This window comes from Streptomyces sp. JW3 (assembly GCF_052216785.1).
In the GTDB taxonomy this organism is placed as follows: domain Bacteria; phylum Actinomycetota; class Actinomycetes; order Streptomycetales; family Streptomycetaceae; genus Streptomyces.
The window spans coordinates 1-45,245 of the sequence record NZ_JBQOUX010000038.1; the positions used below are offsets into that span (position 1 = coordinate 1).

Genomic DNA, 45,245 nt, shown 5'->3' on the forward strand with positions numbered 1-45,245 from the left:
CTTCTATTGCGGAGGGGGCAATTCAGGGGAACGGTCCGTGACCGGCCGGGTCAGCCGCCGGCGACGGCGGGAATGATCGAGACGCCGGCCCCGTCGGGGGTGGCGGTCTCCAGCCCCTGCTCGAAGCGGACGTCGTCGTCGTTGACGTAGACGTTGACGAACCGCCGCAGCTTGCCCTGGTCGTCCAGGACCCGGGCGGAGATGCCGGTGTGGTTCTTCTCCAGGTCGGCGATGACCTCGCCGAGGGTGGCCCCTTCGGCACTCACTTCGGCCTGCCCGCCGGTGTAGGTACGCAGGATGGTGGGGATGCGGACAGAAACACTCACTTGAAACCTCCGGTCGGGTTATTCGCTTAGGGGCGCGTGGGGCGCGGGGAACTGCGCGTTACGCCAGCCCCGCCTCACGGAACGACTCAAGACTCGGCCGGATCGTCGCCGTGAGCCCGGTACCGGCGACGGCGTCCAGCGTCTTCAGCCCGTCGCCCGTGTTCAGCACCACCGTGGTGAGGCTCGGGTCCAGCAGACCGGCCTCGATGAGCTTCCGGGTCACCCCCACGGTGACCCCGCCCGCCGTCTCCGCGAAGATCCCCTCCGTGCGCGCCAGGAGCTTGATCGCCGCAACGACCTGCTCGTCGTTCACGTCCTCCACCGCGCCGCCGGTACGGCGCGCGATGTCGAGGACGTAGGGGCCGTCCGCCGGGTTGCCGATGGCCAGCGACTTGGCGATGGTGTCCGGCTTCTGCGGGCGGACCACGTCGTGGCCGGCCTTGAAGGCGGTGGAGACCGGCGAGCAGCCCTCGGCCTGCGCGCCGAAGATCTTGTAGGGCTTGTCCTCGACCAGCCCCAGCTCGATCAGTTCCTTCAGCCCCTTGTCGATCTTCGTGAGCTGGGAGCCGGAGGCGATCGGCACCACGAGCTGGTCGGGCAGCCGCCAGCCGAGCTGCTCGCAGATCTCGTACGCCAGGGTCTTGGAGCCCTCGGCGTAGTACGGCCGCAGGTTGACGTTGACGAAGCCCCAGCCCTCGCCGGCCGGGTCGCCGATCAGTTCCGAGCAGAAGCGGTTGACGTCGTCGTAGTTGCCCTCGATGCCGACCAGCTCGCCGCCGTAGATCGCGGCCATGACGACCTTGCCCTGCTCCAGGTCGTGCGGGATGAACACGCACGAGCGCAGCCCGGCCCGCGCGGCGGCGGCGCCGACCGCGCCGGCCAGGTTGCCGGTGGAGGAGCAGGACAGGGTGGTGAAGCCGAAGGCGCGGGCCGCTTCCAGGGCCTGGGCGACGACGCGGTCCTTGAAGGAGTGGGTGGGGTTGCCCGAGTCGTCCTTGACGTACAGGCCGCCGGTGACGCCCAGCTCGGCGGCGAGGCGGTCGGCCTTGACCAGCTTGGTCCAGCCCGGGTTGATGTTGGGCTTGTCGGCCACGTCGGCGGGGACGGGAAGGAGGGGCGCGTAGCGCCAGATGTTCGCGGGGCCCGCCTCGATGCGCGCGCGGAGCTTCTCGGTGTCGTAGCCGGAGAAGTCGTAAGCGATCTCCAGCGGGCCGAAACACTCCTCGCAGGCGAAGACCGGGCCGAGCGGCACGCGGTGGCCGCATTCGCGGCAGGAGAGCGCCGCGGCGGGGCCGAGATCAACAGAGGTGGTGGGGGATTCGGCAGTCTGCACAGCCATGGAGGCGAGGCCCTTTCTCCTCATCTTCCTCACGACGCATCTCGCCGTGAGACGGATTTGGCACCTTCCCGAGCCGGGAGCCTCGCTTCTTCACGAGTGCCGACTGGAGGGTTGCCGGGGCTTCATCGGGCCGTGTCCCTCTGCCCCTCTGGATGAGCAATATGTGGTTGTCAGCGGCGGCCACCCCCGACATGCGATGGTCATCCGCGTTGTTCAAGACTGTAACCGACGGCCAGGACAGTTGAGATAGTCGTCCGATGCGCGAGATGGATCACATAAGGGGTACGTGGTCCGTACAGGGAGGAGCCGGGGACCTTGCTGGAAGAAGTCGAGCGGTGGCTGAGCACACGCTCCTGGTCCGTGTCCGACCGTCCGCTGCACCACGTCCTGGCCGCCAAGCAGCGCTCCGGGCAGACGGTGAGCGTGGTGCTGCCCGCGCTGAACGAGGAGGAGACGGTCGGCGAGATCGTCGCGGCGATCCGGCACGATCTGATGTGCCAGGTGCCGCTGGTGGACGAGATCGTGGTGGTCGATTCCGGGTCGACGGACGCCACCTCGAAGGTGGCCGCGGCGGCCGGTGCGCGGGTCGCGCACCGGGACGACGTGCTCCCGCGCGTGCCGCCGGTGCCCGGCAAGGGCGAGGTGCTGTGGCGGTCGCTGCTGGTGACCGGCGGCGACATCGTGGCGTTCGTCGACGCGGACCTGAAGGAGTTCTCGTCCGACTTCGTCACCGGCATCGTCGGCCCGCTGCTCACCGACCCGGACGTGCACCTGGTCAAGGCCATGTACGACCGTCCGCTGGGCGGCGCCGCCGGGCAGGGCGGCCGGGTGACGGAGCTGATGGCCCGGCCGCTGCTGAACATGCACTGGCCACGGCTGGCCGGGTTCGTGCAGCCGCTGGGCGGCGAGTACGCGGCCCGCCGGTCGCTGCTGGAGCAGCTGCCGTTCCCGGTCGGGTACGGCGTGGAGCTGGGCATGCTGGTGGACGCGCTGCACCTGGTGGGCCTGGACGCGCTGGCCCAGGTGGACGTGGGGGTGCGCAGGCACCGGCACCAGGACGGGCAGGCGCTGGGCCGGATGGCCGCCGCCATCTACCGCACCGCGCAGCTCAGGCTGGCCCGGGGCCATCTGATCCGGCCGTCGCTGACCCAGTTCGAGCGCGGCGCGGACGGATTCGAGCCGCGCACCTTCTCGGTGGACACCGAGGAACGGCCGCCGATGCTGGAGATCGCCGAGTACGCGCGGCGCAAGGTCGCGTGAACGTACGTTTGAGCTGCTGGCGGCCGGGCTAGGTTGAGGCGTATGGCTTCAACCTTCGGTGCCGCCCGTGTGCTGGTGGCTTCCAACCGCGGCCCCGTCTCGTACCAGATCCAGCAGGACGGTTCGCTGCGGTCGAAACGCGGCGGCGGCGGACTGGTCTCCGGACTCTCCGCGATCGGACCGGACGCGGAGGCCCTGTGGGTCTGTTCCGCGCTCACCGACGACGACCGCGAGGCGGTGCGGCGCGGGGCCGGCGAGGACGGCGTGCGGATGCTGGACGTCCCGGCCGAGGTGCACGCGGACGCCTACAACGGGATCGCCAACTCGGTGCTGTGGTTCGTGCACCACATGCTGTACCAGACGCCGCTGGAGCCGGTCTTCGACGCGGAGTTCCGGCGGCAGTGGGCGTCCTACGAGGCGTTCAACCGGGCGTTCGCGCGGGCGCTGGCCGAGGAGGCCGCCGAGGGCGCGGCGGTGCTGGTGCAGGACTACCACCTGACGCTGGTCCCGGGGATGCTGCGCGAGCTGCGCCCGGACGTCAGGATCAGCCACTTCTCGCACACGCCGTGGGCGCCGGTGGAGTACTTCCGGATGCTGCCCGACGACATCGCCGCGCAGGTGCTGCGCGGGATGCTCGGCGCGGACCGGCTGGGCTTCCTCACCCGGCGCTGGGCGGACGCGTTCACCGCGTGCTGCGAGACGCTGGTGGGCGGGCTCGGGGAGACGGTGATCGGCGTGCACGGGCTGGGCGCGGACGCGGACTTCCTGCGCAAGCGGTCGCACGAGGCCGATGTGGACGAGCGGATGGCGGCGCTGCGGGAGCAGATCGGGGAAGGCCGGAAGACCGTCGTACGGGTCGACCGGACCGAGCTGTCGAAGAACATCGTGCGCGGGCTGCTGGCCTACCGGCGGCTGCTGGCGGACCGGCCCGAGTGGCGCGAGCGGGTGGTGCACGTCGCGTTCGCCTACCCGTCCCGGCAGGACCTCGCCGTCTACCGGGAGTACACGGCCGAGGTGCGGCGGGTCGCGGAGGCGATCAACGAGGAGTTCGGTACGGCGGGCTGGACGCCGGTCGTGCTGCACGTCAAGGACGACTTCGCGCGGTCGCTGGCGGCGTACCGGCTGGCGGACGTGGCGCTGGTCAACCCCATCCGGGACGGGATGAACCTGGTCGCCAAGGAGGTGCCGGTGGTCTCCGACGAGGGGTGCGCGCTGGTGCTGTCCCGGGAGGCGGGGGCGTACGAGGAGCTGGGCGAGGACGCGCTGGTCGTCAACCCGTACGACGTGACGGGGACGGCCGAGGCGCTGCACGAGGCGCTCGGCCTGCCGGCGGGCGAGCGGGCCGAGCGGTCCAAGCGGCTGGCGGCGGCGGCGACCGCGCTGCCGCCGGCCCGGTGGTTCCTGGACCAGCTGGCGGCGTTGCGGGGCTGAGCGGCGGCTACTTCGTCCGGACGGCCGGGCAGTAGCCGGTGTCCATGCCGATGGAGTTGATCTCGGCGTTGGAGCGGCGGTCGCCGGCGTAGTCGATCAGGTCCGTGCACGCGGTGTCGCCCTGCGCCGCCGTGCCCGTCAACGGGGCCGGGCAGGTGCCGGTGTCGGAGCCGATGGAGTTGATCTCCGCGTTGGAGCGGGGGTCGCCGGCGTAGTCGAGCTGGTTGGTGCACCGGTCCGTGTCCACGGCGGAGGCCGGCGTGGTCGTGGAGGTGCCGGACGTGTCCGTGCCGGAGGTGTCCGTGCCGGAGGTGTCCGTGCCGGACGAGGCCGTGTCGTCGGTGCCGGCAGTGGTTCCGGCCGGGTCGGTCGTGGTGGCGTCGGCCGTGGCGGTCGACGACTGGGCGGCGCTCGTGGCGGCGGGCGCCGCGGCGTCGCTTCCGCCGCCGTTGTCGCAGGCGGTGAGCGTGAGGGCGGCGGCGACGGCGGCGACGCCGAGCAGCGACATCTTGCGAGCGGCCATGGGACTCTCCTCCACTGTGGTGATCGGGCGTTCCGATCTGCAGGACAGGGGAGGGCACCGGTCCGGTTGTCCCGTACTCGACGTCAGGACGGGCCTGTGACATGCGGGAGAACCCGCTGTGACGTTGTCTCAGGCGGCCAGCCGGCGGGCGAGCGCGGCCAGCAGGGCGACCACCCCGGCCGGGCCGGCCACCTCCGTGTCCGCCCGCTTCCTGAGCTCCGTCACCTCGTCGCTGCCGCTGCACACCAGCAGGCCGGGGACGCCCTCGGCGCGCAGCCGGTCGACGGCGGCGTAGGCGGGGAGGTCGCCGAGGTCGTCGCCGGCGTAGAGGACCGAGCGGGCGCCGGTGGCGCGGACGTGGTCCAGCAGGGCGGCGCCCTTGTCCATGCCGGGCGGGCGCAGCTCCAGCACCATGCGGCCGGGCTCGACGATCAGGCCGTGCCGGGCGGCGAGGTCGGTGAGCGGGCCGCGCAGCGCCTCGAAGGCGGCCCCCGGGTCGGCGGCCCGGCGGGTGTGGACGGCGACGGAGCGGCCCTTGTCCTCGGTCCAGGTGCCCTCCGTGCCGCTGTGCGCCAGCAGTGCGGGCAGTTCGGCGCGGACCGCGGCGACCCCGGGGTGCGGGGGCGGGGCGGTGACGGCGCCGGTGGCGGCGTCCCAGCGTTCGGCGCCGTAGTGGCCGAGGACGACGAGGTGTTCCAGGCCGGGTACGTCCGCGAAGCCGCCGTGCCGGACGGCGACCTCGGCCGGGCGGCCGGTGATCACCGCGACGGAGCCGACCCGCGGGGCGAGCGCGGCCAGCGCGGGCACCGCGGCGGGATGGGCGCGGGCCCGGTCGGGGTCGGGCACGATCTCGGCGAGCGTGCCGTCGAAGTCGAGCGCGATCGCCGTTTGGCGGGGGTCGGCGAGGATGCCGTCCAGCCCGGCCCGCCCGGCCTCGGTGGCGGGCGTCGGCAGGGGGGCCGGCGGGTCGGGGGTGACGTCCGGATGACTCGTGTGGCTGCCCATACGGCGAACCTATCCCGCGGGGGCGGGTGCCACGCCTCGGTGACCGGCCCGGTCCGAGCACGGCCGCCTCACCGCTCCGCCCGCCGGGCATCCCGTACCCGGCGCAGCCGGTTCACCGTCACCGGGTCCTCGCGCAGGGCGCGGGGGTCGTCCAGGAGGGCGTTGAGGAGCTGGTAGTAGCGGACCGGGACCAGGCCCAGTTCCTCACGGATCGCGCGTTCCTTCGCGCCGGGGCCGGCAAAGCCCCGGCGCTCCAGCGCGAGGATGCCCCGCTCCCGTTCCCCCAGTGACCGCCGCCCGCCTTCGTCCATGACCGCACCGTAACGCCGGGCACTGACACCCGGACGCGGCTAGTCGGCCTGCGTCGCCGTCGTCTGGAGCAGGGCGAGGACCGACTTCGGGTCCTGTCCCGCGGCGACCGCCTTGCCGATGTTCTTCTTGATCGCCGCGCTGACCGTGGCCCAGGACGTCTCGCCGACCGGATACAGCTCGGAGGAGACCAGCTCGTCGAGGAACGGCCGCAGGTCCTTGTCCTGGTCCGCCGCGGCCATCGTCTCGGAGGCCGAGCCGGTGACCGGCAGCAGGTCGTAGCGGCGGGAGAAGTCGAGGACGTTGGCGTCGCTGTAGACGAAGTCGAGGAAGTCACCGACCTCCTCCTGGTGGCCGTTCTTCTTGAACGCCGTCATCCAGTCGGTGACGCCCAGCGTGCTCTTGCTCGGCCCGTCCACCCCGGGCGTCGTCACCATGCCGAACTTCACGCCCTTCTTCTCGGCCATCGCCATCAGCGACGGGTGGCCGTTGAGCATGCCGACCTCCCCCTTGGCGAACGCGGCGAAGGCGTCCGCGCGGTTCAGCTCGCCGGGCGCGACCGGGCCGGTCAGGTCCTTGTCGACCAGTTCGTCCTTGAGCCAGCTGAAGGTGTCGATGTTCTGCGCGGAGTCGATGCTGTAGGTGCCGAGCGTGTCGGTGTAGCCGCCCCCGCCGCTGAGCATCCACTGCATGGTCTCCGCCTGCGCCTCCTCGGACCCGAGCGGCAGCGCGTAGGGGTACGTCACTCCCTCGGCCTTCAGCGCCTCGGCGGCGTCGGCCAGGTCGGCCCAGCTCTTGGGCGCGCTCAGGCCCGCCTTGGCGAAGAGGGTCTTGTTGTAGAACAGCACCCGCGTGGACGCCGCGAACGGCATCCCGTACTGCACCCCGTTGACCTGCCCGGCGGTGGCGAGCTGGGAGACGAAGTCGGCCTGCGTGGGGATCGAGAGCAGGTCGTCGGCCCGGTAGAGCAGGTCCTCGTCCGCGTAGTCGGCGTAGGCGCCGATCTGCGCCAGGTCGGGTGCCTGGCCGGCGTCGACCAGTTCGCGGACCTTCCGGTCGACGTCGTTCCAGGAGTAGACGGTGACGTCGACGTGCACGTCGGGGTGGCTGGACTCGTACGACGCGGCCAGCTCGTCCCAGTACCGCTGGGAGCCGTTGGACTTCCCGGAGCCGTAGTCGGCGGCGACCAGCCGCAGCGTCACCTTGTCCGAGCCGCCCGCGCCGCAGCCGCCGAGGAGCGCCGTCATGCCCAGCGCGGACACCACCGCGATCGTCCCTTTTCCACGCCGCCGCACTGTTCGCTCCCCACCTCGCCGACCGGTTTTCGCCGACCGTTGTCCGTTTACCGGATCAAGGTCTACACCACGCGAGTGGACTAGACCTCTCGCGGGTCAGCGGGCCACACTGTCCCCGTGAGACATGTCATCGCCCTGGACGTGGGCGGCACCGGAATGAAGGCCGCGCTGGCCGGGCCGGGCGGCGAGCTGCTGCACCAGGACCGCCGGCCCACCGGCCGCGACCGCGGGCCCGAGGCGGTCGTCGAGTCCATCCTGGAGTTCGCCGCCGACCTGGGCGCCCTCGGGACGCGGCGGTTCGGCACGCCGCCCGCGGCGGCCGGCGTCGCCGTACCCGGCATCGTCGACGACGCCCGCGGCCTCGCCGTCTACGCCGCCAACCTCGGCTGGCGGGACGTCCCGCTGCGCACCCTGCTCAGCGACCGGCTCGGCGGCGTCCCGGTCGCCCTCGGCCACGACGTGCGCACCGGCGGCCTCGCCGAGGGCCGCATCGGCGCGGGCCGGGGCGCCGACCGCTTCCTCTTCGTCCCGCTCGGCACCGGCATCGCGGGCGCCATCGGCATCGACGGCCGGGTGGAGGGCGGCGCGCACGGCTTCGCGGGCGAGATCGGCCACGTCGTCGTACGTCCCGCCGGCGTGCCCTGCCCGTGCGGGCAGCGCGGCTGCCTGGAGCGGTACGCCTCCGCGAGCGCCGTCGGGCAGGCGTGGGCGGCGGCCACGGGCGACCCGGCGGCGGACGCCGCGGACTGCGCCAAGGCCGTCGACTCCGGGGACGTACGGGCGCTGCGGGTGTGGCAGGAGGCGGTGGACGCCCTGGCCGACGGCCTGGTCACCGCCCTCACCCTGCTGGACCCCCGGGCGCTGATCATCGGTGGCGGCCTGGCGGAGGCCGGGGAAACCTTGTTCACACCACTGCGCGAGGCCGTGGCCCGCCGGCTCACCTTCCAGACCCCACCATCCATCGTCCCCGCGGCCCTGGGCGACACGGCGGGCTGCCGCGGCGCCGGCCTGCTGGCCTGGGATCTACTCGACCGTACGGAGGAAGCAACGTGACGGACATGCCCTCAGGGGCGCGGGACAGCGCCGATCTGCGACTCCGTCGCGGGGCGCGAGCAACCACGAACAACCCGCACCCCGCAACGGACCATTCCCCCCTGATCCTGTCCGGCGCCAACGTTGTCCTCCCCACCGGAACCGTCGAAGCAGGCCAAGTCGTCGTCGACGGCACCCGCATCACCGCCACCGCCCCGGAAAACGCCCACGTCATCGACCTGACGGCGCACTGGATCGTCCCCGGCTTCGTGGATCTGCACAACCACGGCGGCGGCGGCGCCTCCTTCGCCGGCGGCACCGCCGAGGACGTGCTGAAGGGCGTCGCCACGCACCGCCGGCACGGCACGACCACCGTCGTCGCCTCCGCCGTCACCGGTGACCTGGACTTTCTCGCCCGGCACGCCGGGATGCTCGCCGAGCTGGCCCAGCAGGGCGACATCGCCGGCATCCACTTCGAGGGCCCGTTCATCTCCCCGTGCCGCAAGGGCGCGCACGACGAGCAGTTGCTGCGCGCCCCCGACCCGGCGGAGGTCCGCAAGCTGATCGACGCCGCGCACGGCCACGCGCGGATGATGACGCTGGCCACCGAGCTGCCGGGCGGCCTGGACTCCGTACGGCTGCTGGTCGAGCACGGCGTGCTCGCGGCCGTGGGGCACACGGACGCCACGTACGAGCAGACGCTTGGGGCGATCGACGCGGGCGCGACCGTCGCCACCCACCTGTTCAACGCGATGCCGCCGATCGGCCACCGCGCGCCGGGCCCGATCACCGCCCTGCTGGAGGACGAGCGGGTCACCGTCGAGCTGATCAACGACGGCGTGCACCTGCACCCGGCCGCGCTCCGGCTCGCCTTCCACCACGCGGGCGCGGCCCGCGTCGCCTTCATCACCGACGCGATGGACGCGGCCGGTTTCGGCGACGGGCGCTATCTGCTCGGCCCGCTGGAGGTGGCGGTGCGCGACGGGGTGGCCCGGCTGGTGGAGGGCGACTCGATCGCCGGGTCCACGCTCACCCTGGACCGGGCCTTCAAGCGGGCCGTGACGGTGGACGGGCTGCCGGTCGGCGACGTGGTCGCGGCGATCTCCGCCAACCCGGCGCGGCTGCTCGGCCTGGCCGACCGGGTGGGTTCGCTGGAGCCGGGCAAGGACGCCGACCTGGTGGTGCTGGACGCCGCGTTCGACGTGGTGGGCGTGATGCGCCGGGGCCAGTGGGTGGTGGCGCCCGGACCGAGCTGATCGGTGCCGGGGGCTGGGCCGACCGCCGTCCGTTTGGCATGATCGAAGCGATCACGTTCGTACGCACTCGGGGAATCGGGGGAGGCCGGCTCGGTGATCCTCACGGTCACGCTGAACACCGCTCTCGACCTCACCTACCGCGTCCGGAGCCTGACCCCGCACGCCTCCCACCGGGTCACCGAGGTGACCGAACGGCCCGGCGGCAAGGGCGTCAACGTGGCCCGGGTGCTGGCGTCCCTCGGGCACGAGGTGACGGTCACGGGCTTCACCGGGGGCGCCACCGGCCGCGCCGTGCGGGACGGCCTCACCGGCACCGCACGGCTGGCCGACGCGCTGCTGCCGGTGGCCGGCGCCACCCGGCGCACCATCGCCGTCGTCGACGAACGCACCGGCGACACCACCCAGCTGAACGAACCCGGCCCGCTGATCACCCCCGCCGAGTGGCACGCGTTCCAGGAGGCGTACGAGGAGCTGCTCGCCGGAGTCTCGGCGGTGGCCCTGTGCGGCAGCCTGCCGCCGGGCGTCCCGGTGGGCGCGTACGCCGCCCTGGTGCGCACCGCGCGGGCGGCCGGCGTACCGGTGCTGCTGGACACCAGCGGCGAGCCGCTGCGCCGGGCGGTGGCCGCCCGCCCCGACCTGATCAAGCCGAACGCCGACGAACTGGCCGAGCTGACCGGTTCCTACGAGCCGCTGCGGGCCACCCAGGACGCCCGGCGGCGCGGTGCCCGCGCGGTGGTCGCCTCACTGGGCGCCGACGGGCTGCTGGCGGTGACCGGGGAGGGCCGCTGGCGGGCCGCGCCGCCCGCCCGGGTGCACGGCAATCCGACCGGCGCCGGCGATTCGGCGGTGGCGGGCCTGCTGTCCGGGCTGGCCGAGCGGCTGCCCTGGCCGGACCGGCTGGCCCGCGCGGTCGCCCTGTCGGCGGCGACGGTGCTGGCGCCGGTGGCGGGCGAGTACGACCGGGCCGCCTACCAGGAACTGCTCGGCCGGGTGACCGTGCTCCCGGAGGCCGGCGCGGCCTGACCGGGTGCGGTCACCGGTCTCAGTCCCGTATCAGCTCTTGAGCCTCAGCCCCCGTATCAGCTCTTGACCTGGCCTTCCTTCAGCCAGAGCTGGTCCAGCAGGATGTCGCACTTGTCGCCGTCCTGGCAGGAGACGGAGAGGGTGTTGGTGCCCTTGTTGAGCGACGGGTAGGCGTAGGTCTGGGTCCAGCCCTTGGTGTAGTCGCCGTCCTTGGCCCCGGCGAAGTTGCCCAGGTTGAGCTTGCTGCCGAACACCTTGCCGTTGACCGTCAGCGTCATCGACTGGTCCGCGTCGGCGGTGCTGTAGCGGGCGAAGAGGGTGTAGACGCCGTCCTTCGGGATGCCGTCGACGGTCCAGGTGGCCGAGGCGCCGCTCTGGTTGAGGCCGGTCACGTAGGTGCCGCCCGCGGACTCGGCGCCCTCGACGTCGGAGGCGGTGGCGGCGCCGCTGAGCTGGAGGCCCGCGGCGTCGGTGGTGGGCAGCTCCGCGTCGTCCTGCGCGCTGCTGCTGGCGGACGGGGACGACTCGCCGGTCTCGGACTGGGTCGGGGTGGCGCCGCCGGCCTGGTCGTCGCTCTTGTCGTCGTCCGAACCGCTGCCGGTCATGGCCACGCCGATGCCGATGACGACGGCGGCGACCACCGCGATGGCGCCGATCAGCAGGCCCTTGGTGTTGGGGCCGCGCCGCCCGCCGCCGCGTCCGCCGCCGTGCCCCGGCTGCTGGTGCGCGGCGGTGGGGGCGCCGCCGCCGGGGAGCGTCTCCGGGGCCGCGTAGTGCGCGTTCTGGGCGCCGTAGGGCTGGTTCGGCGCGCCGGGCGGCGGGGTCTGGGCGCCGTACGGCGGGTTCGGCCGGCCGTAGGCGCCCTGCTGCTGCGGGGCGGCCTGGGGGGCGGCGGACTGGCCGCCGTACTGGCGGGTGCCGACCGGGCGCACGCGGTTGACCGAGCCCGGGTAGCCGTAGCCGCCGGACGGCGGCTGGGCCCCGTTGGCCTGCCCGTCGGCGTACAGATAGCCGAAGGGGTCGTCGTCCTCGGGCGTGCTCGCGCCGTTGTTGCCGGGCGTCATCCCTAGGTCTCCTAACCAGGTGCGGTGCGGGTGCGGTGCGTGTGGTGAGAGGCCGAGCCTACCCGGTGTCGGTGACCCGAACGGGTGACTCGGACCGCGTCAACTCGCTGACCTGGGGGTCATCCCGCCCGCCGATGTTGTTTGGGACGAGATCGTTTCTCGATGTACATCCGCTCGTCCGCGGACTTCAGCACCTCGTCGGCGGTCATGCCGCAGTGCGCCCATCCGATGCCGAAGCTGGCGCCCACCCGGACCGCCCGGCCCTCGGCCCGGATCGGCTGGATGATCTCGTTGCGCAGCCGTACGGCGAGGTCGGCGGCGTCGGCTCGGCCGAGTCCGTCGGCGAGGATGACGAACTCGTCGCCGCCGAGCCGGGCCACCGTGTCGCCGTCGCGGACGCCGCCGGAGAGCCGCCGGGCGACCTCGATGAGGACGGCGTCGCCCGCGTTGTGCCCGAACCGGTCGTTGATCGACTTGAAGCCGTCGAGGTCGCAGAAGAGCACCGCGAGCCCCTTGGTGCCGTCGTCCCGGTCACCCTCGGGAGTGATGGCGTGCACATGGTGGTCGTGCCCGTCGTACGGGCCGGGGCCGGGAAGCTGCGGCGGGAAGTCGAAGTCGAAGCGGTGCCCGCCGGAGTCGAGGACGAGGTCGTTGTGCGGGGCGTCCCCGTAGGCGGCGTCCATGGCGTCGACCGCCGGGTGCGCCGACTGCGGGCGGGTGCACAGCCGGGCGGCGAGGCGGGAGCGCAGTTCGGCGGAGTTCGGCAGGCCGGTGAGGGAGTCGTGGGAGGCGCGGTGGGCCAGCGCCAGTTCGCGGCGCTTGCGCTCCTCGATGTCCTCGACGTGGGTGAGCAGGAAGCGGGGTCCGTCGGCGGCGTCGGCGACGACGCTGTTGCGCAGCGAGGTCCAGATGTGGGAGCCGTCCCGGCGGCGCAGCCGCAGCTCGGCCCGGCCGCCCTCGGCGGAGGTACGCAGCAGGGTGCCGATGTCCTCGGGGTGGACCAGGTCGGAGAAGGAGTAGCGGCGCATCGCGGAGGCGGGGCGGCCCAGCAGCCGGCACAGCGCGTCGTTGGTGCGCAGGATGCGGCCGTGCTGGTCGCCGCCCATCTCGGCGATGGCCATGCCGGAGGGGGCGTACTCGAACGCCTGCCGGAAGCTCTCCTCGCTGGCGCGCAGGGCCTGCTGCTCGCGCTCCAGGCGGACCAGGGCGCGCTGCATGTTGGAGCGCAGCCGGGCGTTGCTGATCGCGATGGCCGCCTGGAACGCGTACATCTGCAAAGCCTCGCGGCCCCAGGCGCCGGGCCGGCGGCCGTTGCGCGGCCGGTCCACCGAGAGCACCCCGATCAGCTCGCCGCTGGTGCCGCCGCCCTGCGGGCCGGGAGCGTACATGGGGGCGAAGAGGCGGTCCGAGGGGTGCCACTCGTCCTCGAAGCGGGGCGCGGGCCCGTCGGTGTACCACTGCGGTACGTCGTCGTCGTCGAGGATCCAGCCCTCGGTGTGCGGTATGAAGATCAGGTCGCCCCAGCGCTCGCCCATGTTCAGCCGGCGCTCCCAGGAGGCGCGGGGGCCGACGCGGCCGGTGATGAGGGCCTCGGCGGCCGAGTTCCCGGCGAAGGCGGCGACGACGAGGTCGCCGTCGGGGCGGGCGAGGTTGACGCACGCCATCTCGTAGCCGAGGGCGTGGACCACGCCGTCCGCGACGGTCTGCAAGGTGTCCGCCAGGCTGCGGGCCGTGTTCATGTCGGCCATGGCCTGGTGCAGTTGCCGAAGGGACGCAAGGCGGACGTACGGCTCCGACTCGGTCTCCATGCTCGCCCTCCCCCCGAGACCTCGCGCGAATCAAGGGTTCTCTTCGGCGCCTTTGCCGGATCGTGCACGATGATGCATCGATGATGCTCTTGCAGCTTCCCCGCCACTGAATCACAGCGCGCTGCCCACTCGGTACACAGGGTCAACAATTCCTACCTCTTGTGACTCAAGTCACAGCGAAAGATGAACAATTGGGCGGCGTTTCCGCGCTTTCCCGGTGCGTTTCCTGAACGCAAATTTTGTCCTTGCTGGTCCTAGGTCTCCGGTCCGGGACCGGGGGCCGATGCGGGTGCCGGGGAGTGGCCGTTAGCGTGACCGGGTGTCCGACTCCAGCCCCGCCACCGTGTCCTCTCCTTCCTCAGCGGCCGTGCATGCTGAGGGAGTGAGCAACGACGAGTTCCGTGCCGCCATGTCCCGGCTGGCCTCGGGTGTGGTCCTGGTGACCGCGCGGGAGGCGTCCCTGGACCCGGACGACCCCACCGCCCCGCTCGGGGAGGACGTGGGCATGACGGCGACGGCCTTCCTGTCGGTCTCCCTCGACCCGCCCCTGGTCCTGGTGAGCCTGCGCGAGGGCTCCCGCATGGACGACCTGCTGGACGAACAGCCCCTGTGGGCGGTCTCGGTCCTGTCGGAGAGCCAGCGGCACATCGCCGGCCGGTTCGCGATGAAGGGCCGGCTCAGCGACCGTCTGCTCTTCGAGGACATCCCGTACGCGCGCGGCGCGAAGTCGGACGCCCCGCTGGTCGGCGGGGCGCTGGCCACCCTGGAGTGCCGCACCGAGCAGCGGGTGCCGGCCGGCGACCACACGCTGGTGATCGGCCGGGTGCTGACCGCCCGGGTGCCGAGCACGGAGGGCGGCCCGCTGACCTACTTCCGGGGGCGCTACCGGCAGTTGGGCTGAGCGGAAATCCGTGGCCGCGCGGGGAGTTCTCCGCCTACCGTCCACCCATGACGACGCCCGGACCGCAGCTCGAAGAGATCACTCCGCGCAACCTGGCCGCCGCGCTCGGTGTACGGGTCCGCCCCGACCAGGAGTTCGCGGTCTCCCCCGTGGTGAAGTCGCTGGCCGAGGCATACGTCCATCCCGACGCCGCCTGGCCGCGCCTGATCGTCGACGCCGGCCGCCCGGTCGGTTTCCTGATGGCCTTCTTCGACATCGACTGGTTCGAGGACGGCAGCGTCCGCCGCTCCGGGCTGTGGCGGCTGAACATCGCGGCGGGCGAGCAGGGCCGGGGCTACGGCCGGTTCGCGGTGGAGTCGGTGGCGGCGGAACTGCGCCGCCGCGGGACGAAGGAGTTCTACGTCTCCTGGCACCTCGGCCCGGCGGGTCCCGAGCCGTTCTATCGGAAGCTGGGCTTTTGGCCGAACGGGGAGACGGTGGAGGGGGAACGGGTGGCGGTGCTGGACCTGTCCGCGGACGCGGACGGGGGAGCGGAAGGGGAGCGGAAGGGGAACTGACCGTCCGGCCCTCAGTCCCAGCCCTTCCCGGTACGTCCCCGCTTGGTCTGGGCGCGCTGCTTCTTCTCCCGCAGCCGGCGCTCGTTGATGCCGCGCGGGATGCGGGTCGGGCGGCGCGGCTTGGGCGGCGGCGCGGTGGCCTCGGCCAGCAGCGCCGCGAGGCGTACGGCGGCGGCCTCCCGGTTGCGCCACTGGGAGCGGTGCTCGGAGGCGCGTACGGTGACGACGCCGTCGGTCAGCCGCCCCGCCAGCCGCTCCAGCGCCCGCCGCTTCCACACCTCGGGGAGCGCTTCGGTGCGGGCGAGGTCGAAGCGGAGTTCCACCTGGGTGTCGGTGGTGTTGACGTGCTGCCCGCCGGGCCCGGACGACCGCGAGAAACGCCAGATCAGCTCGGCCTCCGGGAGGGAGACGGAGCCTCGGACGACATGCGGACCGGACGAGGGGGACATGGGGTCCATGTTCCCGTCCCGGCCCGGTCCACGTCACCCGAATATCCGAGGTAAAGAAAGTAAAGGGAGCTGGAACCTTGCGTACCCCCCTCTTCGTTCTTTGAGGTAGCTGTAGCTTTCTTGCCGTACGTACACGAGGGAAGGGACTCCCAACAATGGCTGTAAGCCTGTCCAAGGGTGGCAACGTCTCGCTCACCAAGGAGGCTCCGGGCCTGACCGCCGTCACCGTGGGCCTCGGCTGGGACGTCCGTACCACCACCGGCACCGACTTCGACCTGGACGCGTCCGCGATCGCGGTCAACACCCAGGGCAAGGTCTTCTCGGACGCCCACTTCGTCTTCTTCAACAACAAGGAGACGCCGGACCAGACCATCGTCCACACCGGCGACAACCGCACGGGTGAGGGCGCGGGCGACGACGAGGCGATCAACGTCAACCTGGCCGGCCTCCCGGCCGACATCGAGAAGATCGTCTTCCCGGTCTCGATCTACGACGCGGAGAACCGCTCGCAGAACTTCGGCCAGGTCCGCAACGCCTACATCCGCATCGTCAACCAGGCCGGCGGCGCGGAGATCGCCCGCTACGACCTGTCGGAGGACGCGGCCACCGAGACCGCCATGGTCTTCGGCGAGCTGTACCGCAACGGCGCGGAGTGGAAGTTCCGCGCGGTGGGCCAGGGCTACGCGTCGGGCCTGGTGGGCATCGCCCAGGACTTCGGCGTGAACGTCTGACACCGGTTGTCTTTCAGCCCCGGCCCCGTTGAGCTTCGGCTCGGCGGGGCCGGGGCTGTTTCACCCCGGGACCGGCCGGGACGTTCCGACCTCGAACCAGAGCAGCTTCCCGGCCCCGCGCCGGCTGGGCAGCGCTTCCTCGATCGACCAGGCGCCCCAGGAGTCGGCGTACTCCCGCACCAGGTGCAGTCCGCGTCCGCCGTCGGCCTGGGGAGGGGCGGGGGCGAGGCGGGCCCCAGGGGGTTCGGCGAAGAGCGCGGGAAGTGCGGGTGACCGTCCCACACGCCGACGCGGAGGCGTCCGTCGGGCAGCCCGGTGAGCCGTAGGGAGCAGGGGCCGCCGGTGTGCCGGTACGCGTTGCCGACCAACTCGGACACCATCAGTTCGACGTCGTCGACGAGTTCGTGCCGCCCGTGCCCGCCGAGAGCGGCCCGCACGGTCATACGTGCGACGCGTGCGGCTCTGGGGTCATGGGGGGAGGCGGAGGGCGTACGCCCAGGTGTGGGGCGGGGATACGGTGCGCATGGGGGTCTCCGGAAGGAAGGGAGGACGGCTTGGCCTGTCCAACGGCCGCTCGTGGCGGCGACTGTGCCTGAGGGTGCGCTTCCGGCCTACTGGAACGGCAAGTTGGCCGGTGAAGCGAGACCCACCCTAGAGCGCATGATGTGATACTTAACATCGAACAGAGGCAATAATTTACATTTCCCTCGTGGGAGTGACGCGAGGGACGCGCCGTGACGAGAGAAGGACCGTGCCGCCCAGCACCCCGCCCAGCTTGCGCCAGCGACGTCTCGGCGCCGAACTCCGCAAACTTCGCGAGCAGTCCGACCTGACCGCGACAGCTGCGGCGGAGCGGCTCGGCCTCAAGCAGACACAGATCAGCGGCATCGAGACGGGCCGCTACGCCGTCAGTGCGGATCGGGTGCGCACTATCGCGCATACGTACAACTGCCTCGACATGGAACTGGTGGAGGCGCTCGCCGCCATGACGGGTGGCCGCACCCGTGGCTGGTGGGACGAGTACCGGGACTATCTTCCTGTCGGGTTGATCGACCTCGCCGAGCTGGAACACCACGCGACCGCGTTGCGCGTAGCCCTGCCGCTTCACATCCCCGCGCTCCTTCAGACCGCCGATCACGCCCGGGCGATGCTGAGGGACGCCGTCCCGCCCTTCCGCCCCTACGAACTCGAACACCGCCTCTCGTACCGCATCAAACGGCAAGAGGTTCTTCACCGCGACGGTGGACTCGCCTACACAGCGTTGATCCATGAGGCGGCACTCCGCATGCAGTACGGGGGATCGGACGTCACTCGCGCACAACTGCTCCACATTCTGGGGCTGAGCGAACGAGACAACGTCACCGTCCGGGTCATTCCCTTCACCTCACGCGGCTTCCCCGGCAGCGGCCAGCCTTTCGACTACGCGATCGGGCCGGTCCCCCAACTCGACACTGTGCAACTGGACACCCAGCACGGCGGCTGCGTCTTCCTCGACTCGGAAACGTACTTGTCTCAGTACGGAATCCTTCTGGACCGTATGGAGTCCTGCGCGCTCGACCCTTCCGCAACACGCAAGTTCATCGAACGCCTCGCCCGAACTCTCTGAAGGGAACGTCATGCAACCCCTCGCCTGGCACAAGTCCAGCTACAGCCCCAACGGCTCAAACTGCGTCGAGATAGCCACCGCCGCGACCGCGATCCTGATCCGCGACTCCAAGACCCCCACGGCAGCCCGCCTCACCTTCCCTCCCGCCGCATGGGCAGACTTCCTCTCGCACACGGTCAAAACAAAGCCTTGATCTCTCAATGGGAGTCATCCATGCCCAGTAGCGACTGGCAGAAGTCGACGTACAGCGCCGAGGCAGCCAACTGCCTGGAAGTAACGACCACGCCGACCAAGACTCTGATCCGTGAGCCTTTTCAGTGTGGCCACCGATCGGGTGACTGGGCTGCCGGCGGACGCAGGATCGAAACGGACGAGGCTCCCGTGCCGTTGAGGAAGATGTTCGAAGTATCAACCCATCGGCGCAGGAGCCTCGTTGGTTCCCTATCCTGCCGCACTCGATCTGCCTCACGCCCTGGTCGAGTGGGTCACGATGCTCATCGTCACCCGCGAAGGCGACCGCCGCTGCAAGCTCCCGCCGCACCAGCGTGCGCTCGTCGCGCTTGTGTACCTGCATCGTCACGACACCCTCGCCCACATCGCCGCCGGCTTCGGGATATCCGTCGGCACCGCCCACGCCTACGTCACCTCGGTCGCAGGTATGCTCGCCGACCGCGCTCCTGGCCTACTGAAAACATTGCGCGAGGAAGACCCTGAATTCGTACTCCTGGATGGGACCCTCGCCGAATGCGACCGCGTCGGTGACAGTCGCGCCGACTACTCGGCCAAGCACCGCCGCCACGGGGTGAACGTCCAAGTCGTCACCGACCCCAGCGGCAGGGTCCTGTGGATCTCACCCGCCCTGCCAGGGCGGACCCACGACCTGACCGCGGCCCGCACCCACCGCATCATCCGAATCTGCGAGCGACAAGGTGTCCCCGTCCTGGCCGACCGCGCCTACCAAGGCGCCAGCCCCTGGGCCACCACCGGGATCAGGCGACCGCCCGGCGGGGAGCTCACCCCTACCCAGCGCACCGTCAACCGCGCCCTCGCCCAAGCCCGAGCTCCAGTCGAACGCGGCATGGCACGCCTGAAGACCTGGCAGATCTTCCGACGATCCCGCATCAGCCCCAACCGCATGACCGTCATCACCAGAGCCGTACTCACGCTGGAGAGGCAACGCTGAGAAGGCTCACTTGGCGGGCGCAGGGCCGTACAGCTGTGCCGGGTCGCCGGCCAGGGCCGCCTTGACGAAGCGGCTGGGGTCGTCGACCAGCACTTCGAGGGAGTCGCTCTGCACACCATCAAGGCTGGCGCGTGCGACGTCGACGGGATCGATCTTGGGGGCGTCGGTGCCCGCCATCATGTCGGTGTCCGCTGCCCCCAGGTGGACACCCTGGACAAGGGTCTTCTGTCCGGCGAGCTCGACGCGTACGCCGTTGGTCATGTTCCACTCGGCGGCTTTGGCCACGGAGTAGGAGCCCGAACCCTGGGGGGTGGCGACCCATGACAGTACGGAGAGGACGTTCACGATCGCTCCGCCGCCGTGGGTGGCCAGAACCGGAGCGAAGGCGCGGATGACGCGGAGGGTGCCGAAGAGGTGCGTCTCCAGTTCCCGCCGGACGTCGTCCAGGTCGCCGGTCAGCAAGTTGGCTCCCGTGGCGATGCCAGCGTTGTTGACCAGCAGTGTCACGTCCTGTGCGACGGCGGCCGCATCCGTGATCGACTTCTCGTCGAGGAGGTCCAGGTACAGCGGGCTGACGCGGGGGTCGGACGCGGTGATCGTCTCTGGGCTGCGGGCCGCCGCGTAGACCTTCTCGGCTCCGCGCGCGAGCAATTCGTCAACGAAGCGCCTGCCAATGCCCCGGTTGGCTCCGGTCACGAGCGCGGTGGAACCAGCAATGTCCATGATCATCCTTTCATCGGGCGGAGGACGGCGATTGCTCCCGCCCTTCGCGCCTACGCTAGAACTTGACGTCAACGTCAAAGGCAAGTCGGACACCGCAGAGCGAGGGGCGAGTCACAGTGCGTATCGGAGAGCTGGCCGACCGGGCCTGCGTCAGTACGCGCGCTTTGCGCTACTACGAGGAGCAGGGCTTGCTGCGTTCCTCGCGCACGGCAGGAGGACAGCGGGTCTACCCGCAGTCAGCCGAGGATCGTGTACGACTGATCCGCGAGCTCTACACAGCCGGGCTCACCAGCCGCGTGATCGCCTCACTCCTGCCGGCTATCGATGCACGCCACGTCGGTCCCGAGTTGCTGGCGCGCTTGTTTGACGAACGTGCCCGCACGACGGCGAAGATCGCCGAGTTGCAGGCGGCGGGCCAACGCCTCGACGCCCTGATCGCCCTCGCCACACACCCGGACTCCGACTCGTGTCCGGCCACACTCGACCAGGCAGCCGCAAGAAGTTCCGCCCCGTAGACGTCCTTCTCCTGCCAGGAAGCCATGTGGTGGACGGCACGGGAGCCTCGTGCGTTACGAGAACCGATCCCGTCACCCGATCAGTGGCCACGCTGAAAACGCTCCGTGACTCCAAGGACTCTGCGGGAGCCGTCCTCTCTTTCCCTTCCCTCGTGTGGCAAGACTTCCTGGCACACATGCGACCGGTCACCTGAAGTGATTGCCGCGCGAGGCCGGACCATTGCCCCGCTGGCTCTGGCTGTTCTCTCCCTGTCCGGCTGCTCGTCCCTCTGGGAGTGCACCGACACGACCGCGGAACGCGGTGCCGCCGGTGTCAGCGTGGAGGTCGAGGACATATACGGGCAACTCCTCGGCGTTACCGCAGCGGTCGTCGACTGGCGCCTTGAGCCCCATCCGCAGACGCCCTCCGAAGGCAACCAGGTCCACTTCCGCTACCGCTTCGCTGGCGCCGACGAGACGTCCGACGTCGCGGATGACGCCTGCGCGGTGGACAAGGAGCGCGTGGTGTTGGGCTGTGAGACGGTCTACGCCGCCGAGGCGTTCGGGCCGAGCGGTGACCCCACGGGGGACGCCTGGCTCGACATCGAGCGGCCCGGGAAGGTCACCGGGGTGCCGCTGATCCCCAACGAACAGGACGTCAAGGACGGCGGCGGAGCGCATCCTCCGGAACCACCGAGCAGGGGCGAGCGTCTCTGAGGCGCGCGCGTCAGTCGCCGGTCCCGAGGCCCCCAACGGTCGGCTATTGAACTGGAGGCAGGACGACCCCGAACCTGTTCATGCCGGAACGGGAATAATTCGGGGTCGACGTGGACGAGGAGCAATGCGCTCCGTACCGTCGATGCCCTGCGGTCCTGATCAGGACTGAACGAGAGGTGGCATCGTGGCGCGCGGTGAGTTGACTCGGTTGACTGGCAACGTTGGCGGACCGGAGTGTGACGACGACGACTGTCCCAACATCTACCGCACAAACAACGGTTCCCTCGTTATTCAGGGAGCCCGGACCGACATCTTCCAACCACCGGAAGGCGAGGCCCTGGTGGAAATCCCCGAGACGGTCCTCAAGGAGGCTGCCCGTGCTCTTGGATGGTGACGCATGGCGAAGCACCTTTGACGCCTACGCACAGGATGCTTGGCGCTTCGAGGCCCAGCCCGTATACACCATGCCGAGAGAAGCTGAAAACATCGCTCGCTTCTTTCGCGGGGAACCGAAGCCCGCTGACCACAATGTGCGGTGGCACGAGCGCGTGCGCGGTTTCGTTACCTCGGGGCGCACCATCGGCCGGGTACGGGTAGTCCGACAACCTCTGACGGACTACCAGCGCTATCAGTTCGCTTGGGGTATTCCCGGAAACATCGACGCAGGGGAAGACGTTCGCATCCTGGACGTGACGCGGAGCGACTATGGACTTCCACTGTCAGGTACTGACTGGTGGATGTTCGATGAGTCGAAGATAGTCCACCTGAACTTTCGGGCTGACGGCACGCAGATCAACCGCGAGTTGTTCACAGGCGACGTCACTCCCTACTTGGAATGGAGGCGCATCGCCCTGACACACTCCGTACCGTTCACCGAGTATGTGAAAGAATACGGGTGACGTTCGAGCCTGAGCGACTGGGCCAGTCCCGGGCTGACCTGGCGGAAGAACTCCGCGCGCTGCGCAAGCGAGCCGGCCTCACAGGAGACCGGCTCGCTCGGCGTTGCAACATGTCCCAAAGTCAGATCAGCAAGTTCGAGACGGGCAAGAAGACACCGACGCTCGTGGACGTCGAGCGCATCCTCCGTGCAATTGATGCGCCACCGGAAGTAGTGTCTGAACTCACGGCTCTTGCCCGCGTCGCGAACACCGAGTGGCAGAACAAGCGCTCGTCCTGGCGTCGCGGACCCGAGAAACGGCAGACGGAGCTGGCTTCGCTGGAGGCTGAGGCAACAGAAATCCGGTACTTCCTACCCTCGATGATCACGGGTCTGCTGGCAACGCCGGAGTTCATCCGCGCCAGCCTGGTGCACACTCCCGGCGATTCCTCCAGGATCGTGGCTCGCAAACTGGAGCGCCAGGCCGCCCTCCATGACATGTCGAAGACCTTCACCTTCCTCCTCACCGAACAGGCGGCAAGGTGGGCCATCGTCCCGAGTCCGGCCATGGCCATGCAGATCGACCGTCTCGTGTCGCTTTCTCACTTGCCGAACATCCGCATCGGCGTCATCCCCACGGGAACGCTCATGCCTCGTGGCCCGATGAACACGTTCACGGTGTACGACAGTCGACTCGCCACTGTCGAAAGCTTCACAGGCCGCATGGTCTTCCGAGATCCACGTGACATCTCCGAGCACCTGTCTATTTTCTCGCTGTTCGCGCATCACGCCAAGTTCGATGAAGAAGCAAGAATCTTGCTTCGGATATGGGCAGCCGCTTACCGGTGATCTTTAATTCAGAACAAGAATAAAGCCCGGCAGGGCTCGCACTCCGGTCCATCATGGACGAAACACAAGACCGGAGGACCCATGATTGACACAGAGCAGTCGCGGAGTCATGTCCCGCTGGAACTGCCTCCAGAAGCAAGCGCAGTGCCCGGGTGCAGCGTATGTCTCGGCATGTGTGTGAGCCGGAAGAACGCCCGCTCCAAGAATGATTACAGCGCCATTTCAGACGCCAATGTGAGATTGCGTCGGCATCGGGCGGAAGCACACACCGTGAACACGCGCCTCTCTGTCGCGCCTCTTACAGAACCGTCCTCGAACAGGAAGGCACAGTGATGCAGAACGAAACCGACCTCTACGCCCTCGACATCAGCGGCGCCTCGTTCGTGAAGGCGTGCGGCGGGCCCTGTTCGGAAGGGTGTGTGACGCTCGCCCGGATCGGTGCCGGCGTCTGGGCCGTCGGTGACAGCAAGCGGCCGGACCTCGCGCCGTTGCGGTTCACCACGGAGGAGTTGGACGCGGCCGGTGTCGTACCGCACGGTTCGGTTTCGAGAGCTGAGCATCGCTCGCCGTGCTGAGGGAGCGGAACGGCTGTGCACCACCACGGTTATCTCTGGGCCGGCCCGAAGCAGCGTTTCGATCAGGAGGCGCTGCGGCGGCCTGCGCATCCCGATCCGCCGCCCGTGGGCAGCAGGCCCGAACTGGTCCAGCGTCATCAGGAGGTGGTGGCCGGGTTTCCCGGCTGCGTCCTGCCTCCGCTGGAGGCGGCGTACTGGCTCGTCAAGCCGCGTTCCCTGGTCCGGGGCACGTGGGTGACAGCCGAAGCGGCGGCGGCGTGGCTCGGGGACCGGATGGACGAGTACGAGCGGCGATTCCTGTCCGTCCACGACCGGGACGCACCGCGCCTGGCCGCACGCGTCGAGTCCGCGGCCGTGCGGCTGGGAACAGGCGCGGACGTGTCGTACGGGTTCTACCTCGAACGCCCCGCCTACCTGCACCTGGCCGTGGTGACCTGCTCACCGAACCGGTCGCGGACCGGTCTGGGCTGCCCGGTTGGACAGGTGATGAGGTGAGGGACCCGGCTTGAGTCCCCGGAGGGTCGGGAGTCCTCGAGGGACCCCTCGCGGCAGCAGGCACTGTTCCTTCACCTCCGGGGGCCGGAGAGAGGCCGATCCCGGGCGCGAGTGATCGGCATCCTCAACCGCCCCCGGCGGACGGGCTCGCGAAGTGCCTGCGCCGGGGGCGGGGCATCGCGGTCGCGGGCGACCCCTCCGGCGGCCTGGACGAGAAGTACGCCCGGGCGGGTGCCGCGGCGCTGAGCCGCTGACACCCGCCCGGGACGTGTTCCGTCCGGTGACCCGTCACCTCGGGTCGGTGTTGAACTTCGCCGCCGACCAGAAGTAGCCGAGGACCGCCAGGCCGACGCACCAGGCGAGGGCCAGCCAGCCGTTGGACCCGATCTCGGTGCCCAGGAGCAGGCCGCGCAGGGTCTCGATGGCGGGGGTGAACGGCTGGTACTCGGCGATCGGGCGGAACCAGCCCGGCATCGCGTCCAGCGGGACGAAGGCGCTGGACAGGAGGGGGAGGAGGATCAGCGGCAGGGCGTTGTTGCTGGCCGCCTCGGCGTTCGGGCTGATCAGGCCCATGCCGACGGCGATCCAGGTGAGGGCCAGGGCGAAGAGGACGAGCAGGCCGAAGGCGGCCAGCCATTCCAGGGCGGTGGCGTCGGTGGAGCGGAAGCCGATGGCCACGGCGACCGCGCCGACCAGCAGCACGCTGGCCACCGACTGGAGCACGCTGCCGACGACGTGCCCGATGAGCACCGAGCCGCGGTGGATGGCCATCGTGCGGAAGCGGGCGATGATGCCCTCGGTCATGTCGTTGGAGACGGAGACCGCGGTGCCGATCGTGGTCGAGCCGATGGTCATCAGCAGCAGGCCGGGGACCAGGTAGGCGATGTAGGCGGAGCGGTCGGCCTGCCCGCCGCCGATGCCCGCGCTCATCACGTCGCCGAAGACGTAGACGAAGAGCAGGAGCAGCATGATCGGGGTGAGCAGCAGGTTGAGGGTGAGGGAGGGGTAGCGGCGGGCGTGCAGCAGATTGCGGCGCAGCATCGTGGTCGAGTCGCGGACGGCGAGGGCGAGGGTGCTCATCGGGCGGTCTCCTTGGCTGCGTCGGTGGTGTCGCCGGTGAGGGCGAAGAACACGTCGTCGAGGTCGGGGGTGTGCACGGTGAGTTCGTCGGCCTCGATGCCGGCCGTGTCCAGCCGGCCGAGGATCGCGCGCAGCTCCCGCTGGCTGCCGTCGCTGGCCATCCGCAGCGCCAGCGCGTCGTCGTCGCGGGTGGTTCCGGGCAGGGCGTCGGCGGCCTTGCCGTAGGCCACCGGGTCGGAGAAGCGGAGCCGTACGTGGCCGCCGGGGATCTGTCGCTTCAGTTCGTCGGCGGTGCCCTCGGCGGCGATCCGGCCGTCGTTCAGGACCGCGATGCGGTCGGCGAGCTGGTCGGCCTCCTCCAGGTACTGGGTGGTCAGGAAGACGGTGACGCCGCCCGTGACCAGTTCCCGGATGATCTGCCACATGCCGTGCCGGGCCCGCGGGTCCAGGCCGGTGGTCGGCTCGTCCAGGAAGATGATCCGCGGGCTGCCGACCAGGGTCATCGCGATGTCCAGACGGCGCTTCATACCGCCGGAGTAGGTGGAAGCCGGCTTCTTCGCCGCGTCGGTGAGATCGAACCGGGCGAGGAGTTCGGCGGCGACCCGCCGTCCCTCCGCCCTCGGCAGATGGTGCAGGTCGGCCATCAGGAGCATGTTCTCCTCACCGGTGATCAGCCCGTCCACGGCGGAGAACTGGCCGGTCACACCGATCGCCGCCCGCACCGCCTGGGCGGCGGTGGCGATGTCGTGCCCGGCGACGCGCAGGTCGCCGGCGTCGGCGGTGACGAGGGTGGAGAGGATCTTGACGGCGGTGGTCTTGCCGGCGCCGTTCGGACCGAGCAGGGCGAAGACGGTGCCTTCGGGGACGGTCAGGTCGATGCCGTCGAGGACGGTCTGGTCGCCGTAGGACTTGCGCAGTCCGCGGGCCGTGATGGCCGGGCTGGTCATGTGGGGTCCCCCCTGGGTACGTGGTGGATTTACAGGCTGCGGGCGGTGATGTCGCCGTGGCCGGTGGTGGCGTGGATGCTGAGGCCGGCGGTGGCACCGGCGGTGTTCTGCAGCGCGTTGTGGATCCGGCCGTGGCCGGTGCCTGCGTCCAGCGCGGCGGACACCCCGCGGGCGGCGCCGACCGAGATGCCGCCCGACTCGGTGCGCAGGGTGACCGTGCCGCCCAGCGCCTCGGTGACCTGGAGGTCGCCGCGCTGGGTGCTGATCTCGGCGGAGCCGCCCAGCCGGCCGACCGTGATGTCGCCGTCGAGGGCGGTGAGGCGGGCGGTCGCGGTCTCGTCGAGCTTGACCGGGCCCCGCGCGCCCTCGATCGTGACGTCACCGAGCCGTCCGACGCCCCGGAACTCGGCGGCGGCCGCCTTCGCCGCGACGTGCGAGCCGGCGGGGAGCTGGACGGTGACCTCCACGGCGCCGGCGGGGCCGAGGACCCGGTTCTTCGCCGGGGCGGCCGCGATGCGCAGGACGCCGTCGTCGCCGTACTCGACCGTGATCTGCTCCGCCGCCTTCACGTCGCGGCCCTTCGAGGCGTCGGCCGGCCGCACCTCGACCGTGGTGTCGGCCCGGTCGGCGGCGATGAACCGGACGCGTCCCCCGGGGAGGTCCAGGACGGCGGAGACGGGGGCGGGGGTGGCGAACTTCTGCATGGGGTGCTCCTCGGTATGCGTGCCGTTCCTTGTTTCCGACAGTGGAAAAGCTACGTTGCGTTCGATGATCTGGCAACGCCCTTGTTGCATATCTGCTCTTTCCTAGCAGGTCAGAGCAGCTAAATCATTGCAATGGAGAGGAATGTAACGCAACGACAGCTCTCCCCTTCGTTGCAATGGACTGAATCGAACGCTAGGGTGGGGCGCACCACTGACCACGAAGGAGATCCCGATGCCGGGCGGCAGGCTCACTCAGCAGGAACGTCAGCAGATCGCGCTGGGGCTGGCCGACGGGCTCGCCTACGCCGAGATCGCCCGGCGGCTCGACCGGCCGACCTCGACCGTCACCCGCGAGGTGACGCGCAACGGCGGCCCCACCGCCTACCGTGCCGACCTCGCCCACCGCGCCACCGAGCGCCGTACCCAGCGGCGCAGGCAGCCCGCGGTCCAGGGGCCGGCGGTGTCCCCGCAGCCGCACGGACGCGACGCCGAGGCGGTGCGCGAGTACGAGGAGATGTTCACCACCGTCCTCATGCGGGCGGGCACGCCCAAGATGATGGCCCGGGTGCAGGCCGCCCTCTACATGACCGACACCGGCAGCCTCACCGCGGCCGAGCTGGTCCAGCGGCTCGGCGTCAGCCCGGCGTCGGTCTCGAAGGCGATCACGTTCCTGGAGAGCCAGGGGCTGGTCCGCCGGGAGCGGGACGAGCGGCGCCGCGACCGGTACGTCGTCGACGACGACATCTGGTACCAGGCGATGGTCGCCAGCGCCCGGGCGCTGGTCCAGGTCATCGACGTCTCACGGCAGGGCGTCGGCGTCCTCGGCCCCGGCACCCCGGCCGCGGACCGGCTGGAGAACATCGCCCGGTTCCTCGACTTCGTCGGCGAGAGCATCACCCGCGCCGCGGAACAGGGCCGCGAGGTGCTCCACACCAGGAGCCCGTCGCGCTCGTAGGATCGCGGCGTGCGCACCCCCCGCCCGCTCGTCGTGGTCACCGCCGCCGTCCTGGGACTCGCCGCGTGCGGCGGGGCGCACGGCGGGCCCGGCGGTTCCGGGGCCGGCGACCCGTACTTCCCGAAGGCGGGCAACGCCGGCTACGACGTCACGCACTACGACCTCGACCTGTCCTACCAGCCCGACAGCCACCGCCTCAGCGGTACGGCGACGCTCACCGCGCGGGCCACCGCGGACCTGTCGGCGTTCGACCTGGACCTGAAGGGGATGCGGGTGCACGGCGTCACGGTCGACGGCCGGGACGCCCGGTACCAGCGCGCCGGGCAGGAGCTGACCGTCCGGCCGCGGGACGGCCTGGGCGAGGGCGACAGGTTCCGGGTGACGGTGCGCTACGGCGGCGCACCCGAGGCGATCACCGATCCCGACGGTTCGAAGGAGGGCTGGCTGCGCACCGCCGACGGCGCGCTGGCGCTGGGCCAGCCGGTGGGGTCGATGGCCTGGTTCCCGGGCAACCACCACCCCTCCGACAAGGCGACCTACGCCATCGCGGTCACGGTGCCGAAGGGACTGCGCGCCGTCTCCAACGGGGAACCGGCCGGCGAGCGGACCACCGCCGGCCGGACCACCTTCACGTGGCGCACCACCGAGCCGATGGCCAGTTACCTCGCCACGGTGGCCATCGGCGACTGGCGCACGGACCGCTCCCGTACGGACGACGGGCTCCCGGTGTACACGGCCGTCGACCCGACCCAGGCGGCGGCGAGCGAGGCCGTGCTGAAGCGGATTCCCGAGGTCGTCGACTGGGCCGAGGGTCTCTTCGGCCCGTATCCGTTCTCCTCCGTCGGGGCGATCGTCGACCGGCCGTCCGACATCGGCTACGCGCTGGAGACCCAGAACCGGCCCGTCTTCCCCGGCGTCCCCGGCATCGTGCTGCTCGTCCACGAACTCGCCCACCAGTGGTACGGCGACTCCGTCACGCCGAAGACCTGGCGGGACATGTGGCTGAACGAGGGCTTCGCGACGTACGCGGAATGGCTCTGGCAGGAGGACCACGGCGGCGACAGCGCGCAGGAGATCTTCGAAGCCACCTACCGGCAGGACGTGGTCTGGGCGTTCCCGCCCGCCGATCCGCCGGACGCGGCGCACCTCACCGCCGCGCCGGTGTACCAGCGCGGCGCGATGGTCCTGCACAAGATCCGGCAGCGGGCCGGTGACACCGCCTTCCGCGCCCTGCTGCGCGGCTGGGCGGCGGCACACCGGCACGGCACCGCGGACACCGACGACTTCACCGCGTACGTGGAGAAACGGCTGCCGGACGAGGACTTCGGGGCAGTGTGGGCGCGGTGGCTGCGCGGGGACGGGAGACCGGACCGGCCCTGACCGGCGTACCGCCCGCTCATGACACCATCGGGGCGTGCTCGACATCGGCTACGCCCTCGCCAACCGCTTCCCCGACCCGCCGCAGACCGACTACCGGCGGGCGGACGTGCGGGCGCTGCGGCACGACCTGTTCTGCGGGGACGTGTACCTCGCCGACACCAAGGCCGACCGGGAGATCTCCACCGCCTGGGGATGGGTGCCGGTGCTGGACTTCGCCTGGGCGCTGTGCGACATCGTGGAGCGGCTGGACCGGGACCCGGCGGGCTCCCGGGCGGCCCGGCCGCAGCGGGCCGAACTGGACTTCACCGAGTCCACCGACCGACTGCTGTTCGAACGCCGGTTCGGCTGGGTGGACATCGACGCGGAGTGGCTGCCCGCCGACGAACCCCCGCTCTCCTTCTCCCACACCGCCCTGCGCCGGGAGGCCCGCGACTTCCTGCACGACCTGCTCGCCGACCTGACCGACCTGCACGAGGACCTGGGCGACAATCCGGCGATCTGGACGCTCCAGGCGCGGTTTCCGCGAACCTAGACCGGACTTGGGCCGAACCCAGGTCCTGGACCCGGCGGTTGCCCGAGACTGCTGCGCATGCGCAGCTACCGCTCTCTGTTCCGCACCCCGGAGTTCACCCCGTTCCTGCTCTCCTTCGCCGCTTCCGCCGCCGCGCAGACCATCGGTGGGCTGGCGCTGGGCACGTTGGTGTTCCGGGCCACCGGGTCGCCGTTCCTGTCGGCGGTGAGTACGTTCGGGCCGCAGCTCGCGCAGTTGCTCGGGGGCGCGTTTTTGCTGTCGGGGGCCGATCGGCTGCCGCCGCGTGCGGTGCTGACCGGGATCTCGCTCGCCTTCGCGGCCGGTACGGGGGTGCTGGCGCTGCCCGGGCTGCCGGTCGGGGCGGTGTTCGTGGTCGTGCTGCTCCAGGGGCTGGTCGCCGCGCTGGGCGGTGGGGTGCGGGGCGGGCTGATGAACGAGATCCTGACCAAGGACGGGTACGTCCTGGGGCGGTCCGTGTACAACATGCTCTGGGGTCTGACGCAGATGGCCGGGTTCGCCACCGGCGGCGCGCTGCTGGCGGTGCTGTCGCCGCGCAGCTGTCTGCTGCTCGCGGCGGCGCTGTACGTGCTGGCGGCCGTCGTCACCCGGCTCGGGCTGACCGCCCGGCCGGCCCGCGCCGAGGGGCGGCCGTCCGTCGCGGCGACCTGGCGGGTCAACGCCCTGCTGTGGTCCTCGGGCCCGCGCCGCCTGGCCTACCTGGGGCTGTGGGTGCCCAACGGCCTGGTGGTGGGCGGTGATTCGCTCTACGTCCCCTACGCTCCCGAGGCCGCCGGCACGCTGTACGCGTGCGGGGCGCTGGGCATGTTCGCGGGTGATCTGGCGGTGGGCCGGCTGGTGCCGCCCGCGGTGCGGCGCCGGCTCGCGACGCCGTTGCGGCTGCTGCTGGCTGCGCCCTATCTGTGCTTCTTCCTGCGGCCGGGCGTGGTGCTGTCGGCCGTGGCGGTCACCGTCGCCTCCGTCGGCTTCGCCGCGAGCCTGGTCCTCCTGGAACGCCTGATGTCCCTCACCCCCGACGACCTCGCGGGCCAGGCCCTCGGCCTGCACGTCACCGGCATGGCGGCCATGCAGGGGGTCGGCGCCGTCCTGGCCGGCACGGTGGCCCAACTGACCTCCCCGGCCACGGCGATCACCCTGATGGCGGCCGGATCGGTCACCGTGACGCTGGCCCTCGCGCTGCTGAGCAGACGGGCGGGACGGGGCACGGCCGCCGTCCCGGCCACCGCCGACTGACCACACCCGCGCACGCCACCACACCCGCTCACGCCACCACCCGCAGCCCCAGCTCCGCCGCCAGCACCGGGGCCAGGTCCAGCAGTTGCCCCGGGCTGATCACCGCGCCGGTCAGGCGGTCCACGCCCCGGGCGATCTCCAGCGGCGCCGCCCCGCGCAGGTCGACGTCGACGAGGACGGCGGCGCTGAAGTCCGCCTCCTTCAGCGCGCAGTCCACGAACTCCACCCGCTCCAGCCGGGCGCCGCCGAAGTCCGGCTCGACCAGCACGCAGCTCTCGAAGACGACGTCCTTGAGCCGGGCCCGGCGCAGATTCAGGAAGTCGATTTTGCCGCCGCGGATCACCACCCGCTCCAGCACCGCCCCGTGCAGCTGCGTGCCGCCGAGCCGGGCGCCGACCAGCTCCACGTCGCGCAGGGTGGCCCCGGACAGGTCGGTGCCCACGCCCCGCACGCCGGTGAGGACCGAGTCGAGCAGCCGGGCGTTGCGCAGGGATGTCCCCTCCAGTACGCAGCCGGTCAGCGCGCAGTCCATGAAGCGGGCGCCCGCGCCGTCCTGCCCGGTCAGGTCGGCGTCCCGGACGTCCAGTCCGTCGTAGTCCCCGTCCGGTGCCAGCCCCCCGCCGGCGTACGCCGTCAGCGGCGGCAGCCGCAGCTCCGGGCGCCGGGCCGCCTTCACCTTCGTAACCGTCATGCCCCCATGCTGCACCCCGGCACTGACAACGTGACAACGCCCTGTCACAGCATGGGCGCCCCGGACGTCGTAGGGGGGAAGGGAAACGGGAAGGACGAGGAGGGAGTACCGCATGCACCGCATCACCGTCGTCGGCGGCGGTTTCGCCGGCCTGACCGCCGCGGTCACCGGCGCCGAGGCGGGCGCCCGGGTCACCGTGTACGAGGCCCAGGTCCGGACCGCCGTACGTGCGGCGGGCGTCCATGCGCTGGACACCGCCCTGCGCGAGGGCGAGCGCGGCCCGGCGCCCGCCCTGCCCACCGTCCCGGCCGCGAGGGCGCGGGCCGGAGCCCCGATATCCCCGCGCGAGAGGCCAGGAGTAAAGGAATAACCCCTGCATCTGAGAGTTGAACCCTCGCTTCGGGGGTGCGCCCCAGTCACCTTTCCAGGTCGCGTCGTTTCGTAGCCTCAACGAACCGGCCCCATGAGGCCGTATTGAGGGTCAAGTAGCCGTAGTCCCTGTTCTTCGTGTCTCGGACCAACACCCTGGTGGGATCATTGTCTGCCACCTCTACACAGTTCGTCGTCTCCGTATGCGAACTGGTACGCCAGTTCGGTTGAATGGGCAATTGAAAGTCCCCTAATCTGCCGATATTTGGTCGTAGTGTTGAATCGCCGCAAGGATGAGGTCTCGAACGGAGGCTCCGTAGACCGCCGACTGCTTCAAAAGCGCAAAAGCTTTAGTGTATAGATCGATCTCTCTCGGCTGAGTCACCGAAAACTCGGCCGAGTACGTCTCGACAAGGACGAGCCTTTCATCGAACATGGAGAAGGAGTTGCCGGGCCAGATGCGTGTTGGCGCTGACCGCGGGATGACGCCAAGGCTGAGTCTAGGAAGTCGCATAACAGCCAGCAGGCGGTCAAGTTGACCCCTCATGACCTCGGGGCCGCCGAAGTTGGTGTAGAGCGCCTGCTCAGCCAGTAGCACGTTGAAGATTCTGCCACCCTTGTAGAGGTATTGCTGTCTCTCCAGCCTCTTTTCCGTGGCGGCTTCGATGTCGTCGGGGATCTCGTAGAAGTCCCGGACTTGTTGGAAGGTCGCAGCGGCGTACTCCGCAGTCTGAAGCGTCCCCCAAATCAGCGTGGGATGCCAGATGCGGAAGATTTTGGTCTTGGAGTAGACCGGTAGGGCTGCTTTTTGCCTCTTCTCGGCCCCGGTCGCGAGTTGACGGCGCCATTCAAGCCATAGTTCGTCAATATGACGCACGGTGGCGATCAGGTCATCAATCTGGTCCGAGTTCCCGGTCGCAGTGCACCAGTCCCTGATGTCTTCTTCACTGGCATTCTGCTTGCCATTTTCGAGACGCGAGACCTTCGATTCCTGCCAGCCGAGCGCACGCGCGAGCGCCCGGCCGCTCATGAAGCCCGCGTCCTTGCGGAATCCACGCAGCCGGGCGCCCAGCGCCTCGCGTGCTTCTTGTGCTTGGGAGCTCACTGATGGGGTCAGACGCTGTACTCGGCGTGCGGGACCGCGACTGCCCAGAGGAGATCGCGCAGGCGAGTACACTCCGTCACGGTGTCAGGGTCTTCAACGATTTCCGACCCGAGCACACGGCCCTCAGAATCGAAGTGCCCCACGGCAAGGAGCCGGTCGTCGTACAGCCACCAGTCGTTTCCTCGCAGTGGAAGGGCTGTCCCTTCCGGCAGCAGATGCCGCGGAAGCCAACGGATGTCTTCGCCGGCCTCGATGTTGAGCCTCGTCAGTGAGTGCTCCCAAGTGACGTACTCGGAGTGCGGCTCGCTGATCACTCTGACTCGTCGGACAGTCTTCCCCGCGCTCGTGACACGCTTCATCAGCGCCATCCAGGAGTCGAGCCAGGTGAGGTCATCGGGCTCGCCCCTCTGCCAGCGCGCGTAGGGCGTGTTCTCGATGGGAGACCCATAGTCGTCCCTCAACTCCAGGTGGAAGGCGTCGCGCTTGAAGCTGTCAAACAGCCTGTCGCGCTCAGCGGGAGTGATCAGGTCCACTGTCTTCCTCCAGTAGGGCCGCGATCAAGGACTTGGGCACCTCGATGCAGGTCTCATAGTCAGGCATGCGCATCTGGCTCAGGGCCTCGGGGTCGTGCACTTCCGATCCCTGGAGAACGCATGTTCCCTGTGCGGTGACGATCACGACGGGGTCGACGAACTTCCTGAGCTCGCCGGACGTGTGACCGTCCTTGGTCAGGTGCTCGAACAGTTCGGTCGGCACCTCGATGGCGGTCTGCCCTTCGGGAACGTCGAGTTGCATCAGCAGTTCGTTGGCGTACACCTTCCAACCCTGGATGACGTAGCTGCCTTGGTCGCTCGCGTACAGGGTGGGGCTGTCTCCTGGGGTGGAGTTCTTTCCAAGGAACCGTAGCTTCACGCGTGGTCTCCCGTCCGCTCCCTTGCGCCAGATTGCGCAATGCATCGATAGTCGCTGGGTCATCCGAAGGCGTCAATCGACATGCTGCAAACTCGCGCAATCTTCTTGGGGATTGGGCGCCGACCGCTCTACGTTCGTTTCTGGACCCGTACCCACCCAAGGGCACGGAGGGGAGAAGCGTGGTGGCAAGCGTGACCGAAGACCGAGGTCCGGCAGTCGGCAACGAGCCCATCGACATAGAAGCGATCATGAAGAGCACGAACGAGGCGTTGGCCATACAGCTCAACACCTCGACTCGCGCAGCCCTCGCCGCACGGGCCGGCCTGATCTACGAGCAACTCGCCCTGCTCCTCGGTGAGGACCTGGGCGCCGACCACGACCCCGTGGTGCTGGACCTGGTCCGCGAGGCATACGTCCTGCTCGACGCCGTCGGGCGTCCCGCCAACGTCGCGTCCGTCTTCAACGCGTTCGTCCAAATACGCAACGCGGCGCGCCTTACCCGCCGCCTGCTCTGGATCTGGGCGGAGCTGAACGGGGTCGAAAGACCGTGAGTCCCCGAGCACAACAGGCCGCCTACGTGGTGGTACTCATCGCGCTGCTTGCGGCCCTGGCATGCGGCGTCTTCAGCACGCCGGATACCGGCTACGGCCAGGCCGAGCGCAGGACGCAGACGGACAAGGTACGCACATGGCCATGACACTCCAGGTCTACCGAGTGGACCGCGAAGGCAACCGTACGGAGATCCGGCCCATGCACGAGGTCGCTCCGCTCAAGGCGCCCGAAATTCTGCAGTCTTACCCGCCCTGTCGGTGCTACCGGTGTCGGGGACAGCGCAAGTCGGCGTGATGCGTCGACCACTTGTCACTGTGGATCGGCCCCATCGACCCATCGAGCACGACGGAGAGCAGGCGCCCGTCCACGCCTGCGAACACGGGAGCGCCGTGCCAGGACCTGTCTCAGCCGCGTCGCAATCACCCCACGGCCACGACGGTTGCTGATGGGCCTGTCGCGGCCTTATGACCCCGCAAGTGCAGTACGGCCGAGGGACGTCCCCCTCGGTCGCCCCTGAGGAGAAGGCAGAAGCCATGTCACTCAAGGAAGCACTCAGCAGGAGGGCTACCGTCCGCGGCTACGAGGACGACAAGAACAAGGACATCGAGGACGGCGACGGCAACGGCGGTTCGGGCTCCCCCGGCCACCCCGTCTGACCCGCCTCTCCCTCTGACGAGAGTCCCCCGGCCGTCAGCGGTCGGGGGACTCTTCCACCCGATAGGTCGCACATGAATCTTCTGGTGATCGACTGGGACTATTTCTTCCCCACTCCCACGGCCGGCGCCCCGCTTGGTGATCACCCGGAGTTGTACGCGTGGCCCGTCGCTGAAGACGCCGTACACGTCGAGGCGATCTGGCTTCGACGGGTTCGCGCCTTCATCGAGGCGGGAGTTGCACTACCCCAATGCCAAGGCTTCTCTGGCTTCTGGAGCCGCTTCGACATCGCCCCTGACGCCACCCTCTTCTACGCGGACTCGAACGCGTGGGCCAGCCAGGTCTTCCCGTCCAACGCAGGGGGCGAGGGACCGTGGGAACGGGTGCACCTGTACGACGCTCACCACGACTGCGGATACCCGCAGAACCACCGGACGTTCGAGGAGTGGCAGCGCGGGGGCCGGATCAGCGCCGAGAACTGGTTGCTCGCCCACTACTGGAACGGCTCCCAGGTCTTCGTGCACTTCCCGCCGTGGCGCGAGTCCATGAGCCGGCCGAGTGAGCACCCGCTGATCCCCGTGAGCATGACCATCGACACCGGACGGGCGCCCTGCGTGGTCTTCAGCGCGGTGTTCCTGTGCCGGTCCGGGGCGTGGGTCCCTCCGTGGTGCGATCTCCAGTTCGCGGACTTCATGGCGGCGTGCCCGGTCGCACGACGAGTCGAGATCCCACAGAACGAATGGCATCAGCCGCGTCCCGACGTCCGTCGCATGGTGCAGCTTGCGGCCCGGACCAGCCGGGACACGGTCACCTGGGCCCGTGCGGTGTGCGATGCAACCCCCGGACCGTGAGCGGCAGTTGATGACTGACGTGACGAGTGACACCGCGGATGGGAAGGCCGCTGCCGTGGACGACGGGCTGTTTCGCCCATGCCGCCTGCCGCTGCCCGGAACACGCCCTGCTGATCCAGCGCGTCCTGGCGATACCGCAAAAGCGCCCGGACGGCACACGAACTGTCCTCCACCTGCCTCCGGCCGCCGCACTGCGCGTGCGGAACATACCGATCCGTGGTGTTCTGTCCGAGTGACTTCGGACACCGACCCCCGGCGCTGGTGGGCCCTGGTGGTGATCGCGCTGGCCCAGCTGATGGTCGTCCTGGACGCGACCATCGTGAACATCGCGCTGCCCTCCGCCCAGCGCGACCTGGGCATCTCGGACGGGAACAGACAGTGGGTGATCACCGCCTACACCCTGGCCTTCGGCGGACTGCTGCTGCTCGGCGGGCGGATCTCCGACCTGATCGGCCGCAAGCGCAGCTTCCTGATCGGGCTGGTCGGGTTCGCGGTGGCCTCCGCGCTCGGCGGCGCGGCGGGCGGCGCCGGGATGCTGTTCGCGGCCCGCGCCCTCCAGGGGGTCTTCGCCGCCGTCCTGGCCCCCTCCGCCCTGTCGTTGCTGACGACGACGTTCACCGATCCCCAGGAGCGCGGCAAGGCGTTCGGCATCTACGGCGCGCTGGCCGGCAGCGGGTCGGCGATCGGGTTCATCGTCGGCGGGGTGCTCACCGAGTACCTGAACTGGCGCTGGTGCCTGTACGTCAACATCCCCATCGCCGCGGTGGCCGTGATCGGCGCCCTGGTCCTCCTGCACGACCGGCCCGGCCACTCCGGCGCCCGCCTCGACGTGCCCGGGGTGGTGCTGGGCTGCGGGGGCCTGGTGGCCCTCGTCTACGGGTTCAGCGAGGCCGAGTCGCGGGGCTGGACCGACGCGCTGGTCCTGGCATTCTTCGCCGCCGCCGTCGTACTCCTGGTGGCCTTCGTGCTCTGGCAGAACCGGGCGCCTAGCCCGCTGCTGCCGCTGCACATCGTCCGGGACCGGGACCGCGCGGGCTGCTTCCTGACGATGATGCTGGCGGTCATCGGCATGTTCGGCCTGTTCCTCTTCATGACGTACTACCTCCAGGTCATCCTCGGCTACTCGCCGGTGCGGACCGGGCTGGCGTTCCTGCCGCTGACCGTGGCGATCATCGTCGGGTCGACGCAGATCTCGGCGCGGCTGCTCCAGCACGTGCCGCCGCGGGCGCTGATGGTGCCGGGGATGATCCTGGCGGCGGCCGGGATGGTCATCCTGACCCGGATGACCGTGCACTCGGAGTACGTCAGCGAGATTTTGCCGGCGCTGGTGCTGATGGGGCTCGGCATGGGCCTGACCTTCATGCCGGTGTTCGCGACCGCCACGGCGGGGGTCGCCGCGCGGGACTCCGGGGTGACCTCGGCGACGGTCAACACCTCGCAGCAGGTGGGCGGTTCGATCGGCACGGCACTGCTCAACACCATCGCCACGACCAGCAGTACGGCGTACGTCACATCCCACCTGACCGACCCCTCCCAGCGGGCGCTGGTCCTGCGGGAGGGCATCGTGCACGGCTACACGGTGGCGATCTGGGTGGCGGCCGGGGTGATGCTGCTGGCGGGGCTGATCGCGGGGGTGATGGTGACGGCTCGGGCGCCCAAGCGAGGGGTGGCGGCGGGGGCGGGGTGACGGCGGCGTCCGTTACCGGGGTCCGCCCGGCGCCGGCGGCCCGGGCCTGGACGCTGGGCCGGGTGCTGGAGAGCACCCTGTGGGACGTCGAGGACGGCCGGCCGCCGGACGGTGCCCGGCTGGAGACGGGCCGACTGCTGCGACGTACGCGCGCTGTCAAGGGCGGCATGATGCACGGTAGTTGAACGTCGGCTGAGGGTCCGTCGACGATCTTTTCCAGGCGCCGTTCAGGCCCCCTGTGCCGCTTCCGTCGTTCATACGCTGACGCGCGTGCGAGGACAACGGACGGCGGACGACCACCAGGCCGACACCCGGCAGCGGACCCCTTCGGCGGCCCCGGCGCCACGCCCGCGCCCGGCGGGCGGCGGCGGCCCCGGGCCGGGCTCGCTGCTCGCGCTCCAGCGCAGCGCGGGCAACGCGGCCGTCGTGCAGGCCCTGCACTCGGGCAGCAGCAGCGGTGGCAGCAGCGGTACGGCGGTGGCGAACACCGCCGATGTCTCGGGTGGGGGCGGGGGTGCGACCGACACCGCGCTGACGCCCGTCACGCTGCCGCCCTACCTGCTGAACCTGGAGGCGCCGGGGCTGTCCACCACCCTGCTGCGATCCGGGCAGGACTCGGTCCGCCAGGTCATCAAGGACCGGGTCGGGCACGAGGGCGGCACGGTCGCCGCCATCGTGAAGGAGCTGACCGGGCGGCCGGACTCGTTCTTCGGACCGGGCCGTTCGTTCACCGTGGAGGGCGTCAAGGGCAGCAAGAAGTCCTACGACGTCACCGTCTCCATCGGCCCGCACCCCGATGAGCAGGCCATCCACGCGGAGCTGCCGGCGGACGGCGCGGATCTCGGCAAGGCCACCAAGATGGACGCCCACCGGCTGTCCAACCGGGCCACCGGCAGCGGCACCGGCGACGCCCGCAGTGGCGGCGTCGGCGGCATGGTGTTCGTGCTGTTCCCGGCCGCCGGGCCGCTGTGGGCCGGGTTCGCGGTGTCCGGCGGCACCCAGCTGTGGCAGTCGTCCAAGGAGTACCGCCGGCTGAAGACCACCACCAAGGGCCGGGTGCTGCGCAGCGACAGCGGGTCGGTGCACGTACCGCGCATGGTGCGGTTCGCGGTGCGGGTCGCGGCGCACGACGGCGACGGGCCGACGTACGACCGCTGCGACGGCGAGCTGGACCAGAAGGTGCCGACCGAGCAGCTGGTGCCGCCCGGCGCCGCGATGAACCCGCGGCCGAAGGCGCTCGGCACCCGGGCCGCGGGGCGGGTGAAGGCCGCCGACTCGCTGGCCGCGGTCGCCGCGGTGGACCCGGCCGAGTCGCACGAGGGCGGCGGCGGACTGTTCGACAAGGTCGCCTCGGTGCTGCACCCGGCGATCACCGCGCCCGGCAGCCCGGGGCGGGCGGCGCTGTACTCCGCGACCGCCCCGGCCACCGTCGCCGAGGACCTGCCGCGGATGCTGGGCGACGGCGTGTTCAGCGAGGACATGCCCTCCAAGGACCCGCACACCACCGGCGCGTACCGGATGCGGGCCGAGATCACCCGGCTGGCGCCGGCCTGGGCGGGCGGCAAGACCGCGCTGCGCGCCTTCGACCACACCCAGGACTCGGCCACCTCCAACCAGAGCAAGGGCCGGAACGTGTCCGGCGGCGTCGGCCCCGCCCTCGGGCTCGGCCCGAGTGGCCAGGTGGCCGTGCTGCGCACCACCGCGATGCTGCTGGCCGGCCTGCGCAAGCAGCACTTCACCGGGCACGAGCAGACCGCGGCCACCCGGCGGGGAGCGGAGATCAAGGGCCAGAAGGTGCTCTACCTGGCGGCGGTGAACCTGACCGCCGAGGGCACCGGCACCCGCACCTCCGACATGATCCTCGCCAAGAAGAGCCGGGTCGCCACCCACCAGATGTACATGTGGCTGACCCTGCGGGCCGACGAGGCCGCCGCCCTCGGGCTGGAACTGCCGCCCGACGTCGAGGTCAAGAAGCCGTTCCCGCGGGATGCGAAGAAGAACGCGAGGCGGAAGGCCGCCGAGCGGGCGCAGGCGGAGGGGAAGGGGAAGGGCAAGGCTCTGGAAACCGTTCCGGAGGAAGAGGAGGTCCTCGACTACGCGCCCGAAGAGGGGCAGAGCGAGGAGGAGGCGCGGGCCGAGCGGCACCTCGTGCACGGCGCGGCCGGCGCCAACGTGGTCCTCACCGGGCTGGACACCGGGCCGCTGCTGACCAGGCTGCAGAGCGAGTTCGCCGAGGACCGGCTCAAGGGCTATCTGCCGGCCTTCGGCGACGACAAGAAGGCGGCGTACGCGACCAAGGAGGAGGCCGAGCTCCAGCGGCAGAACTACCGGGACCTGGTCGAGAAGCTGTCCCAGGAGAACCTGTCGGCCAACAAGGAGCAGTTGCTGTCCTCCGGCATCCGGGTGCCGCTGCGCCGCAAGGGCACCCTGCACGACTACGACGTCGAGGTGCAGGTCACCGGCTCGGTCGGGAAGACCTCCTACGACGGTGACCTCGACGACTGGCTGGTGCGCTCGCACTCCGGGGTGAGCGGCAGCGGGCTGAGCGGCCGCAGCAGTTCCCGGACGATCGGCTACTCACTGGTCGGCCAGCTCCGGGTGGTGCCCGCCGTGCTGACCCTCGGCGCCCGCCGCGACAAACAGCACATCAGCTCCCGGCGCAACCAGGCCGGCCCCGTCACCCGCACCGACGTGCTCACCAACGGCAACGAGAAGACGGAGGCCGCCAGCGCCTTCACCGCGCCACTGACCCTGTCGGTGCGGATCAGGACGGCGACCCTGCAGAACAAGTACGGCCGGGCCACCTCCTTCGGCTCCCTGGGCCGGGACGACCCGCGCACCGAGGAGCTGCCCGGGTTCGCCCTGGACGAGCAGGACGTACGGCTGTACACGCCCCGGGCGTTCACCATGGACGACCAGCAGAAGGAGGCGTTCGACGCGGCCGGCGCGGGCGAGCGGCCGGCGCCGGTGCACCGGGACCTGACGGCCGGCGGCATCGGGGACCTGGTCCGGCTGGCCCCGCAGCCGGCCGGCGGCGGCGGGGTGCGGGACTGGACGCTGGTGGAGAGCGTCGGCGACGGCGCCGCCGTCCGCGACCTCGCCTTCGACCTGCTGGCCAAGGCCGCCGCCCGCAACGAGAAGACCCGGGACGCGAGCGGGGCGAAGACGGACCGCAAGGACACCGCCCTGGCGGCGGAAGGGCTGGCGCCCCGGCGCACCATCGAGGACCGGTTCAGCGCGAACTCGATCAGCGCGGCGCTGCGGCAGGCCGTGTCCTCCGGGTGGGTGGTCCAGGACCTGCACCACGCCCGGCGCCTCGCCGACCTCCAGGGCGCGGTGGGCACCCGGCTGGGGCTGGCCAACGCCAAGGTGGTGCACGAGGGCAAGGGCGCGGGCACCGAGACGTTCGTCATGGGCGGTCACCAGGCCACCGGGCAGCAGGGCAAGGGCACGTCCACGATGTACCAGGGCGGGGTGACCGGCGTGGAGCAGGGCACCGACTGGCGCCTCGCGCAGGGCGTCTCCGGCTCCCGCACCACCAGCGCGGGCGACAGCGGCGCCCGGACGGTGGCCGGCAGCATCGAGCGCAACGCCCACACCTCCCGCGACCAGCAGCTCTACCTGGTCCGGGCCGACCTGCTGGTCAACATGGTGGCCGAGGTGAAGGTGACGTTCGGCGGTCCCTACGTCTCCTCGGCCGGGCGGACGCTGCCCGGCGAGGCGCTGGTGTGGATGACGGCCCAGCAGTTGCGCACGGCCGGCATCGAACTGCCGGCGTCGGCGCGGGAGGAGCTGAAGCTGCCGGCCGTCTCCGAGACAGGCAAGGGAGACAAGGGCGGCACGGGCGGCACGGGGGCCAGGCTGACGCGGGCCGGCAAGCAGCGGGCCGGGGAGGGCTCCCGGGACGCCGGGGCCGAGGCGGCCGGCTTCACCCCGCCCACCGACCACACCCTCGCCCGGGACCTGCCGCTCGGCCTCGGCATGTTCGGCAACGTGCCGGACTTCCTGCCGCTGCTGGACGACGCGCGCGACCGGCTGGCCCGGGTCGACCAGGACCTCGCCGCGGAACTGCTGCCGACCCAGCTGCTGAAGGACCCCTTCGACAACGTGCTGCGGCTGGCCCAGGTGCTGGGCCGGGACGGCGCCGCCGGGCTGATGTCCAGCGCCATGGACGGCGGGGTCACCGTGCCGCTGTACAACGGCCGCAAGACGCCGTACTGGGCGGTGTTCTCGGTGCAGCGCAAGGCCGACGGCCGGTCCGCCGGACTGGCCGGGGACGGCCGGGACATGGAGTACATCACCTCCGCCGTCGCCCAGGACTCGGCCGCGCACGAGGAGAGCAAGGGGTACGCCGCGGAGGGCGTCTTCGCCGGTTCGGCCAAGCCCGAGGACGGCGCCGGACCGGTGCGCAGCGTCGGTCCGGCCACCGGCCCCGGCGTCGCCTCGGCCGGCCAGCGGCGCGACGGTACGTCGTCCCGCTCCCAGGTCGGCATGAAGGTGGTCGGGCACGGGTCCAGCCGGATGGTGAAGATGGTGCTGCCGATCGACGCCAAACTGGAGATCTTCCGGGCCGGGTCGGCGGCGCCGCTGACCACGGCGCCGCTGGGCTACCACGAGATGGAGTTCCGCGCCCCGGCGGCAGATCTGGAGGCGACGCGGAAGGTCGAGAACGTCAGCTTCGTGCTGGAGCGGGACGACTCGGTGGACACCGCGCAGGAGGGCTGGCACGCGCGCGGTGTCCGGCTGCCGCTGGCCGCGCAGGTCAACGGGTTCAAGGGGGCGCCGCGGGCCCGGCAGCTGGTGCTCGACGCGGTCAAGGCGGCCGGCGGCGGCGACCGGTACCGGGACAAGGGGGAGAACGCCGCGTACACCCTTCAGGAGGCGGTCTCCACCGAGTGGCTGGCCTCCGCGCTGCCGCTGCTCGCCGCCTCCGGCGCGGAGCTGCCGCCGGTGCACGCCACCGGGGCGCAGGGGCAGGACCTGCGGGCCTGGGTGCACGCGCGGCTGCGGGCCGGGCGGGTGCTGGGCACCAGTGACCCCAAGGAGGAGTTCACCTTCGAGAGCATCGCGCCCAGCGGGCCCGGCGAGATGCGGCACACCCAGTCCGACGAGCAGCACGCCGGCGACCAGTCGTCGACGCTGCGCGGGGTGCTCGGCCCGACCCTGGTCAGTCCGGAGGCCCGGCTCAACCAGGGCACGCTCAACTACGACAGTACGGACGGGTCGGCCGACATGTCGGCGAGCGGTTCCGGTTCGATGCCGGTGCTCAAGCCCAAGGCCCGTTCGACGCTGGTGCAGTTCACCGTGGACCTGCGGGTGGTGGCCGAGGTCACCGACCGGGGCACGCACCGGGTCAGGAAGGCCGCCCGGGACATGACGCTGCCCACGCCGGTGGTGATCCGGATGCCGGCGCCGGAGGTCGAGCGGATGATCGGGCCGGGCAACGGGTTCGGTTCGGAACTGCGGGGACCGGCGGAGGACGACGTCAGGAAGAAGGACCTCAAGGGCAAGGGCAAGGAGCGGGCCGTGTGACGGGGTGCCCGGCGCCGGTTCAGTCCCGCGCCGCCGGGCCCAGCACCGCCCGCAGTTCCATCCGGCGCCGTATCCGCAACTTGCGGTAGGTGCTGGTGAGGTGGGTCTCCACGGTGCGCCGGGCCAGGTGCAGCAGGTCGGCTATCTCGGCGTTGGTCCGGCCGTCCGCCGCCAGTTCCGCTATCCGGCGCTCGCTGCCGGTCAGCGCGTCGCTGCCGGTGCGGTCGGTGCCGGGCCGGCGGGCGCCGCCGTCGCGCAGCGCGTCCCGGGCCAGCCCGCGCAGCCGCAGCGCGCCCTTGTCCTCGGCGCGTTCGGCGGCCTCGCGCAGACAGACCCGGGCGCGGGCCCGGTCGCCGGCCGCGATCAGCTGGCGGCCCCGGGCCAGCAGCGCCTCGATCAGCTCCATGTCGGTGTCGACCGGCGCGTCCCGCAGCACCCGTACCGCCTGCTCGGTCAGGTCCAGGCCGTGCCGGCCGCCGGTCGCGGTGCCCAGCACGCGCAGCGCCCGGCCCACCGTGCGGGGCGTGTTCCACACCCGGGCCAGCCGCAGTTCCTCGGCCGCCAGGTCGAGTGCCTCGCGGGTGCGGCCGAGCGCGAGTCGGCATTCGGCGACCGCCGTGCGCCACGGGGTGACGACCGGGCTGAGCACCTCGCGGGCGGCCTGCCTGCGGCCGCACTCCAGGAAGTCGTGCAGCGCGCCCGCGTGGTCGCCGACGGCGGCCCGCAGCGCGCCGCGCGCGAACAGGAACCGGTTCAGTTCCCAGGAGTCGGGGGCCTGCCGCAGGTCGAAGCCGTCGGCGAAGCGCCGGGCCTCGTCCAGGCGGCCGGTGTGCACCAGCGCCAGCAGGGCGTGCGCGTCGGTGTTGAAGGGGGCGCTGCGGGCCCACGGGGTGCGCCGGACGGTGGCGTCGTCGAGGTGGGCGAGGAGCGCCGGGTGGTCGCCGCGGGCGGCGGCGATGTCGGCGCGGGTGCTGAGCAGCGCGTGCCGCATCGGGTGCAGCAGGCTCGGGTGCTGGCCGGCCAGGCCGCGCTCCACCAGCCGTTCGGCCTCGTCGAGTTCGTCGGCCCACTGGGCGAGCGCGGCGGCGGTGCCCAGCAGGAACGGCTCGGCCAGCGGGTCGCCGGGCTCGGCGAGCAGCGCCCGTACCCGTTTCATCGCCGCCTCCGCCGACAGTGTCCCGGCCGACGCCTCGTACCGGACCAGCAGGGCCCGCCCGGCGGTGCCGACCGTCTCCGGGGCGTGGTCGGTGGCCTCGGCCAGCCGGCGGTACGCCTCCTGCCGCTGCGCCTGGTCGTGCTCGGAGAGCAGCGCGGCGGCGGTCCGGGCGGTGCGGGCCAGGCCGGGTTCCTGGCGCAGGTGGCCCTCGGTGCGGCGCAGTACGCCGATCGCGGTACGGACCTCGCCGCGGCCGGCCAGGGCGGTGCCCAGGGCGATGGCGGTACGGACCCGGTCGCGGGGCGCGGCCGGCAGGTGCAGGGCCTCGCCGAGGCGGGCGATGGCGGCGGGGGTGTCGGCGGCGGCGTACTCCAGGGAGCCCAGCTGGGTCAGCATGCGCTGTCTGAGGTCGTCGGGGACCGGCTCGGCCAGGGCGCGGCGCAGATAGGCGACGGCGTCCGCGGGGCGGGCCTCGTCGACGGCGGTGGTCACCGCGTCGCGCAGCACCCGCAGCGCCCAGGGCAGGCCGACCGCCGGGGTGCGCGCCAGGTGCCGGGCGACCGCCTCGACCCGGCCGCCGCGGCGCAGCAGGGCCTCGGCGGCGACCCGGTGGGCGCGCTCCCGCCGGGCGGTGGGCCAGCCGGTGAGCACGGCGTCGCGCAGCAGGGGGTGGGCGTAGCGGGGCCGGCCGGCCGGGTCGGGGCGCAGCAGACCGAGCCGGGTCATCGCGGTCAGCCACCCCTCGACCCGGGCCGGATCGGTACCGGTGGCCTCGGCGAGCAGGGCGGCGTCCTCCGGGTCGCCGGCGGTGTCCAGCGCCGGGGTCGGTGCGGGCCGGCTCGTGTCGGTGGCCGGGGAGGTCCGGTCCGCGTCGGTGGCCGGGGAGGTCCGGTCCGTGTCGGTGGCCAGGGAGGTCCGGTCCGTGTCGGTGGCCAGGGAGGTCCGGTCCGCGGCGGCGGCCAGGGAGGTCCGGTCCGCATCGGCGGCCAGGGAGGTCCGGTCCGCGGCGGCGGCCAGGGAGGTCCGGTCCGCATCGGCGGCCAGGGAGGTCCGGTCCGC

Annotated in this window: 49 protein-coding genes, 1 pseudogene and 1 riboswitch; of the genes and pseudogenes, 30 read left to right on the top strand and 20 right to left on the bottom strand. The window is 71.1% G+C overall.

Annotated elements, in window-relative coordinates; all coding sequences use genetic code 11:
* Positions 1 to 50 precede the first annotated feature (50 nt).
* Complete coding sequence (locus tag ACTT8P_RS17365) at positions 51 to 326, bottom strand: MoaD/ThiS family protein (protein WP_442832554.1); 276 nt, start codon at positions 324 to 326, stop codon at positions 51 to 53.
* A 58-nt stretch (positions 327 to 384) separates the two neighbouring features.
* Positions 385 to 1,665 carry a threonine synthase gene (gene thrC / locus ACTT8P_RS17370; protein ID WP_442832555.1) on the bottom strand — a complete coding sequence of 427 codons (1,281 nt, stop codon included), beginning with the start codon at positions 1,663 to 1,665 and terminating at the stop codon, positions 385 to 387.
* A 17-nt stretch (positions 1,666 to 1,682) separates the two neighbouring features.
* Positions 1,683 to 1,824: riboswitch (SAM riboswitch) on the bottom strand.
* Positions 1,825 to 1,980: 156 nt separating this feature from the next.
* Between thrC and ACTT8P_RS17375 the strand changes: the two genes are divergently transcribed.
* Entirely contained in the window at positions 1,981 to 2,925 is a 945-nt protein-coding gene (locus tag ACTT8P_RS17375; RefSeq protein WP_442832556.1) for a glucosyl-3-phosphoglycerate synthase, read from the top strand.
* A 42-nt stretch (positions 2,926 to 2,967) separates the two neighbouring features.
* Positions 2,968 to 4,356 carry an alpha,alpha-trehalose-phosphate synthase (UDP-forming) gene (locus tag ACTT8P_RS17380; protein WP_442832557.1) on the top strand — a complete coding sequence of 463 codons (1,389 nt, stop codon included), beginning with the start codon at positions 2,968 to 2,970 and terminating at the stop codon, positions 4,354 to 4,356.
* A 7-nt stretch (positions 4,357 to 4,363) separates the two neighbouring features.
* Here the strand turns inward: ACTT8P_RS17380 and ACTT8P_RS17385 are convergent, their stop codons facing one another.
* The 4 genes from ACTT8P_RS17385 to ACTT8P_RS17400 all read right to left on the bottom strand — a co-directional run bounded on the left by ACTT8P_RS17385 (position 4,364) and on the right by ACTT8P_RS17400 (position 7,488).
* Entirely contained in the window at positions 4,364 to 4,879 is a 516-nt protein-coding gene (locus tag ACTT8P_RS17385) for a hypothetical protein (protein ID WP_442832558.1), read from the bottom strand.
* A gap of 129 nt (positions 4,880 to 5,008) precedes the next feature.
* Positions 5,009 to 5,884: a trehalose-phosphatase gene (otsB, locus tag ACTT8P_RS17390; protein ID WP_442832559.1), complete on the bottom strand. Its 876-nt coding sequence runs from the start codon at positions 5,882 to 5,884 to the stop codon at positions 5,009 to 5,011.
* Positions 5,885 to 5,952: 68 nt separating this feature from the next.
* On the bottom strand, positions 5,953 to 6,195 hold the full coding sequence (locus tag ACTT8P_RS17395) for a DUF3263 domain-containing protein (RefSeq protein WP_442832560.1): 243 nt from the start codon (positions 6,193 to 6,195) through the stop codon (positions 5,953 to 5,955).
* 39 nt (positions 6,196 to 6,234) lie between these two features.
* The gene (locus ACTT8P_RS17400) at positions 6,235 to 7,488 is read right to left on the bottom strand and encodes an extracellular solute-binding protein (RefSeq protein WP_442832561.1); all 1,254 of its coding nucleotides are present in this window, start codon (positions 7,486 to 7,488) and stop codon (positions 6,235 to 6,237) included.
* A gap of 117 nt (positions 7,489 to 7,605) precedes the next feature.
* On the opposite strand from ACTT8P_RS17400, the gene ACTT8P_RS17405 reads away from it, so the two are divergent.
* From ACTT8P_RS17405 to ACTT8P_RS17415, 3 genes are all read left to right on the top strand, one after another.
* Positions 7,606 to 8,541, top strand: coding sequence for an ROK family protein (locus ACTT8P_RS17405; RefSeq protein ID WP_442832562.1), 936 nt, complete (start codon positions 7,606 to 7,608; stop codon positions 8,539 to 8,541).
* Between the two features lie 5 nt (positions 8,542 to 8,546).
* Complete coding sequence (gene nagA / locus ACTT8P_RS17410; RefSeq protein WP_442832610.1) at positions 8,547 to 9,776, top strand: N-acetylglucosamine-6-phosphate deacetylase; 1,230 nt, start codon at positions 8,547 to 8,549, stop codon at positions 9,774 to 9,776.
* Between the two features lie 93 nt (positions 9,777 to 9,869).
* Positions 9,870 to 10,799 (top strand): 1-phosphofructokinase family hexose kinase, encoded by a 930-nt coding sequence (locus tag ACTT8P_RS17415; RefSeq protein WP_442832563.1) that lies wholly within the window; start codon positions 9,870 to 9,872, stop codon positions 10,797 to 10,799.
* Positions 10,800 to 10,855: 56 nt separating this feature from the next.
* Here ACTT8P_RS17415 and ACTT8P_RS17420 read toward each other — a convergent pair whose 3' ends face one another.
* Positions 10,856 to 11,863, bottom strand: coding sequence for a carbohydrate-binding protein (locus ACTT8P_RS17420; protein ID WP_442832564.1), 1,008 nt, complete (start codon positions 11,861 to 11,863; stop codon positions 10,856 to 10,858).
* Between the two features lie 119 nt (positions 11,864 to 11,982).
* Entirely contained in the window at positions 11,983 to 13,671 is a 1,689-nt protein-coding gene (cdgB, locus tag ACTT8P_RS17425) for a diguanylate cyclase CdgB (RefSeq protein ID WP_442832565.1), read from the bottom strand.
* Positions 13,672 to 14,080: 409 nt separating this feature from the next.
* On the opposite strand from cdgB, the gene ACTT8P_RS17430 reads away from it, so the two are divergent.
* Both ACTT8P_RS17430 and ACTT8P_RS17435 read left to right on the top strand, forming a co-directional pair.
* Positions 14,081 to 14,572, top strand: coding sequence for a flavin reductase family protein (locus tag ACTT8P_RS17430; RefSeq protein WP_442832611.1), 492 nt, complete (start codon positions 14,081 to 14,083; stop codon positions 14,570 to 14,572).
* 47 nt (positions 14,573 to 14,619) lie between these two features.
* Positions 14,620 to 15,129, top strand: coding sequence for a GNAT family N-acetyltransferase (locus ACTT8P_RS17435; RefSeq protein ID WP_442832566.1), 510 nt, complete (start codon positions 14,620 to 14,622; stop codon positions 15,127 to 15,129).
* An 11-nt stretch (positions 15,130 to 15,140) separates the two neighbouring features.
* Here ACTT8P_RS17435 and arfB read toward each other — a convergent pair whose 3' ends face one another.
* Positions 15,141 to 15,578, bottom strand: coding sequence for an alternative ribosome rescue aminoacyl-tRNA hydrolase ArfB (gene arfB / locus ACTT8P_RS17440; protein WP_442832567.1), 438 nt, complete (start codon positions 15,576 to 15,578; stop codon positions 15,141 to 15,143).
* Between the two features lie 155 nt (positions 15,579 to 15,733).
* Between arfB and ACTT8P_RS17445 the strand changes: the two genes are divergently transcribed.
* The gene (locus tag ACTT8P_RS17445) at positions 15,734 to 16,309 is read left to right on the top strand and encodes a TerD family protein (protein WP_361156251.1); all 576 of its coding nucleotides are present in this window, start codon (positions 15,734 to 15,736) and stop codon (positions 16,307 to 16,309) included.
* 60 nt (positions 16,310 to 16,369) lie between these two features.
* Here the strand turns inward: ACTT8P_RS17445 and ACTT8P_RS17450 are convergent, their stop codons facing one another.
* Positions 16,370 to 16,591, bottom strand: a complete 222-nt coding sequence (locus ACTT8P_RS17450; RefSeq protein WP_442832568.1) for a hypothetical protein — start codon at positions 16,589 to 16,591, stop codon at positions 16,370 to 16,372.
* Positions 16,592 to 17,060: 469 nt separating this feature from the next.
* On the opposite strand from ACTT8P_RS17450, the gene ACTT8P_RS17455 reads away from it, so the two are divergent.
* The 3 genes from ACTT8P_RS17455 to ACTT8P_RS17465 all read left to right on the top strand — a co-directional run bounded on the left by ACTT8P_RS17455 (position 17,061) and on the right by ACTT8P_RS17465 (position 19,098).
* Entirely contained in the window at positions 17,061 to 17,915 is an 855-nt protein-coding gene (locus tag ACTT8P_RS17455) for a helix-turn-helix domain-containing protein (RefSeq protein WP_442832569.1), read from the top strand.
* 10 nt (positions 17,916 to 17,925) lie between these two features.
* Positions 17,926 to 18,108: a DUF397 domain-containing protein gene (locus ACTT8P_RS17460; RefSeq protein ID WP_442832570.1), complete on the top strand. Its 183-nt coding sequence runs from the start codon at positions 17,926 to 17,928 to the stop codon at positions 18,106 to 18,108.
* 240 nt (positions 18,109 to 18,348) lie between these two features.
* Positions 18,349 to 19,098, top strand: coding sequence for a transposase (locus ACTT8P_RS17465; RefSeq protein WP_442832571.1), 750 nt, complete (start codon positions 18,349 to 18,351; stop codon positions 19,096 to 19,098).
* 6 nt (positions 19,099 to 19,104) lie between these two features.
* On the opposite strand, the gene ACTT8P_RS17470 is transcribed toward ACTT8P_RS17465, so the two are convergent.
* Positions 19,105 to 19,821 carry an SDR family oxidoreductase gene (locus ACTT8P_RS17470; protein ID WP_442832572.1) on the bottom strand — a complete coding sequence of 239 codons (717 nt, stop codon included), beginning with the start codon at positions 19,819 to 19,821 and terminating at the stop codon, positions 19,105 to 19,107.
* 116 nt (positions 19,822 to 19,937) lie between these two features.
* Here ACTT8P_RS17470 and ACTT8P_RS17475 point away from each other — a divergent pair, with 116 nt between their 5' ends.
* The 8 genes from ACTT8P_RS17475 (at position 19,938) to ACTT8P_RS17510 (ending at position 23,828) form a co-directional block, all read left to right on the top strand.
* Positions 19,938 to 20,336 (top strand): MerR family transcriptional regulator, encoded by a 399-nt coding sequence (locus tag ACTT8P_RS17475; protein ID WP_442832573.1) that lies wholly within the window; start codon positions 19,938 to 19,940, stop codon positions 20,334 to 20,336.
* Positions 20,337 to 20,365: 29 nt separating this feature from the next.
* Positions 20,366 to 20,530, top strand: a complete 165-nt coding sequence (locus tag ACTT8P_RS17480; RefSeq protein ID WP_442832574.1) for a DUF397 domain-containing protein — start codon at positions 20,366 to 20,368, stop codon at positions 20,528 to 20,530.
* A 124-nt stretch (positions 20,531 to 20,654) separates the two neighbouring features.
* Positions 20,655 to 21,032, top strand: a complete 378-nt coding sequence (locus tag ACTT8P_RS17485; RefSeq protein ID WP_442832575.1) for a hypothetical protein — start codon at positions 20,655 to 20,657, stop codon at positions 21,030 to 21,032.
* 184 nt (positions 21,033 to 21,216) lie between these two features.
* The gene (locus tag ACTT8P_RS17490; protein WP_442832576.1) at positions 21,217 to 21,426 is read left to right on the top strand and encodes a hypothetical protein; all 210 of its coding nucleotides are present in this window, start codon (positions 21,217 to 21,219) and stop codon (positions 21,424 to 21,426) included.
* Entirely contained in the window at positions 21,410 to 21,931 is a 522-nt protein-coding gene (locus ACTT8P_RS17495; RefSeq protein WP_442832577.1) for a DUF6879 family protein, read from the top strand. The genes ACTT8P_RS17490 and ACTT8P_RS17495 overlap by 17 nt, the downstream gene beginning before the upstream one ends.
* Positions 21,928 to 22,758 (top strand): helix-turn-helix domain-containing protein, encoded by an 831-nt coding sequence (locus ACTT8P_RS17500; protein ID WP_442832578.1) that lies wholly within the window; start codon positions 21,928 to 21,930, stop codon positions 22,756 to 22,758. The genes ACTT8P_RS17495 and ACTT8P_RS17500 overlap by 4 nt, the downstream gene beginning before the upstream one ends.
* Before the next feature lie 332 nt (positions 22,759 to 23,090).
* The gene (locus tag ACTT8P_RS17505) at positions 23,091 to 23,333 is read left to right on the top strand and encodes a DUF397 domain-containing protein (protein ID WP_442832579.1); all 243 of its coding nucleotides are present in this window, start codon (positions 23,091 to 23,093) and stop codon (positions 23,331 to 23,333) included.
* A 15-nt stretch (positions 23,334 to 23,348) separates the two neighbouring features.
* The gene (locus tag ACTT8P_RS17510; RefSeq protein ID WP_442832580.1) at positions 23,349 to 23,828 is read left to right on the top strand and encodes a hypothetical protein; all 480 of its coding nucleotides are present in this window, start codon (positions 23,349 to 23,351) and stop codon (positions 23,826 to 23,828) included.
* A gap of 288 nt (positions 23,829 to 24,116) precedes the next feature.
* Here the strand turns inward: ACTT8P_RS17510 and ACTT8P_RS17515 are convergent, their stop codons facing one another.
* Genes ACTT8P_RS17515 through ACTT8P_RS17525 form a run of 3 tightly spaced genes read right to left on the bottom strand, consistent with a single transcriptional unit; the run spans position 24,117 to position 26,559 of the window.
* Positions 24,117 to 24,908, bottom strand: coding sequence for an ABC transporter permease (locus ACTT8P_RS17515; RefSeq protein ID WP_442832581.1), 792 nt, complete (start codon positions 24,906 to 24,908; stop codon positions 24,117 to 24,119).
* The gene (locus ACTT8P_RS17520) at positions 24,905 to 25,855 is read right to left on the bottom strand and encodes an ATP-binding cassette domain-containing protein (RefSeq protein ID WP_442832582.1); all 951 of its coding nucleotides are present in this window, start codon (positions 25,853 to 25,855) and stop codon (positions 24,905 to 24,907) included. The genes ACTT8P_RS17515 and ACTT8P_RS17520 overlap by 4 nt, the downstream gene beginning before the upstream one ends.
* 29 nt (positions 25,856 to 25,884) lie before the next feature.
* Complete coding sequence (locus ACTT8P_RS17525; RefSeq protein WP_442832583.1) at positions 25,885 to 26,559, bottom strand: DUF4097 family beta strand repeat-containing protein; 675 nt, start codon at positions 26,557 to 26,559, stop codon at positions 25,885 to 25,887.
* Positions 26,560 to 26,791: 232 nt separating this feature from the next.
* Here ACTT8P_RS17525 and ACTT8P_RS17530 point away from each other — a divergent pair, with 232 nt between their 5' ends.
* The 4 genes from ACTT8P_RS17530 to ACTT8P_RS17545 are packed head-to-tail and all read left to right on the top strand — an operon-like array spanning position 26,792 to position 30,677.
* On the top strand, positions 26,792 to 27,514 hold the full coding sequence (locus tag ACTT8P_RS17530) for a helix-turn-helix domain-containing protein (protein ID WP_442832584.1): 723 nt from the start codon (positions 26,792 to 26,794) through the stop codon (positions 27,512 to 27,514).
* 9 nt (positions 27,515 to 27,523) lie between these two features.
* A complete protein-coding gene (locus tag ACTT8P_RS17535) occupies positions 27,524 to 28,894 on the top strand; it encodes a M1 family metallopeptidase (protein ID WP_442832585.1) in 1,371 nt (456 codons plus the stop codon).
* A gap of 34 nt (positions 28,895 to 28,928) precedes the next feature.
* Positions 28,929 to 29,426 carry a hypothetical protein gene (locus tag ACTT8P_RS17540; RefSeq protein WP_442832586.1) on the top strand — a complete coding sequence of 166 codons (498 nt, stop codon included), beginning with the start codon at positions 28,929 to 28,931 and terminating at the stop codon, positions 29,424 to 29,426.
* A gap of 57 nt (positions 29,427 to 29,483) precedes the next feature.
* Positions 29,484 to 30,677 (top strand): MFS transporter, encoded by a 1,194-nt coding sequence (locus ACTT8P_RS17545; RefSeq protein ID WP_442832587.1) that lies wholly within the window; start codon positions 29,484 to 29,486, stop codon positions 30,675 to 30,677.
* Positions 30,678 to 30,705: 28 nt separating this feature from the next.
* Here the strand turns inward: ACTT8P_RS17545 and ACTT8P_RS17550 are convergent, their stop codons facing one another.
* The gene (locus ACTT8P_RS17550) at positions 30,706 to 31,368 is read right to left on the bottom strand and encodes a pentapeptide repeat-containing protein (protein WP_442832588.1); all 663 of its coding nucleotides are present in this window, start codon (positions 31,366 to 31,368) and stop codon (positions 30,706 to 30,708) included.
* 112 nt (positions 31,369 to 31,480) lie between these two features.
* Between ACTT8P_RS17550 and ACTT8P_RS17555 the strand changes: the two are divergent.
* A pseudogene (locus tag ACTT8P_RS17555) lies at positions 31,481 to 31,690 on the top strand (NAD(P)-binding protein); the annotation flags it as partial.
* Between the two features lie 94 nt (positions 31,691 to 31,784).
* Here the strand turns inward: ACTT8P_RS17555 and ACTT8P_RS17560 are convergent.
* The 4 genes from ACTT8P_RS17560 to ACTT8P_RS17575 are packed head-to-tail and all read right to left on the bottom strand — an operon-like array spanning position 31,785 to position 33,754.
* Positions 31,785 to 31,976: a DUF397 domain-containing protein gene (locus tag ACTT8P_RS17560; protein ID WP_442832589.1), complete on the bottom strand. Its 192-nt coding sequence runs from the start codon at positions 31,974 to 31,976 to the stop codon at positions 31,785 to 31,787.
* A gap of 11 nt (positions 31,977 to 31,987) precedes the next feature.
* Complete coding sequence (locus ACTT8P_RS17565) at positions 31,988 to 32,842, bottom strand: helix-turn-helix domain-containing protein (protein ID WP_442832590.1); 855 nt, start codon at positions 32,840 to 32,842, stop codon at positions 31,988 to 31,990.
* An 8-nt stretch (positions 32,843 to 32,850) separates the two neighbouring features.
* A complete protein-coding gene (locus ACTT8P_RS17570) occupies positions 32,851 to 33,375 on the bottom strand; it encodes a DUF6879 family protein (RefSeq protein WP_442832591.1) in 525 nt (174 codons plus the stop codon).
* Positions 33,353 to 33,754, bottom strand: a complete 402-nt coding sequence (locus ACTT8P_RS17575) for a hypothetical protein (protein WP_442832592.1) — start codon at positions 33,752 to 33,754, stop codon at positions 33,353 to 33,355. Before ACTT8P_RS17575 ends, ACTT8P_RS17570 begins: the two co-directional genes overlap by 23 nt.
* Positions 33,755 to 34,002: 248 nt before the next feature.
* Here ACTT8P_RS17575 and ACTT8P_RS17580 point away from each other — a divergent pair, with 248 nt between their 5' ends.
* The 6 genes from ACTT8P_RS17580 to ACTT8P_RS17605 all read left to right on the top strand — a co-directional run bounded on the left by ACTT8P_RS17580 (position 34,003) and on the right by ACTT8P_RS17605 (position 43,030).
* The gene (locus ACTT8P_RS17580; protein WP_442832593.1) at positions 34,003 to 34,305 is read left to right on the top strand and encodes a hypothetical protein; all 303 of its coding nucleotides are present in this window, start codon (positions 34,003 to 34,005) and stop codon (positions 34,303 to 34,305) included.
* A gap of 534 nt (positions 34,306 to 34,839) precedes the next feature.
* A complete protein-coding gene (locus tag ACTT8P_RS17585; protein ID WP_442832594.1) occupies positions 34,840 to 34,962 on the top strand; it encodes a hypothetical protein in 123 nt (40 codons plus the stop codon).
* 72 nt (positions 34,963 to 35,034) lie between these two features.
* Positions 35,035 to 35,811 carry a hypothetical protein gene (locus ACTT8P_RS17590; protein WP_442832595.1) on the top strand — a complete coding sequence of 259 codons (777 nt, stop codon included), beginning with the start codon at positions 35,035 to 35,037 and terminating at the stop codon, positions 35,809 to 35,811.
* A 271-nt stretch (positions 35,812 to 36,082) separates the two neighbouring features.
* Positions 36,083 to 37,498 (top strand): MFS transporter, encoded by a 1,416-nt coding sequence (locus ACTT8P_RS17595; RefSeq protein WP_442832612.1) that lies wholly within the window; start codon positions 36,083 to 36,085, stop codon positions 37,496 to 37,498.
* A 62-nt stretch (positions 37,499 to 37,560) separates the two neighbouring features.
* Complete coding sequence (locus ACTT8P_RS17600) at positions 37,561 to 37,683, top strand: hypothetical protein (protein WP_442832596.1); 123 nt, start codon at positions 37,561 to 37,563, stop codon at positions 37,681 to 37,683.
* Positions 37,684 to 37,768: 85 nt separating this feature from the next.
* Positions 37,769 to 43,030, top strand: a complete 5,262-nt coding sequence (locus tag ACTT8P_RS17605; protein ID WP_442832597.1) for a hypothetical protein — start codon at positions 37,769 to 37,771, stop codon at positions 43,028 to 43,030.
* A 19-nt stretch (positions 43,031 to 43,049) separates the two neighbouring features.
* Here the strand turns inward: ACTT8P_RS17605 and ACTT8P_RS17610 are convergent.
* Positions 43,050 to 45,245 (bottom strand): LuxR C-terminal-related transcriptional regulator (locus tag ACTT8P_RS17610; RefSeq protein ID WP_442832598.1); only part of this gene is annotated, 2,196 nt, incomplete at its 5' end.

Excerpts from the sequence above, each read along its gene's own strand:
- ACTT8P_RS17550 (WP_442832588.1), bottom strand. The coding sequence starts at position 31,368 with ATGACGGTTACGAAGGTGAAGGCGGCCCGGCGCCCGGAGCTGCGGCTG.
- arfB (WP_442832567.1), bottom strand. The coding sequence starts at position 15,578 with ATGTCCCCCTCGTCCGGTCCGCATGTCGTCCGAGGCTCCGTCTCCCTC.
- ACTT8P_RS17545 (WP_442832587.1), top strand. The coding sequence starts at position 29,484 with ATGCGCAGCTACCGCTCTCTGTTCCGCACCCCGGAGTTCACCCCGTTC.
- thrC (WP_442832555.1), bottom strand. The coding sequence starts at position 1,665 with ATGGCTGTGCAGACTGCCGAATCCCCCACCACCTCTGTTGATCTCGGC.
- ACTT8P_RS17435 (WP_442832566.1), top strand. The coding sequence starts at position 14,620 with ATGACGACGCCCGGACCGCAGCTCGAAGAGATCACTCCGCGCAACCTG.
- ACTT8P_RS17380 (WP_442832557.1), top strand. The coding sequence starts at position 2,968 with ATGGCTTCAACCTTCGGTGCCGCCCGTGTGCTGGTGGCTTCCAACCGC.
- ACTT8P_RS17580 (WP_442832593.1), top strand. The coding sequence starts at position 34,003 with ATGAAGAGCACGAACGAGGCGTTGGCCATACAGCTCAACACCTCGACT.
- ACTT8P_RS17430 (WP_442832611.1), top strand. The coding sequence starts at position 14,081 with ATGTCCCGGCTGGCCTCGGGTGTGGTCCTGGTGACCGCGCGGGAGGCG.
- ACTT8P_RS17460 (WP_442832570.1), top strand. The coding sequence starts at position 17,926 with ATGCAACCCCTCGCCTGGCACAAGTCCAGCTACAGCCCCAACGGCTCA.
- cdgB (WP_442832565.1), bottom strand. The coding sequence starts at position 13,671 with ATGGAGACCGAGTCGGAGCCGTACGTCCGCCTTGCGTCCCTTCGGCAA.
- ACTT8P_RS17530 (WP_442832584.1), top strand. The coding sequence starts at position 26,792 with ATGCCGGGCGGCAGGCTCACTCAGCAGGAACGTCAGCAGATCGCGCTG.
- otsB (WP_442832559.1), bottom strand. The coding sequence starts at position 5,884 with ATGGGCAGCCACACGAGTCATCCGGACGTCACCCCCGACCCGCCGGCC.
- ACTT8P_RS17385 (WP_442832558.1), bottom strand. The coding sequence starts at position 4,879 with ATGGCCGCTCGCAAGATGTCGCTGCTCGGCGTCGCCGCCGTCGCCGCC.
- ACTT8P_RS17420 (WP_442832564.1), bottom strand. The coding sequence starts at position 11,863 with ATGACGCCCGGCAACAACGGCGCGAGCACGCCCGAGGACGACGACCCC.
- ACTT8P_RS17525 (WP_442832583.1), bottom strand. The coding sequence starts at position 26,559 with ATGCAGAAGTTCGCCACCCCCGCCCCCGTCTCCGCCGTCCTGGACCTC.
- ACTT8P_RS17585 (WP_442832594.1), top strand. The coding sequence starts at position 34,840 with ATGTCACTCAAGGAAGCACTCAGCAGGAGGGCTACCGTCCGCGGCTAC.
- ACTT8P_RS17515 (WP_442832581.1), bottom strand. The coding sequence starts at position 24,908 with ATGAGCACCCTCGCCCTCGCCGTCCGCGACTCGACCACGATGCTGCGC.
- ACTT8P_RS17470 (WP_442832572.1), bottom strand. The coding sequence starts at position 19,821 with ATGGACATTGCTGGTTCCACCGCGCTCGTGACCGGAGCCAACCGGGGC.
- ACTT8P_RS17445 (WP_361156251.1), top strand. The coding sequence starts at position 15,734 with ATGGCTGTAAGCCTGTCCAAGGGTGGCAACGTCTCGCTCACCAAGGAG.
- ACTT8P_RS17590 (WP_442832595.1), top strand. The coding sequence starts at position 35,035 with ATGAATCTTCTGGTGATCGACTGGGACTATTTCTTCCCCACTCCCACG.
- ACTT8P_RS17520 (WP_442832582.1), bottom strand. The coding sequence starts at position 25,855 with ATGACCAGCCCGGCCATCACGGCCCGCGGACTGCGCAAGTCCTACGGC.
- ACTT8P_RS17505 (WP_442832579.1), top strand. The coding sequence starts at position 23,091 with ATGCAGAACGAAACCGACCTCTACGCCCTCGACATCAGCGGCGCCTCG.
- ACTT8P_RS17395 (WP_442832560.1), bottom strand. The coding sequence starts at position 6,195 with ATGGACGAAGGCGGGCGGCGGTCACTGGGGGAACGGGAGCGGGGCATC.
- nagA (WP_442832610.1), top strand. The coding sequence starts at position 8,547 with ATGCCCTCAGGGGCGCGGGACAGCGCCGATCTGCGACTCCGTCGCGGG.